Origin of the sequence: Rugamonas rivuli (assembly GCF_009380165.1) — a bacterium.
GTDB classification, from domain to species: domain Bacteria; phylum Pseudomonadota; class Gammaproteobacteria; order Burkholderiales; family Burkholderiaceae_D; genus Rugamonas; species Rugamonas rivuli.
Genome location: NZ_WHUF01000004.1, coordinates 737622 through 794045, shown reverse-complemented (window position 1 = coordinate 794045; position 56424 = coordinate 737622). Strand labels below are relative to the sequence as shown.

At 64.0% G+C, this 56424-nt stretch carries 49 protein-coding genes and 1 tRNA gene (2 of these 50 running past the window's edge); 21 read left to right on the top strand and 29 right to left on the bottom strand.

The features are described 5' to 3' along the window. A protein-coding gene (locus GEV01_RS18550; RefSeq protein ID WP_152807017.1) for a toxin-antitoxin system YwqK family antitoxin crosses the window boundary here: on the bottom strand, nt 1-843 show its 5' portion. Its footprint begins 75 nt before the window's first position; 843 of the gene's 918 nt are visible here — the first part of the coding sequence; its start codon is at nt 841-843; its stop codon lies beyond the left edge, outside the window. Nucleotides 844-990: 147 nt separating this feature from the next. On the opposite strand from GEV01_RS18550, the gene GEV01_RS18545 reads away from it, so the two are divergent. Further along, the gene (locus GEV01_RS18545; protein WP_152807015.1) at nt 991-1296 is read left to right on the top strand and encodes a helix-turn-helix domain-containing protein; all 306 of its coding nucleotides are present in this window, start codon (nt 991-993) and stop codon (nt 1294-1296) included. A 196-nt stretch (nt 1297-1492) separates the two neighbouring features. On the opposite strand, the gene GEV01_RS18540 is transcribed toward GEV01_RS18545, so the two are convergent. Beyond that, a complete protein-coding gene (locus tag GEV01_RS18540; RefSeq protein WP_152807013.1) occupies nt 1493-2059 on the bottom strand; it encodes a recombinase family protein in 567 nt (188 codons plus the stop codon). 305 nt (nt 2060-2364) lie between these two features. Here GEV01_RS18540 and GEV01_RS18535 point away from each other — a divergent pair, with 305 nt between their 5' ends. From GEV01_RS18535 to GEV01_RS18525, 3 genes are all read left to right on the top strand, one after another. Next, nucleotides 2365-3717, top strand: a complete 1353-nt coding sequence (locus GEV01_RS18535; RefSeq protein WP_152807011.1) for an AAA family ATPase — start codon at nt 2365-2367, stop codon at nt 3715-3717. A 9-nt stretch (nt 3718-3726) separates the two neighbouring features. Beyond that, a complete protein-coding gene (locus GEV01_RS18530) occupies nt 3727-4515 on the top strand; it encodes an HNH endonuclease family protein (RefSeq protein WP_152807010.1) in 789 nt (262 codons plus the stop codon). A 237-nt stretch (nt 4516-4752) separates the two neighbouring features. Then, nucleotides 4753-5355: a hypothetical protein gene (locus tag GEV01_RS18525; protein ID WP_152807009.1), complete on the top strand. Its 603-nt coding sequence runs from the start codon at nt 4753-4755 to the stop codon at nt 5353-5355. Between the two features lie 374 nt (nt 5356-5729). Here GEV01_RS18525 and GEV01_RS18520 read toward each other — a convergent pair whose 3' ends face one another. After that, nucleotides 5730-6944, bottom strand: a complete 1215-nt coding sequence (locus GEV01_RS18520; RefSeq protein ID WP_152807007.1) for a tyrosine-type recombinase/integrase — start codon at nt 6942-6944, stop codon at nt 5730-5732. Between the two features lie 174 nt (nt 6945-7118). Beyond that, nucleotides 7119-7203 (bottom strand) — tRNA-Leu (locus GEV01_RS18515). A gap of 147 nt (nt 7204-7350) precedes the next feature. Here GEV01_RS18515 and GEV01_RS18510 point away from each other — a divergent pair. Beyond that, a complete protein-coding gene (locus tag GEV01_RS18510; RefSeq protein ID WP_152807005.1) occupies nt 7351-9312 on the top strand; it encodes an amino acid permease in 1962 nt (653 codons plus the stop codon). Here GEV01_RS18510 and GEV01_RS18505 read toward each other — a convergent pair. Beyond that, nucleotides 9309-9884 carry an acyltransferase gene (locus GEV01_RS18505; protein ID WP_152807003.1) on the bottom strand — a complete coding sequence of 192 codons (576 nt, stop codon included), beginning with the start codon at nt 9882-9884 and terminating at the stop codon, nt 9309-9311. The two genes, GEV01_RS18510 and GEV01_RS18505, sit on opposite strands and share 4 nt — an antisense overlap. A gap of 104 nt (nt 9885-9988) precedes the next feature. Further along, nucleotides 9989-11884, bottom strand: a complete 1896-nt coding sequence (locus tag GEV01_RS18500; RefSeq protein ID WP_152807001.1) for an AAA family ATPase — start codon at nt 11882-11884, stop codon at nt 9989-9991. Between the two features lie 412 nt (nt 11885-12296). Here GEV01_RS18500 and GEV01_RS18495 point away from each other — a divergent pair, with 412 nt between their 5' ends. Next, complete coding sequence (locus tag GEV01_RS18495; protein ID WP_152806999.1) at nt 12297-12680, top strand: gel scht; 384 nt, start codon at nt 12297-12299, stop codon at nt 12678-12680. Between the two features lie 24 nt (nt 12681-12704). Here the strand turns inward: GEV01_RS18495 and GEV01_RS18490 are convergent, their stop codons facing one another. The 8 genes from GEV01_RS18490 to hutC all read right to left on the bottom strand — a co-directional run bounded on the left by GEV01_RS18490 (nt 12705) and on the right by hutC (nt 23329). Next, nucleotides 12705-13421: a substrate-binding periplasmic protein gene (locus GEV01_RS18490; protein WP_152806997.1), complete on the bottom strand. Its 717-nt coding sequence runs from the start codon at nt 13419-13421 to the stop codon at nt 12705-12707. 84 nt (nt 13422-13505) lie between these two features. Beyond that, complete coding sequence (locus GEV01_RS18485; protein WP_152806995.1) at nt 13506-15230, bottom strand: ArnT family glycosyltransferase; 1725 nt, start codon at nt 15228-15230, stop codon at nt 13506-13508. A gap of 114 nt (nt 15231-15344) precedes the next feature. After that, nucleotides 15345-15614, bottom strand: coding sequence for a type B 50S ribosomal protein L31 (locus GEV01_RS18480; protein ID WP_152806993.1), 270 nt, complete (start codon nt 15612-15614; stop codon nt 15345-15347). A gap of 176 nt (nt 15615-15790) precedes the next feature. After that, nucleotides 15791-17053, bottom strand: a complete 1263-nt coding sequence (rho, locus tag GEV01_RS18475; RefSeq protein WP_008452392.1) for a transcription termination factor Rho — start codon at nt 17051-17053, stop codon at nt 15791-15793. A 120-nt stretch (nt 17054-17173) separates the two neighbouring features. After that, nucleotides 17174-17500 (bottom strand): thioredoxin TrxA, encoded by a 327-nt coding sequence (gene trxA / locus GEV01_RS18470; protein ID WP_008452390.1) that lies wholly within the window; start codon nt 17498-17500, stop codon nt 17174-17176. A gap of 218 nt (nt 17501-17718) precedes the next feature. After that, nucleotides 17719-18135 carry a response regulator gene (locus GEV01_RS18465; RefSeq protein WP_152806991.1) on the bottom strand — a complete coding sequence of 139 codons (417 nt, stop codon included), beginning with the start codon at nt 18133-18135 and terminating at the stop codon, nt 17719-17721. A gap of 15 nt (nt 18136-18150) precedes the next feature. Continuing rightward, on the bottom strand, nt 18151-22371 hold the full coding sequence (locus GEV01_RS18460; RefSeq protein WP_235914413.1) for a PAS domain S-box protein: 4221 nt from the start codon (nt 22369-22371) through the stop codon (nt 18151-18153). 181 nt (nt 22372-22552) lie between these two features. Beyond that, entirely contained in the window at nt 22553-23329 is a 777-nt protein-coding gene (hutC, locus tag GEV01_RS18455) for a histidine utilization repressor (RefSeq protein ID WP_408014831.1), read from the bottom strand. 130 nt (nt 23330-23459) lie between these two features. On the opposite strand from hutC, the gene ada reads away from it, so the two are divergent. Both ada and GEV01_RS18445 read left to right on the top strand, forming a co-directional pair. Beyond that, nucleotides 23460-24548, top strand: coding sequence for a bifunctional DNA-binding transcriptional regulator/O6-methylguanine-DNA methyltransferase Ada (gene ada / locus GEV01_RS18450; protein ID WP_235914412.1), 1089 nt, complete (start codon nt 23460-23462; stop codon nt 24546-24548). Next, a complete protein-coding gene (locus tag GEV01_RS18445) occupies nt 24545-25414 on the top strand; it encodes a 2OG-Fe(II) oxygenase (RefSeq protein ID WP_175023105.1) in 870 nt (289 codons plus the stop codon). Before ada ends, GEV01_RS18445 begins: the two co-directional genes overlap by 4 nt. 18 nt (nt 25415-25432) lie before the next feature. Here the strand turns inward: GEV01_RS18445 and GEV01_RS18440 are convergent, their stop codons facing one another. Continuing rightward, a complete protein-coding gene (locus GEV01_RS18440; RefSeq protein ID WP_152806983.1) occupies nt 25433-26689 on the bottom strand; it encodes a hypothetical protein in 1257 nt (418 codons plus the stop codon). 88 nt (nt 26690-26777) lie between these two features. Next, nucleotides 26778-28604, bottom strand: coding sequence for a lipid A export permease/ATP-binding protein MsbA (gene msbA / locus GEV01_RS18435; protein WP_328595550.1), 1827 nt, complete (start codon nt 28602-28604; stop codon nt 26778-26780). 105 nt (nt 28605-28709) lie between these two features. Here msbA and GEV01_RS18430 point away from each other — a divergent pair, with 105 nt between their 5' ends. The 9 genes from GEV01_RS18430 (at nt 28710) to GEV01_RS18390 (ending at nt 42087) form a co-directional block, all read left to right on the top strand. Continuing rightward, nucleotides 28710-30404: an amidohydrolase gene (locus GEV01_RS18430; RefSeq protein ID WP_152806981.1), complete on the top strand. Its 1695-nt coding sequence runs from the start codon at nt 28710-28712 to the stop codon at nt 30402-30404. A 140-nt stretch (nt 30405-30544) separates the two neighbouring features. Next, nucleotides 30545-32248, top strand: coding sequence for a urocanate hydratase (gene hutU / locus GEV01_RS18425; protein ID WP_008452370.1), 1704 nt, complete (start codon nt 30545-30547; stop codon nt 32246-32248). 13 nt (nt 32249-32261) lie between these two features. Next, nucleotides 32262-33809 (top strand): histidine ammonia-lyase, encoded by a 1548-nt coding sequence (gene hutH / locus GEV01_RS18420; protein WP_152806979.1) that lies wholly within the window; start codon nt 32262-32264, stop codon nt 33807-33809. Nucleotides 33810-33820: 11 nt separating this feature from the next. Beyond that, on the top strand, nt 33821-34609 hold the full coding sequence (gene hutG / locus GEV01_RS18415; RefSeq protein ID WP_152806977.1) for an N-formylglutamate deformylase: 789 nt from the start codon (nt 33821-33823) through the stop codon (nt 34607-34609). After that, on the top strand, nt 34606-35982 hold the full coding sequence (locus GEV01_RS18410) for a formimidoylglutamate deiminase (protein WP_152806975.1): 1377 nt from the start codon (nt 34606-34608) through the stop codon (nt 35980-35982). Before hutG ends, GEV01_RS18410 begins: the two co-directional genes overlap by 4 nt. Then, entirely contained in the window at nt 35979-36554 is a 576-nt protein-coding gene (locus GEV01_RS18405; RefSeq protein ID WP_152806973.1) for a HutD/Ves family protein, read from the top strand. The genes GEV01_RS18410 and GEV01_RS18405 overlap by 4 nt, the downstream gene beginning before the upstream one ends. Before the next feature lie 16 nt (nt 36555-36570). Further along, complete coding sequence (gene hutI, locus GEV01_RS18400) at nt 36571-37782, top strand: imidazolonepropionase (protein ID WP_152806971.1); 1212 nt, start codon at nt 36571-36573, stop codon at nt 37780-37782. An 84-nt stretch (nt 37783-37866) separates the two neighbouring features. Next, nucleotides 37867-40521 carry a zinc-dependent metalloprotease gene (locus tag GEV01_RS18395; RefSeq protein WP_152806969.1) on the top strand — a complete coding sequence of 885 codons (2655 nt, stop codon included), beginning with the start codon at nt 37867-37869 and terminating at the stop codon, nt 40519-40521. 51 nt (nt 40522-40572) lie between these two features. Next, on the top strand, nt 40573-42087 hold the full coding sequence (locus GEV01_RS18390; protein ID WP_235914411.1) for a glycine betaine ABC transporter substrate-binding protein: 1515 nt from the start codon (nt 40573-40575) through the stop codon (nt 42085-42087). Here the strand turns inward: GEV01_RS18390 and GEV01_RS18385 are convergent. The 3 genes from GEV01_RS18385 to GEV01_RS18375 are packed head-to-tail and all read right to left on the bottom strand — an operon-like array spanning nt 42073 to nt 43735. Further along, nucleotides 42073-42282, bottom strand: a complete 210-nt coding sequence (locus GEV01_RS18385; protein ID WP_152806967.1) for a hypothetical protein — start codon at nt 42280-42282, stop codon at nt 42073-42075. The two genes, GEV01_RS18390 and GEV01_RS18385, sit on opposite strands and share 15 nt — an antisense overlap. Before the next feature lie 35 nt (nt 42283-42317). After that, the gene (locus GEV01_RS18380) at nt 42318-42809 is read right to left on the bottom strand and encodes a GNAT family N-acetyltransferase (protein ID WP_152806965.1); all 492 of its coding nucleotides are present in this window, start codon (nt 42807-42809) and stop codon (nt 42318-42320) included. Then, nucleotides 42809-43735, bottom strand: a complete 927-nt coding sequence (locus tag GEV01_RS18375; RefSeq protein ID WP_152806963.1) for a DMT family transporter — start codon at nt 43733-43735, stop codon at nt 42809-42811. The genes GEV01_RS18380 and GEV01_RS18375 overlap by 1 nt, the downstream gene beginning before the upstream one ends. 159 nt (nt 43736-43894) lie before the next feature. Between GEV01_RS18375 and GEV01_RS30780 the strand changes: the two genes are divergently transcribed. Continuing rightward, nucleotides 43895-44032 carry a hypothetical protein gene (locus GEV01_RS30780; RefSeq protein WP_174999195.1) on the top strand — a complete coding sequence of 46 codons (138 nt, stop codon included), beginning with the start codon at nt 43895-43897 and terminating at the stop codon, nt 44030-44032. Here GEV01_RS30780 and GEV01_RS18370 read toward each other — a convergent pair. After that, complete coding sequence (locus GEV01_RS18370; RefSeq protein ID WP_152806961.1) at nt 44029-44466, bottom strand: Mpo1 family 2-hydroxy fatty acid dioxygenase; 438 nt, start codon at nt 44464-44466, stop codon at nt 44029-44031. The genes GEV01_RS30780 and GEV01_RS18370 overlap by 4 nt on opposite strands. A gap of 89 nt (nt 44467-44555) precedes the next feature. On the opposite strand from GEV01_RS18370, the gene GEV01_RS18365 reads away from it, so the two are divergent. Beyond that, nucleotides 44556-45071 (top strand): DNA-deoxyinosine glycosylase, encoded by a 516-nt coding sequence (locus GEV01_RS18365; RefSeq protein ID WP_152806959.1) that lies wholly within the window; start codon nt 44556-44558, stop codon nt 45069-45071. 4 nt (nt 45072-45075) lie between these two features. Here GEV01_RS18365 and GEV01_RS18360 read toward each other — a convergent pair whose 3' ends face one another. The 3 genes from GEV01_RS18360 to GEV01_RS18350 are packed head-to-tail and all read right to left on the bottom strand — an operon-like array spanning nt 45076 to nt 47040. Continuing rightward, the gene (locus GEV01_RS18360) at nt 45076-45798 is read right to left on the bottom strand and encodes a metallophosphoesterase family protein (protein WP_152806957.1); all 723 of its coding nucleotides are present in this window, start codon (nt 45796-45798) and stop codon (nt 45076-45078) included. Between the two features lie 5 nt (nt 45799-45803). After that, complete coding sequence (locus GEV01_RS18355; protein ID WP_152806955.1) at nt 45804-46352, bottom strand: cysteine hydrolase family protein; 549 nt, start codon at nt 46350-46352, stop codon at nt 45804-45806. Between the two features lies 1 nt (nt 46353). After that, the gene (locus GEV01_RS18350) at nt 46354-47040 is read right to left on the bottom strand and encodes a GNAT family N-acetyltransferase (RefSeq protein WP_152806953.1); all 687 of its coding nucleotides are present in this window, start codon (nt 47038-47040) and stop codon (nt 46354-46356) included. Nucleotides 47041-47149: 109 nt separating this feature from the next. Between GEV01_RS18350 and GEV01_RS18345 the strand changes: the two genes are divergently transcribed. Then, complete coding sequence (locus GEV01_RS18345) at nt 47150-47527, top strand: Rossmann-fold NAD(P)-binding domain-containing protein (protein ID WP_328595549.1); 378 nt, start codon at nt 47150-47152, stop codon at nt 47525-47527. Nucleotides 47528-47532: 5 nt separating this feature from the next. On the opposite strand, the gene GEV01_RS18340 is transcribed toward GEV01_RS18345, so the two are convergent. The 4 genes from GEV01_RS18340 to GEV01_RS18325 form a co-directional block, all read right to left on the bottom strand. Then, entirely contained in the window at nt 47533-50133 is a 2601-nt protein-coding gene (locus GEV01_RS18340) for a quinoprotein amine dehydrogenase (protein ID WP_152806951.1), read from the bottom strand. Between the two features lie 101 nt (nt 50134-50234). After that, on the bottom strand, nt 50235-51419 hold the full coding sequence (locus GEV01_RS18335; RefSeq protein WP_152806949.1) for a tetratricopeptide repeat protein: 1185 nt from the start codon (nt 51417-51419) through the stop codon (nt 50235-50237). Between the two features lie 134 nt (nt 51420-51553). After that, entirely contained in the window at nt 51554-52771 is a 1218-nt protein-coding gene (locus GEV01_RS18330; protein ID WP_152806947.1) for a hypothetical protein, read from the bottom strand. Between the two features lie 6 nt (nt 52772-52777). Continuing rightward, nucleotides 52778-53644, bottom strand: coding sequence for an HDOD domain-containing protein (locus tag GEV01_RS18325; protein WP_152806945.1), 867 nt, complete (start codon nt 53642-53644; stop codon nt 52778-52780). Nucleotides 53645-53887: 243 nt separating this feature from the next. Here GEV01_RS18325 and GEV01_RS18320 point away from each other — a divergent pair, with 243 nt between their 5' ends. Next, nucleotides 53888-54463 (top strand): DNA-3-methyladenine glycosylase, encoded by a 576-nt coding sequence (locus GEV01_RS18320; protein WP_152806943.1) that lies wholly within the window; start codon nt 53888-53890, stop codon nt 54461-54463. Here the strand turns inward: GEV01_RS18320 and GEV01_RS18315 are convergent. Both GEV01_RS18315 and GEV01_RS18310 read right to left on the bottom strand, forming a co-directional pair. Further along, the gene (locus tag GEV01_RS18315; protein ID WP_152806942.1) at nt 54362-56026 is read right to left on the bottom strand and encodes a methyl-accepting chemotaxis protein; all 1665 of its coding nucleotides are present in this window, start codon (nt 56024-56026) and stop codon (nt 54362-54364) included. The two genes, GEV01_RS18320 and GEV01_RS18315, sit on opposite strands and share 102 nt — an antisense overlap. A gap of 15 nt (nt 56027-56041) precedes the next feature. Further along, nucleotides 56042-56424, bottom strand: the 3' portion of a protein-coding gene (locus tag GEV01_RS18310) for a cache domain-containing protein (protein WP_152806940.1). Its footprint extends 67 nt past the window's final position; 383 of the gene's 450 nt are visible here — the last part of the coding sequence; its start codon lies off the right edge, out of view; its stop codon occupies nt 56042-56044.

Below are 56424 nucleotides of genomic sequence, written 5' to 3'. Positions count from 1 at the left end.
GTGATAATCGGTAGTCTTTTTGTCGACACATGCAGATTGAGCGGTTGCAGCTTTTATGTCTTCGTATTGTTTTTTCTCGGCATCTAGCGATTTTTTGTGTTCATCCTCTAAGTCTATAACTTTGTATTTTCCATCATCAAGTAAGCCAACGAAGTAGTCCGCTTTATACAAATTTGCCACCGCAGTTTGTGCGATATATTTCTTCTGGGAATCGTAGTCGCCGTCTATTAAAGTGTAGCGACGTTGAGTTCCTTTTTCGTCACCGTCAATGTAGTTGTTTTCCCGTTCACCGGATTTTACAAAGCCAGTTTTCTTTTCGTCTTTCCAGGTTAAATTGGTTAACAATATTTCACCAGTAATATCCCAAACTTTCTCAGACCCGTTCTTTGAGTTTTTAGACCAGTTAGTTTGTCTTACAAGTTTATTGTTTTCGGGGTTGTAGTACTCCTCAATTCCATCTTTGTATCCGTCTAAAACGTGAAATTTCACGATTAAATTCTTTGTATTTTCATCCCAAATTTTTATCTCGCCATTTTGTTTTCCATTCTTGTAGGCGAAGTCGGCAAGCTTAGCCCCGCTATCGGTTAAGCACTCGGCTGGCCCATCCAAGATGCCCTGAGCGACTTCGACGTTACAGTTGCCGTGGACCATGAAACCAAGTTTCGTCGGGTTATAGTTGGATATCTTGCCGCTGAACGGGGTGTCGGAATGTAATTTATAGATCAGTCCTTGGTTTATTTCTGTTTGTCGTCCGTCTATTTTTTCGCCGCATCCGTTTAGAACGGCTATTGCTAGCGCCGACACAGCCATGACGTTGATTTTTGAGGGAAGTTTGATATGCATGGGTTTCCTTCTTACAGGGATGGTTGATGCCGCAGATATGAATCAGTGGCGTAGATTTATTTTTGGCAATGAAATCCTACCAATTTGGTAGCATGAGGGCAAGCTTAAACATGGACTATCTTTCTCTTTCGGAACGGGGCGAGAAGGATGTCTGTACTGGGCGATCGTCTAAAAGAAGCGCGTCTCAAAAGCGGCCTGTCGCAAGAGCAGCTTGGCCTTCAGGCTGGTCTTGAGGTTGAGAGTGCGAGCGCCAGGATGAACCGCTATGAACGCGGCACACGCGTGCCTGGGGTAGAGTTGATGGAGCGGATTGGGAGTGTTTTAGGCTTGCCACTGACGTACTTCTATGCCCCCAATGAAGACGAGGCCCGTCTAGTGGTTTTGTTCCACCGGATACAGCAAGACGATAAAAGGAAGTTGCTTCAGTTTGCCGAAGAATTAGCTGTGCCCTGACGGCGTAGGCCGCAGCCTGAGTTTCATCGTCCGTGGCACGGTACTACCGCCGACGACACCCCAAGCGGCCGCCCATTGAGCGGCCTGCCTCTGGGCCTCAGCTGTTTCTGCGGCTATCATGCGATCAATCGCTAACGTCATACGGTGAATCGCGTAAGCCCTGCTGTCGTTGGTGAATTTTCGATTGGACATCCGCTCAAGTATTCGCTTTTAAGATCCGGTAGACAGATGCTATTCCAATTGCGCAGGCATCTGCAATTTCCTGCTTAGTAAGGCCTTTGGCAACCAGCGCTTGCACCCTTGCGCCCTTAGCCTGCGCAGTTGGTGCACGCCCTGTATAGGCTCCTCGCTGCTTTGCGGCGGCAATCCCTACCTTCTGTCGCTCCAGCATATTTTCTCGTTCGAACTGAGCGATAGACGCGAACAAGTTGAACGTCAGTCGTCCTGATGGCGTGGCCGTATCAATCGCCAGGTCAAGGATACGGATGGTTGCGCCAGCACGCGCCACCTTTGCTTCGATCTCGACCATGTGGACCATCGAGCGCGCGGCGCGGGACAAGCTGCTGAAGACAAGAACGTCGCCCGCCTTGAGCACGGATAGCAGCTTGGCGAATTCAACACGCTGCTCCATTTTGACGCTGCTGATCTGTTCTTGGTAGATCGTCTGATCTGTGCAGCCGGCGCCCTTCAGCTTCGAGATTTGATCTGCAAGACCCGCGACCTGTTCAACGGTCGAGGTACGTGCATAGCCGTATGTTGTCATAGTGTTCCTTTTTATCAATAGGTTTTAGAAGTGGTGAAATTATCAATAGGCTCTAGAATGAAGTGCCGTTTTGATAGTTTTTGGGTGGGATGAAGCGGCACATCACTTGACCCTGCTTCAGTGATAGGTACAGATGCTTAGATTTGGTTCCTCGGCGGTATCATTTATTGCTGCGCCTCGATCTCGATGTGTGGATGTATTGGGCGCCAGTGTCAACGCCTAGATGAACATGCGGGCATGCCCTTGTGCAAAGAAGTGGATACAGGCCGTAATAGTCCTTACAATGACAACATTTGTCGGGCAGAATGCTCGATCTCTACCTGTTGCTTTTCCCAAAGGGTAATCCGATGTACTTGCGCCGTTTTGTTGTGGACAATGTCCGATCAATCTCTAATGTTCAGATGGACTTCAAAGCAGGAGAGGAAGCAGGTTGGCATGTGATATTAGGTTCCAACGGCTCTGGGAAGTCCTCTTTGGTGAGAGCCTTTGCCTTGGTGCTAATGGGGGAAAAGGAAGCATATGCCTCGCGGCAGGATTTCAATAGGTGGATGAGGGCTGATCAATCAAAGGCGACAATTGAAGCGCAAGTTTCTGGTGACGCTATTTTTGACGATGTTACTGGCTCTGGCGCACGTCGAGGGCGGTTGATCACCGTGCAAGCCAATCTTGAAATTCCCTCAGATATGCCAATTAAAAATGTCGAGGTCAAATTCTCGGGAAATGGATTTCAGCGAACTATTTGGGGGGGGGGAGCCGGATGGTTCTCAGCTTCCTTTGGACCATTTAGGCGGTTTACCGGTGGCGATAATAAGTATGACCGGCTTTTCGTTACGAATAAGCGACTTGCCCCGCACTTAACGGCACTTGGAGAGGATGTCGCGTTAACTGATGCGATGGGGTGGCTTAGTTCACTATTTCTTCTGGGCCTGCAGGATGAGAAAAATGGTCTTGTCAGTGAAAAGATGGCGCTGTTAGCTGCGGTAAGCAGCTTCTTGAACGCTAGTCACTTCTTACCTCACAATGCAACAATATCTTCGATTAGTGGCGATAACGTCGAGGTATCCGATGGAAACGGTTTTGATATTCCCTTAGATCAACTTAGCGATGGGTATAGATCAGCTCTTAGTTTAGTGCTAGAACTCATCCGTCAGATGGTAGAACTTTATGGCTCAGCAAGGATGTTAAGTGCTATTGATGCCGAATCTGGATCAATTCTAGCTCCAGGTGTCGTCATGATTGATGAGGTTGATGCACATCTTCACCCGACTTGGCAACGAGATATTGGACACTGGCTAACGAAATGTTTCCCGCACGTTCAATTTCTGGTGACTACACACTCTCCGATTGTTTGCCGGGCAGTCGACAAAGGCGGTGAGCTAAAAGGAAGTATATGGAAATTGCCTGCCCCAGGGTCGACTGATAGCTTTAGGCGAGTGGATGACGTGGAACTAAACCGGTTGGTCTATGGTGATGTTATAGACGCTTATTCAACAGAGCTATTTGGCACGGATGTTATTCGGTCGTTGGAAGGTGAACACAAAATTAATCGATTGGCGGAGTTGAACCTAAAAGCTCTTGAGGAACGCCTTACCTCCACCGAAGAAGCTGAACGCAAGCAGTTGCGTATTGCATTTCCTGCGCAAGCTGGTTCATTCTAAGGTGCCGCAATGTTGAGACACATTTGTGCGCCATTAACAAATAAGACTGCTGCTGTGCTAACGGCTTTGCAAGTAAAAGTAGACGTAAAAGCTAATAGGGCGGATCAGTACACAGTCGCGACTGCCTCTTTCAAAAATAAGAAAAATGCAGCTTGGAAAGAAATTCGTTCGAAGCTTGCTGAATCCGCACCTAGTGGGGATTCTTGTTATTATTGTGAGCGTGATAGATTTCGCGATATAGAACATATTCTTCCAAAGCGACATTATCCTGAACGGTGCTTTGATTGGGAAAATTATCTGTACGCTTGCACGATATGCAATCAGGATTGCAAGAGTGACAAATACGCTGTTATAGATAAAAAAGGCAGTTTAATTGAATTTGATCGATCATATCCCATAGGTAAATTGCCACCTAGCGGGATACACGCGCTCATTAATTTGCGGACTGAAGACCCTCTTGATTTTTTAAAGCTTGACTTTGATACTGGTTTTTTTGTCGCGATTGGCGGTTCACTTTCCAAAACCCGTGCGAAATTTACTAGAGATCTTTTTGGATTAAATGCTGGGGAGCTTCCTAGGGTAAGAAAATCAGCCTTTGTAACATTTGAGGCTTATCTTGAGAAATGGCAGCAAGCATATCGTGCGGGCAATGCTACCCTCGCAACGCATCTTTGCGCAGAAATCTTAAAACTTCCACACCCTACGGTGCTTGTGGAGATTCGGCGGCAGGCAGCTAATTCGCCACAACTTTCCGCATTAATTGCCGGCCTACCGAATCATGTTGGTATTCGCCCTTAATTAGTATTTATGCTGACCGCGTGTGTGTCTAAATAGCTTGTCTTAGTATAAAAATTAATGTAACTGATCGCATGGATGCCGCCCTACGCCGTATGAGATCATTTTTGGGATGTATTAAAGATTATGACTACAACATCCGCAGTAGCCTTCGCGGGACTTGCACTAGCCCTCGCATTTGCGTCCTCTGCCGTACTAGCCAGTACCGGAACGCAAGCCAGCCTCGAAATGTGCAGCTCCATGGCAGACAAGATCACTGAAATTGACGAAGGCCGCACTGATCCAACTTCGATGTTCCAAACTCGAGAGGACATGGCTGCTTTCATCAACAGGATGAACCTTGACACTGTTCAGAAGTACGGGTTCTCTACCGACTACGGCAAGTGCAAGCAACAGCCGGTTCGAGAGGTGCAAAAGATTGCGCAGCGATTTCTGAAACAAGAGTCGGTTGCGTCGGTGCGAGGAAGTAGTGACCCGTGTGCACGCGCCAATGCGACGAACGTTGTTGATGAGCGGTGTGCTATAGCCAGGTATGTCGGATCTGTCGACTGGGTTGGGTATGACGATGTAGACGCTGACGGCTTTGTAGTCAGAACTCGCGGGACGCAAAGGGATGCGGAGATAGTTGGGAGAGACAAACGCAAGCAAGCAATTATAGATCGTGCGCGGAAAGCCGAAGCAGAGTTCCATGAAGAATACTACGGGCTGCCCCCCCAGCCTTGTCCATTTAGAGGGCCAGATTCACTTCGTAGTCCAGAGTGCATTGCGACGGACAATAAGGTGAAAGAGATTCAGAAGCGGCTTATGGCCAAGTTCAATGTCAAACTGTGGGTAGTTAAATGAGCGAGAAAATTCTATGAACTTTCAAAAGCAAGTTCGTACAGTCATGCGTGAACAGGCTGAGATTGACGCAGAAAGGCAGGGTAGAATTGTTGTGTACCCAACTGCGGCGCAAACCTCCACTGAGTGTTTCCCATGCTTGGCCATTGAAGTCTTCCGAGTTGATCAAATGCCTCAGAAAACCTGGGTTGATCTCCGCGAGCTTGGTCAACACTTTGGAACATTGGACGCCGCTATGGATGCCGCTAGGAGCGTACAAGTTCTGAGCGTAGGTGAAGACGGTGAAGTCCAATGGGAAATAAAGTCTTAGTCGGAAAATATCGGGCGGACAAGCGCTGCGAAAATTGAAATGATGTCTGTGAATCGCACAGTTGATACTACTTTTGTATCGAAATTACCTGCGCTCCGATTCTCAGGCTATCCAAGTAGTCGGCCCAACGTTGCATCATCTCACGACGTGCTGGTAAGTGGCTTGTTCGATTGTAGGCGCGTCCGTTGGGGTCTTTAACCGCGTGCGCTAACTGATGCTCGATCAGGTCAACACGTTCGCCAAGCACTTCGTCCATGATCGTTCTTGCCATTGCACGGAAGCCGTGAGCTGTCATAATTTCCTTGCTGTAGCCCAAGCCCCTTAGCGCGGCATTGACGGTGTTCTCGCTCATGCAACGTTCAGCAGTTCTAATGCTAGGGAAAACAAATCGCCCGTGGCCTGACATAGGGTGAACCGTCCGCAAAATTTCCAACGCCTGCGTTGACAACGGCACAATGTGATCGTTGTCCATTTTCATCTTGTGTCCCGGTATCCGCCACTCCGCAGCCTCTAGGTCGATCTCAACCCATTCAGCAGCGCGCAACTCTCCTGGACGTACGAAAACTAGCGGAGAAAGCTTTAAGGCGGCTAAGGCGTACGGATGCCCGCCATAGCCGTGAATTGAGCGTAGCAAAGCCCCAACCTGCTTCGGCTCCGTGATCGCCGCGTAGTGCCCCTTTTCTGGCGCTGCCAGCGCGCCTTTGAGATCGGCAGTTACATCGCGCTCCGCAAATCCGCTAGCGACGGCGAAGCGGAATACTTGCCCGCATATCTGCTTGACCCTATGCGCTGACTCGACCGCACCGCGATCTTCCATTTTCTGCACAGCTGCCAAGACATCACGAGGGCCAATTGTGGAGATCGGCTTGCCTCCAATGAACGGGAAAACGTCATGGTTGAGCCAGTTCGTTACTTTTTCTTGCGTGCTGACTGCGCGCTCGCTGGCAGTCTTTGCTAGCCACTGGCGGGCTACGATTCCGAAGGTGTGTGCAGCCGCTGAAATCTTGGTCTTCTTATCGTCCTGTTTTGCCTGACTAGGATCGATGCCATCCGCAAGCAGTTCGCGTGCGCTCTCTCGGCGCTTGCGTGCTTTGGCTAAGCTGACCTCTGGGTAGACGCCGAGTGCGAGTGTCTTTTGCTTCTCGGCGTATCGATAATTCATACGCCAGTATTTACCTGCGGCTTTCACCAACAGGAACATTCCGTGCCCATCGGTGTATTTGTCTCCGGCGGGTGCGCCGCTGTGTTTGACTTGGCGAACGAAAGTGTCTGTCAAGGCCATAGTGCCTCCGTGTTGGTACTTGGTTTTTGCGTTTGGGAAAGTACCAACAAAAGTGCCATAAAAATGTTGGTATCTGATGCTATCGCGTTGGACAGCTTTGGACAACAAAAAACCCGCTCTCCTATGACAGAGGCGGGTTCGTTGGATTTGATTGGACTGCTTAGTACGTGTTCTTGGTGCCGGGAGCCGGAATCGAACCGGCACGCCTTGCGGCGCGGGATTTTGAGTCCCGTGCGTCTACCTATTCCGCCATCCCGGCAACGCGACCCGCATTATCACTGATTTACCCCCATGCCGCAAGCCATGGTGTGGAAATTTTATATTTTTACAAGTATTTATCCGCCGCCGAAGCGGGTATCATCACGCCTACCTTCCGCTTCCGCCGGCCCCCGCCGGCAGCTGTCGCATGAAAAATAACAAGATACGCGAAATCATCCTGGGCAAGGCGCTCGACCCGATGAAGAGCGAAACCCGCCACTCGATGGCGCTGGTGGCCTTCCTGGCCTGGGTCGGCCTCGGCGCCGACGGCCTGTCGTCTTCCGCCTACGGCCCCGAGGAAACCTTCCGCGCGCTGGGCAGCCACACCCACCTCGGCCTCTACATGGCGCTGGCCACCGCCGTCACGGTGTTCATCATCGCGCTGGCCTACAACCAGGTGATCGAACTGTTTCCCACCGGCGGCGGCGGCTACCGCGTGGCGACCAAGCTGGTGGGGCCGTACATGGGCCTGATCTCCGGCTGCGCGCTGATCCTCGACTATGTGCTGACCATCGCCATCTCCATCGCCTCCGGCGTCGACGCGCTGGCCTCCTTCCTGCCGCTGGGCTTCCAGCCCTACAAGCTGTGGGCCGAGGTGTTCTTCATCGGCCTGCTGATCGTGATGAACCTGCGCGGCCTGAAGGAAGCGATCCAGATCCTGCTGCCGATCTTCCTCGGCTTCGTCGCCACGCATTTGGTATTAATCGTTTACGGCATTTTCGCCCACGCCTCGCACCTGCCGGAACTGGTGCCGACCACGATGGCCGACACCGGCAAGCTGGCCAGCGAGATCGGCTGGACCGGCGTGGCCGGCATGCTGCTGCTGGCCTATTCGCAGGGCGGCGGCACCTACACCGGGCTGGAGGCGGTGTCGAACAACGTCAACCTGCTGGCCGAGCCGCGCGTGCGTACCGGCAAGGTGACGATGCTGTACATGGCGCTGTCGCTGGCGTTCACGGCCGGCGGCATCATCCTGCTGTACCTGCTGTGGGACGCCCATCCGGTGCCGGGCGAGACGCTCAACGCTTCCACCTTCAAGACCATCATCGCCAGCATGGGCCTGGGCGGCGAGACGCTCAACCAGCTGCTGCTGGTGATCGTGCTGGCGTTCGAGGCGGGGCTGCTGTTCGTGGCGGCCAACACCGGCTTCCTGGGCGGGCCGTCGGTGCTGTCGAACATGGCGTCCGATTCCTGGGTGCCGCACAAGTTCCGCTACCTGTCGACCCGGCTGGTGACGCAGAACGGCATCCTGGTGATGGGCATCGCCGCGCTGGCCATCCTGTGGTGGACTGGCGGCAGCGTGACGCTGCTGGTGGTGCTGTATTCGATCTCGGTGTTCCTGACCTTCGCCATTTCGCTGTTCGGCCTGGTGCTGTACTGGTCGCGCAACCGCCGGCCCGGCACTTACTGGAAGCGCCGCCTGCTGCTGTCGGCCACCGGCTTCGTGATCTGCGCCGGCATCCTGGCCATCCTGCTGATCGAGCGTTTCACCGAGGGCGGCTGGGTGACGGCGCTGATCATCGCCGCCATCGCCGGCCTGTGCGTGATGATACGCAAGCACTACCGCGCCACCAAGCAGGCCATCCATTCGGTCGACGAGGTGTTCGCCAGCCAGCCCTTCGGCCCGAACACGCAGCCAGTCGAGCCCAATCCGGAAGACCAGACCGCCGTGTTCATCGTCGGCACCTCGCGCGGCGGCGGCCTGCATGCGCTGCTGTGGGTGCAGCGCATGTTCCCGCATCACTTCAAGAATTTTTTGTTCGTCAATGCGCGCACCGTCGATTCGCACGCCTACGGCGGCGAGGGCGCGCTGGAGCAGATGCGCGAAGAGGCGGCCGAGACGCTGGAGTTCTTTGTCGACTTCTGCCACAGCCACGGCATGGCGGCCTCGTCCTATCTGGGCTTCGGCACCGACGCGGTGGAGGAAGTGACCCGCATGTGCGAGGAGATCAGCCGCGAGTTCCCGCACGCGATCTTCTTCACCAGCAAGCTGATCTTCTCGTCAGATAACTGGTTCACGCGGCTGCTGCACAACCAGGCGGCGCTGGCGGCGCAGCGCCGCCTGCACCTGGAGGGTTTGCAGATGGTGATCTTGCCGATGAAGGTCTAGATCACGTAGCCGATGCCGTCGCGTTCCAGCACGCGCTTCATGTGGGCTTTCTTGTCGGCGCCCACCGCCTGGCGCAGCGTGTAGTCTTCGCCGAAGGTGCGGTCGTCCGTCATGCGGGCTTGTTCCTTGGCCAGGTATTCCTCGATGCCGCAGATGCGTTTGGCCGGATTGCCGGCGTAGACCGAGTCCGAATCGACGTCGCGCGTGACGACGGAGCCGGCGCCGATGATGACGTTGTCGCCGATGGTCACGCCCGGCATGACGATGCTGCCGGCGCCGATGAACACCTTGTTGCCGATCGTGACGGTCTTGATCTTGGTGTAGTTCAGGTGCATCTTGGTGCTGGCGTCGTGGGCCAGCAGGTGCACGCGGGGCGCCAGGGTGACGTTGTCGCCGATCTCGATCAGCCAGTAGTGCGAGTCGTCGATGATGCAGCCTTCCAGCATGTGGAAGTTGCTGCCCACCTTCATACCGTTTTTGCGGTAGTGGTCGATCAGGTTGGGTTTGTCCTTGGGCCAGCCTATGGTCGCTTTCAAGCCTTTTTTAATGGCGCGTTTCAGAATTTGTTTCATGTTCATCCTTTGGGAGCATAGGGAGACGAGTCCTATGTTGCGCCGCAATATTACACCGTTACGTGAAATTGCGGCGCACCTGAGGATGAAATATTAAAAAAATACTACGAATGCGGCGCCAGCTGCTGCTGCGCCAGCAGCGCGAAGATGGCGTCCTTGGATAGCACGTACTGGTCCATCAGCACGTCCTTCAGCTCGCTGATCTGCACACGGTAGTCGGCGATCGCCTGCAGCGTATAGCTGTAGAGTTCGTCGGCCTTGGCTTCGACCTGGTCGAGGTCGCGCTCCTGGTGCTTGAACTGGCTGTAGTCCAGCTTGGAACGCGAATACATCGACAGCTGGTTGACCATCATGTCCAGCATCGAGGTGGCTTTCTGGATATCGTTCTGGCTGCCGACCGAGATGCCGCGCGCGCCGTAGAACAGTTCCTCCGCCGCGACGCCGCCGTACAGCTGGATCACGTCGCGCTCCAGCTCTTCCAGCGTGCGCAGCGCAACATCGTCAGAGGCCGACAGCACATAGCCCAGCGCGCCCAGCTTGGACACCGACTCGGTGCTGATCTTGAGCAGCGGCGAGCGCTCCTTGACCTGCTCCAGCGTCATGCCCTGGCGCAGCCACGGGTCGATTTGCATGAAGAAGTGGCCCAGCTCGTGCAGCGCCACGCGCTCGCGCTGGCGCGTCTTCTCGGCGGTAGTGGCGCGGTCGGTCAGGCCGATGGTGGCGCGCTCGAAGGCGCGGAACATCAGCCCGGTGTCGATCACCGCGTGCTCCTGGATGGCGATCATGCTGGCGCGCTCGACCACCGTCTGCAGCAGTGCCGGGCTGAGGTTGGCCGTGATCTCGGCCACCTGGTCCAGGTTGAGCCGGTCCCAGGCCACGCAGCCGTCGGCCTTGCGCGCCAGGAAGGCGCGCAGCAGTTCGCGCCGTTCGGTCTTGTTCGGCAGGCGGAAGTTGATCTTGACCGAGAAGCGGCGCAGCATCGCCTCGTCCATCTGCGACGAGGCATCGTCGAAGTTGGAGGCCACCACCCAGATCACGCCCGCGCCCTGGTCGCTGCGCACGCCGTCGAGCAGGCCGAGCAGGGTGTTGGCGGTGTCGTCTTCCCATTTCTTGTCGCCGCGGCCGCGCGGCATGAACAGGCTCTGGGCTTCGTCGAGGAAAATGATACAGCTGCCGCGCGCGCAAGCCTTGCGGTGTAACGCGTGCAGCGCCTTGGAGCCGCCGCCGATGTAGCCGGACTCCAGCGCCGAGGCCGAGGCCTGGATCAGCGGCACGTTGAGGCGCTTGGCCAGGTAGCCGGCCAGCTTGGTCTTGCCGGTGCCCGCCGGCCCGGTCAGCATGACGTTGAAGGGCTTGTCGATATCGTGTTCGCGGTAGACCGCGCGGTTCCGTATCATGTCCTCCAGGTGCAGCACTTCCTGCTTGATGTCTTCCATGCCGATCAGGTCGTCCATGCTGCCGCTCAGCTGGTCCGGCGTCAGCACCGTGGCCGACACGCCCGTCCCGGGCAGGCCGTGGCGCAGCACGAACAGCGCCAGGCCGACCAGCAGCAGGTCGACCGCGTGGCGCCGCAGGAACACGCCGACGCGCGCCAGCTTGCTGTCTTCGTCGTCCTGCAGCACCGCGCGGTGCGAGGCCAGGTAATCGTCGCGCGCGATGGCGTAGGGGATGTTATGGCGCAGCAGGATTTCGCGCTCCAGGCTCTGGTGCGTGCTGGCCGGCACCTTGACCACGTACAGCAGCGGATCGTCGCGCAGCTTGAACACATAGCGCGGCGCTTCCGACAGCGGCGCCGCCACCATCAGGTATTCCAGCCGCTCGCGCTCGGTCGCCAGCGCGGTGATCTGCGAAATGTCCTGCGAACGCAGCATCGGGTGCTGGTCCTGCGGCACGTCGGCACGCCAGCCGAGCAGCGCCACGATGGCCGCGGCCAGCAGGGCCAGCCCGGCGCGCACGTAATTGTTACGCAGGGCGGTGTGAAGTTTGTACAGATTAAACATGACGCTATCCAGGCCAGAGGGCTGTGCGGCTGTTGTCGGGCTGGTGCGCAGGGGCGGGGCGCAGCAGCCGAGGCCGCTATGGCCGGCGCGCGAAGTGGGGCGCTGCCGGGGTGTTGCCTTCAATATTGCGAAACAAACATGCCGTGTGGCAACTCGGCATACGGGCACTATAGCGGGACTGCGGCGCTTTGTCCCGGTTGTGCTGAAAAAAAAGGCAGCGGCTGCAACAACGGCGGCGCGCTTGCCGTTCATCGCGATTTTTGACGTTTTGCGTACGCGGATTGACCGCTCGTCGCATGCGCCGGATCTGGCGCGCGCGCTTTGTTAATCTGTACATGTCTACCGCTGATTCGATCAAGCAGCGGTGGCTCCCCGGCAGTATTTACAACGCACTCATCTAACGGAGCACACCATGAAAACCACTCTCTTCGGCGTCGTCGCCGCTCTCGCTTTCGCCACCATCCCAGCGGCCCACGCCGACGATACCAGCGTCCAGATCAAAGGCGGCCACGCCCGCATCCACATCATGCAGGAAGACTTTGCCGACTACAAAAATGCGTATCAGTTGACCAACGGCCAGGTGCTGAAATTCAGCCAGCGCCAGGCCCACTTCTACGCGCAGATCGACAAGGGCGAGCGCGTCGAGATCTTCCCGACTGCCCGCGACCAGTTCGTCAGCGATGCCGGCACCCGCTTCGACTTCAGCGATGAAGCCCAGACCGTCGGCGTCGCCAACTTCGGCCGCCTGCCGCTGGCCAAGGCCACCGGCGACACCATCGTCATGGCCAAGCGCTGATGCCGGGTGTGACGCCGGCAGGGCCTAGTGTTCATACTTGCGTTCGAGGCGCGCCAGGCTACCGTCGCGCCGCATCTCCGCCAGTGCCGCGTTGAGCTTGTCCACCAGCTCATCCGGCACTGAGGGGTTGCACGCGAGGTAGACCTTGATGCGGTTGAACACCAGCAGCGGCACCACCTTGTCCGCCCACTCCTGCTGGCTTGGCCCGGGGCTGCCGGTGCGCATGCCCACCGCCCACAAGTCTATGCGCTTGAGCAGCACCTTCTGCGGGTTGGCCAGGTCGTTGCTGACCGGCTCGACATTGAAACCGCGGCTGCGCAGATACTCGTCGCGCGCATCGCCGATGTAGGTGCCGATGCGCAGCTTGCGCGCATCCTCCAGCGTCTTCAACGGGAACTCGTGGTCGGCGCGGCCCCACAACACCCATTCGGCCTCGTCGGTCGGACCTATCCATTTGAACAGTTTTTCACGCTCGGGCGTGCGCGAGGTCGAGTACACGCAGGTGTGCGCCTGGTTCTGCGCCATCAGGTAGGCGCGCTTCCACGGGAACAGCTCGATCTTGTAGCTGGTGGCGGTGCGCGCCATCATCTCGCGCACCTTGTCGGTTTCGCGGCCGGTCACGCCGTCCGGCCCCTGCATGCTGGCGGGCGGCGCGTGCTCGGTGACGATGTTCAGCGGCGTGGCGGCGCCGGCATCCGCGCCGGCGGCCGCGAGTAACAATGGCAGGAAAATAAATCGCATGGGCTGGCCGCTTTCTCGTCAAAAGCATAGCAGCAATGCGAAGCGGGCGACAACACTGTCGCCCGCAGGTCTTCGGATAGCGGCCTAGTCGGCGCGGCGGTACAGGCGGAAGCGCTCGTCGCGGTCGGCCGGACGGCGGCCTTCCCACAGCAGGCGCCATTGCTGGTCGCGATAGCGCGCCGGAATCTCGCGCTCGTCGCGCAGCTTGATGCTGTCCTGCAGCAGCAGCATGTCGCACGAAGCGCCTTCGACGCCGGCGAACGGCAGCTGGGCGTAGTAGGCGAACGAGGCGCGCTGGGCCGGGCCGACGTTGGACTCGATGCAGCGCGCGCCCGGCGGCAGCTTGTCGGCGATCTGGCGCGCTACGCTGGCGTAGCTCTTGCTGTAATTGACGTCGGGCAGGAACAGGGTCATCAGCAGGATCCAGATCAGGATCAGTCCGCCGGACGACAGCACCACCGCGCGCCACAGCACGGCGGGCTGGCGCGAGATGCGCCAGTGCACCAGCGCGAACCAGCCGGCGGTGGCGGCCAGCGCCACCAGCAGCGCGATCCAGCCCAGCTCCGGGTGGAAGCCCGGCACCAGCTTGAGCGCGTTCTTGGCGGCCTTGGCCGGCCAGCCGGTCAGCTTGGCGATCCAGAACACCCAGATCACGGCCGCGCACAAGGTCAGCGCCATCACCGAGAACCAGTCGATGGCGTTGATGGCGCCGCGCTTCATGGTCAGCAGGCCGAAGGCGGCCATGATGGCCAGCGGCGGCAGCAGCACCAGCAGCTGGCCCTGTTCGGGGGCGCTGTTGAACAGCGTCAGCAGCGCGCCCATGGTGACGAAGGCCAGCGGCACGACGATGTGCAGCGCGCGGCGCTGGCGGCGCCAGGCCCACACGGCCCAGCCGGCAAACGGCCACGCCGGCCAGAAGAACCAGACGCCGACGCGGAAAAAGAATTTGAGCGACACGGCGCTCGGCAGGCCGAACAGGTCCAGGTTCCAGGCCAGCCAGGCGTTCAGCGGCAGCTGGTGGTAGGGTTGCAGCAGCTGCGCCGGCAGCAGCCACAGCGCGGCCACGGCGCCGCCGACGGCGATAGTGGCGCCCAGGTCGCGCATCGCGCGGATGGCGGGCTGGTCGAGGAAGCGGGTGCAGGCGAACAGGGCCAGCATGAGCAGCACCGGCGTGACCCAGCCGCGCGTCAGCGTCAGCAGGCCGACCGCCAGGCCGCTGAGGGCGGCGTTGCGCAGCGACGGGCCTTCCACGTAGCGCACGGTGCGGTACAGCAGCAGCGCCACCAGCGACACTTGCAGCGCTTCCGAGGTGGTCTCGTGGCTGTGCAGCAGCAAGCCCAGGCAGCCGAGGTAGATCAGCACGGCGGCGTCGGCCAGCGTGCGGCCGAAGTCGTCCGGCTCGGGCTGGCCGCCGAAGGCCAGGCGCAGCGGCTGCGCATCCTGGCGGCGTCCCAGATTAAAGGTGGCGTACCACAGCGACAGCACGCCCAGCAGGAACACGCCGACGGTGCCGACGCGGGCCGCCGGCACGTCGCCGATCAGCCAGCCGAACAGCTTGATGCCGAGCGCGCCCAGCCAGAACGCCAGTGGGCCCTCGTCCGGCATCGACAGGCCGGCGATATTCGGCCACAGCCAGTCCTGCCAGCTGCCGTGCGCCATGGTCCACATGATGCCGAAGCTGGCGGCGTCGTCGTTCTTCCACGGATCGCGGCCGATCAGGCCAGGCAGGATGTACAGCAGGCCCAGGGCAAACAAGGCCCAGCGCGGCAGTGCCAGGGTAGCGGCGGCGGGAAGACGGACTGGCTTCATCGATCGGTATGCAAGTGAGAGGTGAACGGGAGTATGAAGGAAAACCGGCTGGCGGCGGGGGCGACAAACAAAAAAAGCAGCCAGAGGCTGCTTTTTTCATGATCGCGGCGAAAATCAGCCTTGTGCGATTTGGGTCTTCGAACCCACGGCGCCGAACTTCTGGCGGAATTTCTCAACGCGGCCAGCGGTGTCGACGATTTTGTGCTTGCCGGTGTAGAACGGGTGCGATTCAGCCGAAACCTCGATCTTGATCAGCGGATAGTCTTTACCGTTGTGGTTGATCGTTTCGCGGGTCTGGATGGTCGAACGGGTAACGAATTTGAAGTCGCACGACAGGTCGTGGAACACAACTTCGCGGTAGTCTGGATGGATTTCTGGTTTCATTTGAAGCCTCGGTTAGTTAGGTAGCCAAACAGCACTTCGTCGGTCGGTACTACTTCGTGACCCGATTGCCGCTCACTTGCCAGAATTAAAAATAATGCGATCGGCGATTATACCGGCGTTAACGCAAACAGGCAACCATGGTGGTTGCCTGTTTATCATGATTGCTACGGGCTTAATTAACCGCCGCGGCGCATCATGTCGAAGAACTCACCGTTGTTCTTGGTGGCCTTCATCTTGTCGAGAATGAACTCCATCGCCTCGATCTCGTCCATCGAGTACAGCAGCTTGCGCAGGATCCAGATTTTCTGCAGCTGGTCCGGCTTGATCAGCAGCTCTTCGCGGCGGGTACCCGATTTGTTCAGGTTGATCGCCGGGTAGACGCGCTTCTCGGCCAGGCGGCGCTCCAGGTGCACCTCCATATTGCCGGTACCCTTGAATTCTTCGTAGATCACGTCGTCCATGCGCGAACCGGTTTCGATCAGCGCGGTGGCGATGATGGTCAGCGAGCCGCCTTCTTCGATGTTGCGCGCGGCGCCGAAGAAGCGCTTAGGACGTTGCAGCGCGTTGGCGTCCACACCGCCGGTCAGCACCTTGCCGGAGGCAGGGATCACGGTGTTGTAGGCGCGCGCCAGGCGGGTGATCGAATCCAGCAGGATGACCACGTCTTTTTTCATTTCGACCAGGCGCTTGGCTTTTTCCAGCACCATCTCGGCGACCTGCACGTGGCGGGTGGCCGGTTCGTCGAAGGTCGAGGCGACCACTTCGCCGCGCACGGAGCGCTGCATCTCGGTCACTTCCTCCGGGCGTTCGTCGATCAGCAGCACGATCAGCGTCACGTCCGGGTGGTTGGAGGTGATCGCGTGGGCGATGTGCTGCAGCATCACGGATTTGCCGGACTTCGGCGACGCCACCAGCAGGCCGCGCTGGCCCTTGCCGATCGGCGAGATCAGGTCGACGATACGGCCGGTGATGTTCTCGGTGCCGTTGATGTCGCGTTCCAGGCGCAGCGGCTCGTTCGGGTGCAGCGGCGTCAGGTTCTCAAACAATATGCGGTGCTTCGAGGCTTCCGGCGATTCGCCGTTGACCTTGTCGACCTTGACCAGCGCGAAGTAGCGCTCGCCATCTTTAGGGGTACGCACTTCGCCCTCGATCGAATCGCCGGTGTGCAGGTTGAAGCGGCGGATCTGCGATGGGGAAATGTAGATATCGTCGGTGGACGCCATGTAGCTGGCGTCCGGCGAGCGCAGGAAGCCGAAGCCGTCAGGCAGCACTTCCAGGGCGCCGTCGCCGAAGATTTGTTCACCGGATTTCGCGCGCTTTTTCAGGATCGCAAACATCAGCTCCTGTTTGCGCAGACGCGCCGCGTTGTCGATATCAAGACCGATGGCCATCTCCAGCAATGCCGAGACGTGTAGGGCCTTTAATTCAGATAGATGCATATGTGTTGAGTGTCCCGTGACGGGAAAGTAAAGGTAGGGGAGGGGACTGCGTGGTTGTCTCTGTTATTAAACGGCGCCGCGGGCGCGGCACCGTTTTGGTCCAGCGTAATACTATCTTACTTAGATATTGCTGTCGATGAAAGAGGTCAGCTGGCCTTTTGCCATTGCGCCAACCTTTTGCGCCGCTGCGACACCGTTCTTGAACAGGATCAGGGTCGGGATGCCGCGGATGCCGAACTTGGCAGGCACTGCCTGGTTGGCGTCGACGTCCATCTTGGCGATCAGGATCTTGCCGTCGTATTCCTTGGCGACTTCTTCCAGGATCGGGGCGATGCTCTTGCAAGGACCGCACCACTCGGCCCAGAAATCGACCAGCACTGGGCGGTCGGATTTCAGGACGTCGGCGTCAAAAGAAGTATCGGTGATGTGTTTGATGTTTTCGCTCATATATTCCTCAATCGAGGTCTGTGGGATCAATAACGCCTGGGGATTATGCCATGTTGTCTGCAATCGCCATCAACGTTGCCGGTAACAGGCAGCAGATGGTGGCCAATTGCGCGAATTCAATGTCTTGGAAGGGATGGCAACAAGGTCGGCAGGCGGGGATGGCGTAAATAATAACCCATTTTTTAGAAATGTGCGGCAGATTGTAGAAACCATCTAAACTATTTGCCATTGTTGTCAAGAACCGGGCCGGGCTGTTGCTGGCAGCGCGCCGCGGCGCGCGCCATCAGCGCCGCCAGCGCGTCGATCTCCAGCGGCTTGGCGCAGGCGTCGAGGATGGCCAGGCCCTGCGCCTCGGCCAGGCGGGCGGCGGTCTTGAGCACCGCGCTGTCCACGCCCGACAGCAGCACCACGCAGCCGCCGTACTGCTGCGCGGCCGCCAGGCGCAGGAAGTCGATGCCATCCATGACCGGCATGCTCAGGTCGCAGACCAGCAGCTCCGGCGGACGCAGGCGCAGCTCCACCAGCGCGCGGCGGCCGTCGGTTTCGCGCAGCACCTCGTGCTCGCCCAGGCTGGCGATCATGTCGGCCAGCAGTTCCAGCATGAATCCGTCGTCGTCCAGCAGCAATATCCGCATGGTTCCTTGCCTGCCTCAGTTGTCGTCGGCGAAAGTGGTGTTGGTCATGATTTGTTCGGTGATCAGTTCCAGCAGCGGCCACAGCCGCGCCAGCAGGGCTTGCGCGCGCGCCGCCGTCTGCGCTGGCGGGCCGTCGGCCGGCAGCTGCTCGATCTCCAGCATCAGCTCGCCCATGCCGAGGGCGCCGACGGTGCGCGCCGGCGACTTCAGCCGGTGGCCCAGCTCGCGCACCTGCACCAGGTCGCCGCGCTGCAGCGCGCGCTCCATCTTGGTCAGGCCCTCCTGGGTGTTCTGCAGGAACTTGAAGGCGAACTTGCGCACCTTGTGCGGATGATAGCCCAGCAGCTTGGCCAGGATGGACAGGTCGATCACCGCCGGGTCGCCGCCCAGCGTGGCCTTGAAGGCCGGTCGCGGCGCGGCCGGCGGCGCCTCGCGCAGCACATCGCCGCTGCGCACCGGCAGCCAGTTGGCGATGGTCTGGTACATCAGCGCCGGCTGGATGGGCTTGGAGATGAAGTCGTCCATGCCGGCCTCGATGCAGCGCACCCGGTCTTCGTTGGTGGCGGTGGCGGTCATGGCCAGCACGCGCAGGTCGGCCAGGCCGGGGTCGGCGCGGATGCGGCGCGTGGTTTCCAGGCCGTCCATCAGCGGCATCTGCACGTCCATCAGCACGCAGTCGAAGGCGGTCTGGCGCAGCAGTTCCAGCGCCTCCATGCCGTTGGCGGCCAGGCACACCGAGGAACCGACTTCCTCCAGCATTTCCAGCGCGATCTGCTGGTTGAAGGTGTTGTCCTCGACCAGCAGGATGCGGGCGTTCTTCAGCGCGGCCATGACGGCGGCGCTGCGCGAGGACGCCAGCAGTTCGGCGGCGGCGTCCTTGACGCGGTCGATCAGCGCCGGCACGCTGGCGCTGGAGATGCCCAGGCGCGCGGTGAACCAGAAGGTGCTGCCCTGGCCGGGCCGGCTGCGCACGCCGACGTCGCCGCCCATCAGCTGCGCCAGCTGCTTGCAGATCGCCAGGCCCAGGCCGGTGCCGCCGTACTCGCGCGTGGTCGAGGTGTCGGCCTGCTGGAACGACTGGAACAGCTTGTCGATCTCGGCCTCGGACAGGCCGATGCCGCAGTCGCTGACCTCGAAGCGCAGCAGGCAGCCGTTGGCGTCGCCCACCACCTGGCGCACCCGCACCTCGATGCGGCCCTTCTCGCTGAACTTGATGGCGTTGTTGGTGTAGTTGATCAGCACCTGGCCGAGCCGCAGCGGATCGCCGCGCAGCACGCGGGGCAGGCCGGGGTCGAGGTCGAACACCAGTTCCAGGTCGCGGCTGGCGGCCTTGGGCGCCACCACCGTGGTCAGCGTCTGGATCACGTGGTCGAGCGCGAAGTCGACCTGCTCGATCTCCAGCTTGCCCGCCTCGATCTTGGAGATGTCGAGGATGTCGTCGATGATGCCCAGCAGGTGCTCGCCGGCGAAGCGGATTTTTTCCAGGTAGTCGCGCTGGCGCGGATCGAGGTCGGTCTTCAGCGCCAGGTAGGCCATGCCGATCACGCCGTTCATCGGCGTGCGGATCTCGTGGCTCATATTGGCCAGGAACTGGCCCTTGGTCTGGCTGGCGTCTTCGGCCAGCAGGCGGGCCTGGTTCAATTCCAAGGTGCGCATCGCCACCCGTTCTTCCAGGTGCTCGTTCAGCTCGCGCAGCTGGTCTTCGCCGTGCTTGCGGTCGGTGATGTCGGTCAGGCTGGCCACCACCAGCGGCACCGCGCCGCTGTCGTCGGGAATCGGCTCGGCGTTGACCGACAGCCAGTGCATGCCGCCGCCCGGCTGGCTCACGCCCATCACCACGTCGCGCACCGACATGCCGGTGACGATGGCCAGCCGCACCGGATGGCTGGCGGCGTCGAACGGCGTGCCGTCCTCGCGCACGCCGCGCCACAGGCTGCCGCCGTCGACCGCCAGCGAGTGCGCCAGCATGCGCGCGGCGGCGGCGTTGCTCTCCAGGATGCGGCCGTCGCCATCGACCATCACCAGGCCGTTGGTGACGGCGTTGAAGATCGACGCCAGCCGCTGGCTGGAGCTGCGCAGCGCGCTGTCGGCGTGGCGCCGCTCGGTGATATCGGTCAGCATCGCCAGCGTGCCGGCGTAGTGGCCGGCGTCGGAGTTGATGACGGTGGTCGACAGCAGGCACCACACCACGCGGCCGTCGCGCCGCAGGAAGCAGACGTCGCCCTGGCAAGCCTCGCCGGCCAGGCGCCGCTGCAAATGCTGCTTGAGCAGGGCGCGGCCGTCGTCGTCCATGAAGTCGGTCATGACGCGGCCCAGCATCTGCTCGACGTCGTAGTCCAGCATGCGCGCCATGGTGGGGTTGACGAAGCTGGTGCGGTCGTCGGCGCCGGTCATCCAGATGCCTTCGGCGGCGGTCTGCACGATCAGGCGGTAGCGTTCGGAGCTGGCGTGCAGCGCTTCCTCGGCGCGCTGGCGCTGGGTCATGTCGCGCAGCGCCATCACCACCAGCTCCTGGCCGGCCAGCATCACCGGCGCGATGTGCACCATGGCCGGGAAGCTGCCGCCGTCGGCGCGGATCGCGCTCAGCACGCGGCCCGGCAGGTTGGGGCGCGAGAACAGCTCGCGCGTGCGGCCGGTGCTGCGCATCGCTTCCGGCGCCAGCTGCTCGACCGAGCGCCCGGTCATCGTGCCCTCGTAGCCGAAGCTGCGCGCGCAGGCCGGGTTGGCGTAGCGCACGCGGCCGCTCTTGTCGGCGATCAGCATCGCACCCGGCGTGGCGTCGATGATGGAGCACATGCGGGCCTCCTCGGCGGCGGCGCGCTCGCTGATGTCGGCCATGGTGCCGATGGCGCGCAGCGGCCGGCCGGCGGCGTCGCGCTCGACGATCATGCCGCGCGCCAGCGCCCAGATCCAGCCGCCGTTCTTGGTGCGCATGCGGTGCTCGCTGAAGATCTGCGCGCTCGATTCGGGCAGGCTGGCCAGGTAGTACTGGATGCTGCGCTCGACCCGGGCCACGTCGTCCGGATGCACATGGCCCAGCCATTGTTCCAGCGTCGGCGCGAACTCGCCGGGGCCGTAGCCCAGCAGCGCGCAATAGCGCGGCGACAGCGTCAGCGTGCCGGTGTCGACCTGCCATTCCCACATGCCGATGCCCGAGCTCTCCAGCGCGAAGCTGGCGAAGCGTTCGGACTTGTCCAGCTCCGCGCGCGTGGCGCGCAGCGTCGCCGCCTGCCGGCGCAGGCGCCACACCACGCCCGCCGTCAGCGCCAGCACCAGCAGCGCCGCCAGCGCCATGGCGTAGCGCTGCAGGCGGTTGCTGGGCTGCGGCTGGTAGAGGAAGCCATCCAGCTTGAAGTCGGCCGGCAGCATGCCCTGGCCGATGTAGGTGCGGGCGATGGCCTGCCAGCGTTCGGGATTGCTGTAACCGAGTTCGATCAAGCCCTGCTCCAGCAGCGGCGCGATGCGCTGGGCTTCGTACATCAGGTGCTCGCGGCTGTGGCGCTCGGGATAGCGCGCCCGTATCAGGTCGGCGATCTCGCCCGGATGCGCCATCGCGTAGCGCCAGCCGCGCAGCGTGGCTTCGCGCAGCGCCTGCGCGCGCAAGGGATGTTCGCGCAGTTCGCTCTCGGTGGTGTACAGGGTGTCGCCGTAGAAGTCGTCGCCCAGCATGCGCGGCGACAGGATCTCGTAACCGACGCTGCTGCGTTCAAGCGTGTACGGCGCCTCGGTGATGTAGATCGACATGGCGTCGGCGCGGCCTTCGAGCAGGTCTTCGGTGTTGTAGGTGTGTGCCGGCTGCGCCAGGCTGTCGGGACGGATGCCCTGTTTTTTCAGGAACACGACCAGCTCTTCGTTGTTCGGCGCCAGCATCACGCGGCTGCCGGGCCAGGGGCGCGGCTTGCCGTCGGCGTCGTGGCGCACCAGCAGCGCGGCGGCCGAATGCTGGAAGATCGACGCCAGCGCCACCACCGGCTGGCCGCGTCCGCGCGCCACCAGCAGCGAGGTGTTGCCGACGCCGTACTGGGCGCGGCCTTCAAGCACCGACTGGGTGGGATCGACGCCGGGGCGGGCCTCGATCAGCGTGACGTCGAGGCCGACGTCGCGGTAATAGCCCTGGTCCTGGGCCGCGTAGTAGCCGGCGAACTGGAACTGGTGCGTCCACTTGAGCTGCAGGCTGACCTTTTCAGCCGCCGGCGCGCTGCCGGCGCCGCAGGCCAGCACGAGCGCAGCCGCCATCAGCCGGCGTGGCAGACGGCGCCAGAAGAGGGGGCTGGAACGGCGGTGCAACAAGAGCTTCCCTTTCAATCCGCAAGGCATTACTTGTTTCTACGATGGCCGGGCAACTATAGCATCGAAGGTTTGGCCGCAGGCGAGAAAAGTTGTAAGAACGGTAGCAAACCGGTAGCAAGCCCGGCGCTTACTGGGCGAAGCTGCCGGCGAACTGGTAGCGGTGGCCGGGATGCCACATGGTGGCGATCGAGGCCACCTGGCCGCCGGAGCGGGTCTGGCGCTTGAGCACCAGGCAGGCCTGCTTGGTGTCGATGGCCAGCATTTCGGCGATGTCGCGCGGCGCCGCCAGCGCTTCGATGCTGTAGGTGGCGCCTTGCAGCGGCGCGGCCTGCATCAGGTATTCGTTGGGCGTGATGGCGGCGTAGTCCTGTTCCATGTAGTCGGGCGCGCACAGAGGGTTGGCCCAGCGGTCCTCGACCTGGATCGGCACGCCGTTTTCGAAATGCACGATCACCGAGTGGAACAGCGGATGGCCGGCCGGCAGGTCGAACTGCTTGGCCATCAGCTCGCTGGCCTTGACGCGCTCCAGCTGCTGCAGGCTGCTGCGGTGGGCGTGGCCGCGCGCGCGGATCTCGTCGGCGATGGATTTGATCTCCAGCAGCGTGGCCTGGTACTTCTGTTGCGCGACGTAGGTGCCGGAGCCCTGGCGGCGGGTCAGGATCTGGTCGGCGGTGAGCTCGCGCACGGCGCGGTTGACGGTCATGCGGGAGACGCCGAACTGCTTGACCAGCGCCTGTTCGGACGGGATCACGTCGCCTTCCTTCCAGGTGCCGGCGGCGATCTGGGCCACCAGGTAGTCCTTGATGCGCTGGAAAATCGGGGTGGTTTCTTGCAGGGCTGGTTCGTCGTCCAAACGGCTTCTCCGTGGGTGCGCCTCACTGGCGGCAGACGGACATTTTAGCATCGCGAGCTTGCCTGCTGAACATCTTTTGTAGCCGGCGTACAATCTCCAATTCAAAAGCAAGAGCCGGAGTGTGTCGCCGCGGGGCGCTGGATAAGATGGCTGCATTCCTTATCCGATCATGGAGTCTGAGATGGGCAAGACCGAAAACAAAATCGTCAAGCAGGCCGCCTACCAGGGCGAGGACTTGCGCTGGACCGCCGTGCAGCAGCGCGACGGCGGCGCCGACGGCGTGTTCTGGTACTCGGTGCGCAGCACCGGCGTGTACTGCCGGCCATCGTGCGGCGCGCGGCCGGCGCTGCGCAAGAACGTGGCGTTTTACGACAGCCGCGAGGCGGCCGAGCAGGCGGGCTTCCGTCCCTGCATGCGCTGCAAGCCGGAACAGCCGCCGCTGGCCGAGCGCCAGGCCGCCGTGGTGGCGCAGGCCTGCCGCCTGATCGACGAGGCCGACGCCGAGACCGCGCTCGACCTGGATAGCCTGGCGACGGCGGTGGGCGTGAGCCGTTTTCATTTTCACCGCATGTTCAAGGCCGTGACGGGGATTACGCCCAAGGCCTACGCCAACGCCCAGCGCGCGCGCCGCATGCAGGCCGGGCTGGCGCAGCAGGCCACGGTGACGGATGCGATGTATGCGGCCGGCTTCAATTCCAGCGGGCGCTTTTATGCGCAGTCGCCGGCGGTGCTGGGCATGACGCCGACCGCCTTCCGCGCCGGCGGGCGCGGCGCGCAGATACGCTTCGCCATCGGCGCCTGTTCGCTGGGCGCGATCCTGGTGGCCAGCACGGAGCAGGGCATCTGCGCGATCCTGATGGACGACGATCCCGATGTGCTGGTGCGCGATCTGCAGGACCGTTTTCCCAAGGCGGAGCTGATCGGCGCCGAGCCGGAGTTCGAGCAGGTGGTGTCGCGCGTGGTGGGCATGGTGGAGCGGCCGGAGATTGGCCTCGACCTGCCGCTCGACGTGCGCGGCACGGCCTTCCAGCAGCGCGTGTGGCAGGTGCTGCGCGGGATTCCGGCCGGGCGCACGGTCAGTTATGCGGAACTGGCGCAGCTGGTTGGGTCGCCCAAGGGCGCGCGCGCGGTGGCGGGTGCTTGTGCCGCGAATGCGCTGGCGGTGGCGATACCTTGCCACCGCGTGGTACGCAATGACGGTTCGATTTCCGGCTACCGCTGGGGCGTGGACCGCAAGGCCGCGCTGCTGGACCGGGAGGCGAACCAATGAAGAACGGGGAATTCGATTTCGGCGGCGGTGCGGCCGAGCGCAAGCCGCGCAAGATGCCGCCGGTGAGCGTGGCGCCTTCGCCGCCGGCCGGCGCTGATGTCGCCACCGCCGACGCTGCCGCTGCCGCCGCCAGCGCCCGCAAGGCGGTCGGCGCAGCGGCCGGCATCGCGGTGCATGTGGCGGGTCTGGACTGGCAGTCCATCGCCGACGAGCTCAATGCCCACGGCTACGCCATCGTGCCCGGCATGCTGACCGCCGACGAGTGCATCGCCATGGCCGCGCAGTATGGACAGGCGTCGCTGTTCCGCAGCCGGGTGGTGATGTCGCAGCACGGCTTCGGCAGCGGCGAGTACCAGTACTTCCGCTACCCGCTGCCGTCGATGATCGCGGCGCTGAGGCAATCGCTGTATGGCCCGCTGGCCGATATCGCCAACCGCTGGCACGAGGCGATGGACATGGAAGCGCGCTTCCCGGCCGACCATGCCGACTTTCTGGCGCGCTGCCACGCCGCCGGCCAGCAGCGCCCGACGCCGCTGATGCTGCAATACGGCCCCGGCGACTACAACTGCCTGCACCAGGATTTATACGGCGACCACGTGTTCCCGTTGCAGGCCGCGATTCTGTTGAGCCAACCGGGCAAGGACTTCGAAGGAGGGGAGTTCGTGCTGACCGAGCAGCGCCCGCGCATGCAGTCGCGGGTGGAGGTGGTGCCGCTGAAGCGCGGCGACATGGTGATCTTCCCCGTCAACCACCGGCCGGCGCAGGGTGGGCGCGGGGTCTACCGGGTCAGCATGCGGCATGGGGTGAGCCGGCTGCGCACCGGCTCAAGACATACGCTGGGACTGATCTTTCACGATGCCGCCTGAACACGGTGCGCAATTGTACTAGTCGATACGATGAACTGCCGTACCCGCCATGTCGGTTCGCTTATCTAATCGCGGCCAAACCTCCACTGCATAAGCGAACTCATTCCCGGTTTGCCGGGCGCACGCCGTGTATATGGCCCCCCCTTTGTATCGATATGCCAGGTTCGGCGTGCGGTTCCTTTCCGTTTGCAGGGAGGCGTCTACCTGGCGGACGCCTTGCCGCAATCGGTCACCAAAAAAATGGATATTGGAACCAAACATCAGCAGCGATCCATTTTGCCTTTCAAAGATTTGGCTAGCCGCAAAGTTCTTTGGATACGGCCCCTCAATGCTGGAGACAACGCTTAGATCTGCGGACAGCGATACCAATGTGTTGAGCGCGTTGTCATCGGCTGGAGAGGAGCCGTATAGCTTAACCTTTGAATTGACAGGGGTGTTACGGACCAGAAGAAAACGCTTGTCCATTTTCCGGTGTGCGACGATGGAGCCACTGGCATCAATGCGAATCACTTCCGTGCCGATGTTGTTGGTAGCCGAGACTAGCAAGGATTTTTCTGCAACCAAGAGAACCATTCCATCCGGGTCCGGCGAGAAGCCTTTGCTCAGGGTCGGAATAGCACGTTCCCATTTGAGTCTGCCAGTTCGGTCAAGGGCGGTCATCAGATAACTTGAGCCCGAGACCTCGCCGACTGCGCCAGGCTCCGGCGCATGCCCTTCAACGCTGAAGACGGCGACGCCATCGTCCCATGCCACGCAAGCTGCAACGGTAAAATTCAAGCCAGTGGCCTGGCGTTGCGATTCGAGGTAGTGCTCGGTGATCAACTGGCCTTTGCGGTTCAGGTGGGTCAAAAATATCCTGACCTTGCCCGGCATGAAGGCGGTGTTCCCGCACAAGAATATGCTGCCGTCGGCCATCTCCACCACGCCGCGAAACTCAGGTGGGTTAAAACCACTTTCGGCAGCCTTCCGTTCGTCGATGGGCGCTTCCCGAAAATAGCGCCACTCCATCTGGTCATTCGCGTTGAGTTTGATCGCCCATGCTTGTTTGCTTGCGCCGGAACCGCCTGCGACAACGATACCCTGGTCGGAGGTACCAAGCATGGCGTGCGGCCTCAATGGTGTATTTTCCTGGTTCCGCACGTACACTTCCTGTGCACGGCGCACTGGTACCGATTCGGCCATCGCCCCATGGCTGTTCGCGATGAACAAGCCAAGGAGCAAAAGGAAGTGTTGGATTTTCTGAATTGTCGATAATGAGGATGTACCCGTGACCATGCTTGCATGCGATCAGTTCGAATGGAACTTGATTATCAAGCAAAAACTACGGTTCAATTGTCGTCAATTGTAATTTCTATATAACTTTTTATGACGCCGCCTGAACGCTCTTCTGCGTTTGATACAGGCGGGCGTAGATGCCGTGCTGCGCCAGCAGCGCATCGTGGCTGCCCACTTCGGCGATGCGGCCGCCGTCCAGCACCACGATGCGGTCGGCGTTCTCGATGGTCGACAGGCGGTGCGCGATCACCACCGTCGTGCGGCCCTGCATCAGTACTTCCAATGCCGCCTGCACCAGGCGTTCCGATTCCGTATCCAGCGCGCTGGTCGCCTCGTCCAGGATCAGGATGGGTGCGTTCTTGTACAGCGCGCGCGCGATCGCCAGGCGCTGGCGCTGGCCGCCCGACAGCCGCAGGCCGTTCTCGCCGACCGAGGTGTTGTAGCCATCGGCCTGGCGCTCGATGAATTCGTGCGCGTGCGCGGCGCGCGCCGCCGCTTCGATGCGCTGCATCGACGGTTCCGGATCGCCGTACGCGATGTTGGCGGCCAGCGTGTCGTTGAACAGCACCACATCCTGGCTGACCAGCGCGATCTGCTGGCGCAATGAGGCCATGGTGTAGTCGCGCAGGTCGACGCCATCGAGCTTGATGCTGCCCGAGCTGACATCGTAGAAGCGCGGCAGCAGGCCTGCCAGCGTGGTCTTTCCGCTGCCGGAGCTGCCGACCAGGGCCACCGTCTCGCCGGCGGCGATGTCGAGCGACACGCGGTCCAGCGCCGGCTTGGCGTCGGCATCGGCGCTATAGTGGAAGCTCACGTCCTCCAGCGCCAGGCGGCCTACTGCGCGCTCCACTTTGCGGGTGCCGGTATCGGCTTCGGCTTCGGTGTCGATCAGGCCGAACACCGATTCGGCGGCGGCCAGGCCGCGCTGCATCGGTTCGTTAATCTTGGTCAGGTTCTTGATCGGCGACTGCATCGCCATCAGCGACGACATGAAGGCCACGAAGGCGCCCGGCGTCAGCGCGCCGGCCTGCGCGCGCAGCAGCGCGAAGTAGATCACCGACGACAGCGTGATCCCGATCAGCAGCATGATGATGCCGGAGTTGAGCGCCGACGTCGCCGCGTGCTTGACCGCCAGCTGGCGATTGAGCTTGACCACGCCGTCGAAGCGCGCCTGCTCGTACTTCTGGCCGCCGAAGATCTTCACCACGCGCTGGCCGCTGATGCTCTCGTCGAGCACATTGGTCAGGTAGCCCATGGCGGCCTGCGCGCTCTTGCTCAGGTGGCGCATGCGGCGGCCGGCGAAGGTGACGATGATGGCCACCATCGGCAGCAGGCCAAGGCAGAACAGGGCCAGTTGCCAGTCGACGATGAACAGCGTGGCCAGGTAGCCGATGGTGGCGACCGAATCGCGCACCGCCACGTTGACCACGGTGAGGCCGGCCTGCGCCACCTGGGCGGCGTCGAAGGCCACGCGCGACAGCGTGGTGCCGGTGGAGGATTGGTCGAAATAGCCGTTCGGCAGGCGCATGATGCGGGCGAACATCAGCTCGCGCAGATTGGCCTGCACCCGGCTGCTCAGCCACGCGGCGCCGTATTCGCCGGCGAAGCTGGAAAACATGCGCATCACGGCCAGCCCGAAGATCACCGCCGGTATCGACCACAGTGCGGCGTTGACCGGGTCGTGCGGCAGCATCTGGCGCAGCCATTCCTGCACCTCGGCCAGCAGGCCGGCGGACGGGCGCGCGCCGCCCAGGGTGTGCGATGGCGCCAGGGCGTCGACCACGTTTTGCAGTTGGCGTATCAATAAAACGTCGGCGGCGGCGGCCAGGCCGACCGCCAACAGGGTGGCGAACCCGATCCAGGCGTAGGGGCTGAATTGTTTAAGCAGGCGTAAATAGAGGGATCGGCTGGACACGGATGTGGTTAGAGAGCGGCGAATGCGCCATTGTACCTAGAGTTTGATTGACCCCGGCTCAAAGTTCGCTACACTCTGTTACTTGCTTCTGAATGGAGAGTATCGATGCGCGCACCCCTGTTTTCGCCCGCTCCGCTGGCCGCAGCCGTCAGCCTGGCCTTGTCCGCCGTCCTGCCGCAGGCGCAGGCCGACACCATCATCGACCATGCCAACGGCTATACGCTGAACGCGGCGGGTACCTTGCAGCGCTTCACATCGCTGGCGTTCGATGACCTGGGCCGCATCGTCGCGGTGGGCAGCGAGAGGGAAACGGCCGCCCGGCTGCCGAAGGCGGAGCACATCGATGCGCAGGGCAAGACCCTGCTGCCAGGCCTGATCGACGCCCATGGCCACGTGTTCGAACTGGGTGAAATCGCTTCCGGCGTGGAGTTGTTCAGCGCCACGACCTTGGGCGGCGCAGTGCGGGCGGTGGGGGAATTCAGCCGGACGCACCCGAAAAACGCCTGGATCCGGGGCTTCGGCTGGAACCAGGAAGTGTGGAAGCTGGGCCGCTTCCCGACCGCCGCCGAGCTGGACGCGGTGGTGGGCGACCGTCCGGTGTTGCTGAGCCGCGTCGATGGCCATGCGGTCTGGGTCAACACCAAGGCGCTGGAAATGGCCGGCATCGACAGGAATACGCCGGACCCGAAGGGCGGCAAGATCGAGCGCGACGCCGCCGGCAAGCCTAGCGGCGTGCTGGTGGACGCCGCCATGGAGCTGGTCAACAAGGTGGTGCCGCTGCCGACGCCGAACGAGGCGCGCGGCATGCTGGACCACGCGCTGGCCGCGCTGTCCAAGGTGGGCCTGACCAGCGTGCACGACGCCGGCATCCGCGTGGTGCAGGATGACCTGTATCGCGACTACGCCGACCACGGCAAGCTGACCACGCGCGTCTACGCGATGATCGGCGATACGGCGGCCGATTTCGACGAGCTGTCCAAGGAGGGGCCGCTCAAGTCCTACGCCAACGACGTGTATGCGCTGGCCGCCGTCAAGCTGTACTCGGACGGCGCGCTGGGCAGCCGTGGCGCGGCCTTGCTGGCGCCGTATTCCGACATGCCGTCGACCAAGGGGCTGCTGTTCTATCCGAACGCAGAGATGCAGGCCAAGATGAACAAGGCCATGAAGGCCGGCTACCAGGTCAATGTGCACGCCATCGGCGACGCGGGCAACCGGCAGATCCTGGACGCCTACGCGCAGCTGATCCCGAAATACAACAACGTCGAACTGCGCCATCGCATCGAGCATGCGCAGGTGGTGGCGCTGGAGGACATCCCGCGCTTCAAGGCGCTGGGCATCGTGCCGTCGATGCAGCCGACGCATGCGACCTCGGACCAGAACATGGCCGAGCAGCGCGTGGGGCATGAGCGCATCAAGGGCGCGTATGCGTGGCGGACCTTCCTGGATCAGGGCTCGCGCATCGCCTGCGGTTCGGATTTCCCGGTGGAGTCGCCGAATCCGTTCGAGGGCTTGCATGCTGCGGTCACGCGGCAGAACAACGCCGGCGTGCCGGCCGGCGGCTGGTACAAGAACCAGGCGATGACGCTGACCGAAGCCTTCCGCTGCTTCACCCTGGATGCGGCGTATGCGGCGCACCAGGAAAACGTCATCGGCACGCTGGAGCCGGGCAAGTGGGCCGACTTCATCCTGATCGACCGCGACCTGTTCAAGGTGCCGGCCGAGCAAATCGGCAAGACACAGGTGCTGCAAACCTGGATGGGCGGCAAGCGGGTGTACAAAAAAGACAAGCGGCCGGACTGACTCGGGGTTCTGGCTCCCTGGGATCGTTTAAAAACTGATTGACTTGGTTGTATATACAACTTATCCTTTGAGGATGCGCTGGCTGCGCGTGCATGGTTGCGCCCGTAGCCGGTCCCACTCACTCAGGAGCAGGAGCCACCATGACGACCCATTTAGACAGCGATCCACGTTTTGACGCCAGCCGCGAAATCCGCGCCCCTCGCGGACCCGAGCGCACCTGTAAAAACTGGGGCGCCGAGGCGGCCTACCGCATGATCCAGAATAATCTGGACAAGGAAGTGGCGGAAAACCCCAAACACCTGGTGGTCTACGGCGGCATCGGCCGCGCCGCCCGCAACTGGGAATGCTACGACCAGATCCTGGCCTCGCTGCGCGAGCTGGAAGACAATCAAACCCTGCTGATCCAGTCCGGCAAACCGGTCGGCGTGTTCCAGACCCACGAAGACGCACCGCGCGTGCTGATCGCCAATTCCAACCTGGTGCCGAAATGGGCCAACTGGGAACACTTCAATGAACTGGACCGCAAAGGCCTGTTCATGTACGGCCAGATGACGGCCGGCTCGTGGATCTACATCGGCACCCAGGGCATCGTGCAGGGCACCTTCGAAACCTTCGCCGAAGCGGGCCGCCAGCATTTCGGCGGCGACCTCAAAGGCCGCTGGGTGCTGACCGCAGGCCTGGGCGGCATGGGCGGCGCACAGCCGCTGGCCGCGACCATGGCCGGCGCCGTGTCGCTGACCATCGAGTGCCAGCAAAGCAGCATCGACTTCCGCCTGCGCACCCGCTATCTGGACAAGCAGGCCGCCAGCATCGACGAGGCGCTGGAACTGATCAAACTGCACAAGGCCAATGGCGACGCCATCTCCATCGGCCTGCTGGGCAACGCGGCCGACGTGCTGCCGGAACTGGTGCGCCGCGCCAAGGCCGGCGGCATCGTGCCGGACGTCGTCACCGACCAGACCTCGGCCCATGACCTGATCAACGGCTACCTGCCGCAAGGCTGGTCGGTCGACCAGTGGAAGACCGCGCAGCACGACGCCGCCCGCCACGAAGCACTGAAGGCCGCCGCCACCGCATCGTGCGCGGTGCACGTGCAGGCGATGCTGGACTTCCAGGCGCTGGGCGCCAAGGTGGTCGACTACGGCAACAACATCCGCCAGGTGGCGTTCGACCACGGCGTCAAGAACGCCTTCGATTTCCCAGGCTTCGTGCCGGCCTATATCCGCCCGCAGTTCTGCGAAGGCCGTGGCCCGTTCCGCTGGGTGGCGCTGTCCGGCGATCCGGAAGACATCTACAAGACCGACGCCAAGATCAAGGAGCTGTTCCCGCACCACGCCAATGTGCACCGCTGGCTGGACATGGCGCGCGAGCGCATCGCCTTCCAGGGCCTGCCGGCGCGTATCTGCTGGCTGGGCCTGGGCGAGCGTCACATCGCCGGCCTGGCCTTCAACGAGATGGTGCGCAACGGCGAACTGAAAGCGCCGGTTGTCATCGGCCGCGACCACCTGGACACCGGCTCCGTCGCCAGCCCTAACCGCGAAACCGAAAGCATGAAGGACGGCACCGACGCCGTCTCCGACTGGCCGCTGCTGAACGCGCTGCTCAACACCGCCGGCGGCGCGACCTGGGTGTCGCTGCACCACGGCGGCGGCGTGGGCATGGGCTATTCGCAGCACTCCGGCGTGGTGATCGTGGCCGATGGCACCGACGCCGCCGCCAAGCGCCTGGCGCGCGTGCTGGTCAACGACAGCGGTTCGGGCGTGATGCGTCACGCCGATGCGGGATACGAGACTGCGGTCGCCTGCGCCAAGCGCAACGGCCTGAATCTCCCAATGATTAAATAATTCGAGAGTACCTATGAAACCAAATGCACTGACCCTGAAACCGGGCGCGATGACCCTGACCGAACTGCGCGCCGTGTGGACCGCCGCCGGCCCGCTGTCGCTGGCCGCCGAAGCCTATCCAGTTATCGAAGCATCGGCCGCCGCCGTGCGCGCCATCGTCGCCAAGGGCGATGCCGCCTACGGCATCAATACCGGTTTCGGCCTGCTGGCCAAGACCCGCATCCCGGACGAGAAGCTGGAGCAGCTGCAGCGCAACCTGATCCTGTCGCACTCGGTCGGCACCGGCGAGCTGCTGTCGGACGCGGTCTGCCGCCTGATCCTGCTGATGAAAATCGGCAGCCTGGCGCGCGGCTACTCGGGCGTGCGTCCGCTGATCATCGACACGCTGATCGCGCTGTACAACGCCGGCATCATGCCGGCCATTCCGGCCAAGGGTTCGGTCGGCGCCTCGGGCGACCTGGCACCGCTGTCGCACATGACGCTGGCGATGCTGGGCGTGGGCGAAGTGCGCGTCAACGGTGAGCTGATGCAGGCCGCCGATGCACTGAAAGCCGCCAACATCGCCCCTGTGGTGCTGGCCGCGAAAGAAGGCCTGGCGCTGATCAACGGCACCCAGGTGTCGACCGCGCTGGCGCTGCATGGCCTGTTCATGGCCGAGCGCCTGCTGGAAGCGGGCATGGTGTCCGGCGCGCTGTCGCTGGACGCGGCCAAGGGTTCCGATTCGCCGTTCGACGCCCGCGTGCACGAAGTGCGCGGCCAGCCGGGCCAGATCGCCGCCGCCTCCATCTATCGCCAACTGGTCAGCAACAGCGCGATCCGCGCCTCGCACCTGGTCGGCGACGAGCGCGTGCAAGACCCGTACTGCCTGCGCTGCCAGCCGCAAGTCATGGGCGCCTGCTGGGACATCATCAACAACGCCTCGCGCACGCTGCTGATCGAAGCCAACGCCGTCACCGACAATCCGCTGCTGTTCAAGGACGGCGAGCTGTCGGTGGTGGTCTCGGGCGGTAACTTCCACGCCGAGCCGGTGGCCTTCGCCGCCGACACGCTGGCGCTGGCGATCGCCGAAATCGGCGCCATCTCCGAACGCCGCATCGCGCTGCTGATCGACGCCACCTTGTCCGGCCTGCCGCCGTTCCTGGTGCGCGATCCGGGCGTGAACTCGGGCTTCATGATCGCCCACGTCACCGCCGCCGCGCTGGCGTCCGAGAACAAGTCGCTGGCCCATCCTGGCAGCGTCGATTCGATCCCGACTTCGGCCAACCAGGAAGACCACGTCAGCATGGCGACCTACGCGGCACGCCGCCTGGACGACATGGCGCACAATACCGCTGTCATCATCGGCATCGAGCTGCTGGCCGCGGCGCAGGGCATCGACTTCCACCGTCCGCTGAAAACCTCGCCGCACCTGGAGCACGTACATGCGCAGCTGCGCCAGAAGGTGCCGTTCTTCGACGCCGACCGCTTCTTCGCGCCGGACATCGAGGCCGCCAAGGGTATGGTCATGCGCGGCGAGTTGAGCGCGTCGTGCAAGAGCCTGTTCACGCCGCTGCACCCGTAAGAGGAGGCGTCATGGACTATCAGTTCAAAGCAGGCAGTATTCCCTTGCTGGTGTCCATGCCGCACGTGGGCACCGATATACCCGATGACGTGGCGGCGGCGATGACGCCGGCCGCCGTCGACAAACAGGACACGGACTGGCACCTGGTGCGCCTGTACGAGTTCCTGGGGGAGATGGGTGCGTCGACCTTGTCGGCGCGCTGGTCGCGCTACGTTATCGATTTGAATCGTCCGCCGGAGAACACCAACCTGTATCCGGGCCAGGACACGACCGGCCTGTGCCCGGTCGACACCTTCCACCGCGAGCCGCTGTACCGCGAAGGCCATACGCCCAGCGAGGCCGAGGTGCAGCGCCGCCTGGCCGCCTACTGGAAGCCGTATCACGACCAGCTGCGCGCCGAGCTGGATCGCCTGCTGGCGCTGCACGGCCGCGTGGTGCTGTGGGACGCGCATTCGATCGCGTCGGTGGTGCCGCGCTTCTTCGAAGGCAAGCTGCCGGACCTGAACTTCGGCACGGCCGACGGCAAGAGCTGCGCCCAGGGCCTGAGCGACGCCATCGTGGCGCGCGCGCTGGCGCAGGACCAGTTCAGCGTGGCCGTCAACGGCCGCTTCAAGGGCGGGCATATCACCCGCCACTACGGCCAGCCGGCCAACAACGTGCATGCGATCCAGCTGGAGATGTGCCAGTCCACGTATATGGACGAGGATGCGCCGTATGGCTACCGCGAGGACCGCGCGCAGCAGGTGCAGGGCGTGTTGAAGCAGATGACGCAGGCCGCCGCCGCTTGGGGGCGCGCATGAATCGCCTGTTTGCGCGCAACGCGCTGCTGCCCGAAGGCTGGCGCAAGGATGTGCTGATCGAGTGGGACGCCGACGGCACCATCGTCCGCGCCGAGGCCGGGGCGGTGCTGCCGGCCGGCGAGCAGGTGGTGGCGCAGATCGTTGAATACGCGCTGCCGGGCATGATCAACCTGCATTCGCACAGCTTCCAGCGGGCGCTGGGCGGTCGCACGGAAAAGGCCGGCGACACCAAAGATAGTTTCTGGACCTGGCGCGACCTGATGTATCGCTTCGCGCGCAACATCACGCCCGAGCACATCGAAGCCATCGCGGCCCAGCTGTTTTCCGAATGCCTGCGCCATGGCTACACGTCGATGTGCGAGTTCCATTACGTGCAGCGGGCGGCGGACGGCGCCATGTATCCGCGCCCTGCGGAAACGGCGGAGCGTGTCATCGCCGCCGCACGTTTGGCGGGAATCGGCATGACCATGCTGCCAGTGTTGTATAGTTATTCCGGCTTCGGCGAAAGCGCCTTGAAGCCGGAGCAGAAGCGCTTCAAGACTGATCCGCACGATGTATTGCGGGTGATCGAGGCGCTGGAGCCCCTGCGCGACGCGCAGACCGAGGTGGGCGTGGCGCCGCATTCGCTGCGCGCGGCGTCGGTGGCACAGATTAACGAGGTGTTGTTGACGTTGCCGGACGACCGTCCGGTGCACATCCACATCGCCGAGCAGAAGCAGGAAGTGCAGCAGTCGCTGGACTGGAGCGGACGCCGCCCGGTGCAATGGCTGCTGGACCAGGTGGATGTGAACGAACGCTGGTGCCTGATCCACGCCACGCATTTGATGCGCGACGAGGTGGACCAGATGGCGCAGAGCGGCGCCGTGGCGGGCCTGTGCCCAACCACGGAAGCCAACCTGGGCGACGGCCTGTTCCCGCTGGAGGATTTCCTGGCGGCGGGCGGACGGTTCGGCATCGGCAGCGACAGCCATATTTCGCAGAGCGCGGTGGAAGAGCTGCGCTGGCTGGAATACGGCCAGCGCCTGCAACACCAGCGCCGCAATATCGCGGTGTCGGCCGAGCAGCGCAACGTCGGCGACTTCCTGTGGCAGGGCGCCTTGCAGGGCGGGGCGCAGGCCAGCGGACGGCCGGTGGGCGCGCTGGCGCCGGGCCGCCGCGCCGATGTGATCGTGCTGGATGACCAGCACCCGAATCTGTATGGCTTGGCGCTGGACGAGGTACTCGGCAGCTTCGTCTTCTGCGGCAACGACAATCTGGTCAAGGACGTCATGGTCGGCGGCCGGTGGGTAGTACGCAATCAGCAGCACGTTGCGCAGCAGGCGATCGCTGCGCGCTTCAAGCAGACCTTGGCCGAACTGAGGGAGTTCCGATGACCCAGCTAATCCAGTATGCAAGCCTGCGGCCCGCGCCGTGGAAAAACGGCGGCGGCAGCACGACGGAAATCGCCGTTTCGCCTTCCGGCTCCGGCTTCGATGAATTCGACTGGCGCGTCAGCCTGGCGACCATCTCGCAAAGCGGCCCGTTTTCTTCCTTCCCCGGCATAGACCGTTCGCTGGCGCTGGTGGCCGGCGACGGCGTGCTGCTGGACTTCGGCGACGAGCGCTTCGTGCTCAGCCCCAGCGAACCGCTGATCGAATTCGACGGCGAGGCGGCGGTGCACGCCACCGTCACCGGCAGCCTGACCACCGACTTCAATGTGATGACGCGGCGCGGCCGCTGCCGCCACCGGCTGGAGCCGCGCGTGGTGCGCGGCACCGAGCTGCTGAAGCGCCGCAGCGCCACCACGCTGCTGTTCCTGGCCGACGGCGAGAGCCTGACGCTGAGCAGCGCGCGCGAACGCATCGCCATGGTGCGCTACGACGTGCTGGTGATGGAAGCCGAGGAAGAGTGGTCGATGGAGACTCAGCAAGCGACGGTGTTCGTGGTCGATATCATCAATAATTAATTCGAAAGTTGCTAGCATGTGGGATGTGTTGTTTACGAACGTGCATCTGGCCACGATGGCCGATGGTTACGGTGAGATCCGCGATGCCGCCATCGCCGTCAAGGATGGCCGGATCGCCTGGCTGGGGCCCAAGGACGAGATGCCGCAGGGCGCGCTGGCCGTCACCGTGCACGATGGCGGCGGCTGCTGGCTGACGCCGGGCCTGATCGACTGCCACACCCATATCGTCCACGCCGGCAACCGCAGCGACGAATTCGAGGCGCGTCTCAACGGCGCCACCTACGAGGACATCGCGCGCGCCGGCGGCGGCATCATGTCCACCGTGCGCGCCACCCGCGCCGCTTCGGAGGACGAGCTGCTGCGGCAAAGCCTGCCGCGTGTTTGCAGCCTGCTGGCCGAAGGCGTGACCACGCTGGAAATCAAATCCGGCTACGGCCTGACGCTGGAATCGGAAGCGAACATGCTGCGCGTGGCGCGCCGCATCGGCCGCGAGCTGCCGGTCAGCGTGGCCACCACCTTCCTCGGCGCGCATGCGCTGCCGCCGGAGTTCGCGGGCCGCGCCGACGACTACATCGCCGAAGTCTGCGCGATGATCGCGCCGCTGGCCGCCGAAGGCCTGGCCGACGCCGTGGACGCCTTCTGCGAACGCATAGGCTTCTCGCACGAGCAGACGGAGCGCGTGTTCCAGGCCGCGCGCGAGCATGGCTTGCCGGTCAAGCTGCACGCGGAGCAGCTGTCCGACCAGCGCGGCGCCGAACTGGTGGCGCGCTACAAGGGTTTGTCCGCCGACCATCTGGAGCACTTGAGCGAGGCAGGCATCGCCGCGATGGCCGCCGCCGGCACCGTGGCGGTGCTGCTGCCGGGTGCCTACTACTTCCTGCGCGATACCACGCCGCCGCCGGTCGCCGCGCTGCGCGCCGCTGGCGTGCCGATGGCGGTGTCCACCGACTGCAATCCCGGCACCTCGCCGATGACGTCCCTGCTGCTGGCGATGAATATGGTCTGCACGCTGTGGCGCCTGACGCCATTGGAGGCGCTGGCCGGCTGCACGCTGCACGCCGCCCGCGCGCTGGGTCGCGAACAGCAGATCGGCAGCCTGGAAGTGGGCAAGCGCGCCGACTTCGCGCTGTGGCGCATCGCCCGTCCGGCCGATCTGTCCTATGCCATCGGCCTCAATCCGTGCCGGGGCGTGGTCAATGCAGGGGTGTTGCGTTCGCCGCAGGTTTAGAGGAAGGCCTCGGGAAATTCTGTTTCGTTAGTTATTGTTTCGGTTACAGTACCGGGATGCCTCTTCTAACGTAACAGGATATCCATGTTTGTCTTGAATTCTCTCCGCGCCGCCGTCCTGCTGACGCTCGGCGCGCAGGCGCTGGCCCAGGAGCCTGTGCCGCCTACTCCCGTCCCGCATGCACCGGAAGCGCCGGTGGCCGCAGCCGCTCCGGCGCAGCCGCCTGCCACGCCGCCGGCCGCCGCTCCCGCCGCCGCACCTCGCCCCTTCGCCGAAGTGGTGCGCGGCGCCGCGCATTTGCAGGGCTTTTTGAACCTCTATCAGAAAGAAGAAAAAGTCTGGATCGAGCTGCGCCCCGACCAGTTTGACCGTCCGATCTTCATGACCGTGAACATACCGAACGGGATAGGCGAACGTGGCATCTACGGCAGCCAGATGGGCCGCAGCGAGGTGGTGGTGTTCCACCGCATCGGCAACCTGGTGCAGATGATCGCCAAGAACACAGAGTACGGCGCCAAGGCCGGCACGCCGCAGGCGCTGGCGGTGTCGCAGGCGTACTCCGACAGCCTGCTGGCGATCGCGCCGGTGGCCAGCGGACCTAATCCGCAGAACCACGGCATCCTGGTCGAAGCCAATATCCTGCTGTTCGGCGATATCCCGAGCTTTACCACCCGGCTGGAATCGGCCTTCCGCTTGCAGTATGCGATGGATGCGCGCAACAGCAGCTTCCAGACCATCCGCTCCGATGAGGCCATGACAGGCTTCCAGGTCAACGCCCACTTCTTCGTGCCGCGCATCGCCGCGCCGCCGCTGGTGGCGCCGACCACGCCGGTGCCGGTCCCCAGTCCGCCGACCACGCTGCCGGACCCGCGCAGCATGTTCCTCGGTTTCTACTACAGCTTCATGCCGCTGCCTGCGCAGCCCATGCATGGCCGGCCTGCGGACGACCGCGTCGGCCACTTCGTCAACACCACGCACGACTACTCGGACGACGTGACGCCGACCACGGCGCAGCATGTGATCCAGCGCTGGCGCCTGGAGAAGCAGGATCCGGCGCAGGCGCTGTCGGAACCCAAACAGCCCATCGTCTACTGGCTCGATGCGAACATCCCGGAGAAGTACCGCGAGTCGGTGAAGCAGGGCGTGCTGGCCTGGAACGCGGCGTTTGAACGCATCGGCTTCAAGAACGCCATCGTGGTCAAGCAGCAGACCGAGAAGGATCGCTTCGATACGATGGATGCGCGCCATGCGTCGGTGCGCTGGTTCCTCGGCAGCGATGTCGGCTTCGCTATCGGCCCGCGTCAGGTCGACCCGCGCAGCGGCGAGATCCTCGACGCGGACATCGGCATGTCCGACGTGTTCGCGCGCGGCGCGCGCCGCATGATCGGCGAGGACGGCATGTCCATGCAGGATCCGTTGGCGCTGCCGGGCCAGGAGGCGCGCTGCGATTACATGCAGGAGTCGGCGTCCGAGATGGGCTTCGCCATGGGCCTGCTGGAGGCGCGCGGCGAACTGGAAATGGGCAGCCCGGAAGCGGACGCGCTGGCGCAAGCCTATGTGCGGTCGGTGGTGATGCACGAAATCGGCCACACGCTGGGCCTGCGCCACAACTTCCGCTCGTCGACCATCTACAGCCTGAAGCAGTTGCAGGATCCCGAGTTCACGAAGAAGAACGGCCTGGCCGGATCGATCATGGACTACACGCCGTTCAACCTGTCGCTCAAGGGCGAGAAGCAGGGCGAGTATGTTGCGTCGACGCTGGGGCCTTACGATTACTGGGCCATCGAGTACGCCTACAAGCCTATCGAGCCGGCGCAGGAGAAGGAAGAACTGGCGAAGATCGCCGCGCGCTCCAACGAGCCGCTGCTGGCCTTCGGTACCGACCAGGATGCGGGCGGCTTCAATTCCGATCCGGATGTGAATGTGTTCGATCTGGGCAGCGATCCGCTGGCCTACTTCCAGCGCCGCCTGACGATCTCGCGCGAGCTGTGGGACCGTCTGCAAAACCGCACGCTGAAGCCGGGCGAGAGCTATGAAACGCTGCGCCGCAGTTTCGACTACGGCTTCCAGCAGTTTGCGCGCACCATGCCGGTGGTGGTCAAGTACGTGGGCGGTGTGACCTATCTGCGCGATCACGCCGGCACCGGCCGCGCCACCTTCACGCCGGTGCCGCTGCCGCGCCAGCGCGCCGCCTTGCAGATGCTGACCTCCAGCCTGTTCAAGTCGGACAGCTTCCAGTTCTCGCCGGCGATGATCAGCCGTCTGGGCTCGGATCATTTCGAGTCGCGCGGACGGGCCGACGTGTCGGTGGGCGGCCGCGTGCTGTTCCTGCAGGCCGCGGCGCTGGATCAGCTGATGTCGGATGCGGTGGCGGTGCGCCTGCTCGATTCGCAGGAAAAGCTGGACGACCGCAAGCAGGCGCTAAGCCTCGACGAGTTGTACACCTCCGTGCAGGACGCGGTGTGGAGCGAGCTGAAAACCGGCAAGGACATCAACGGCATGCGCCGCAATCTGCAGCGCGAGCATTTGAAGCGTATCACCGCGATCCTGCTGCGCTCCTCGGCCACCACGCCGGCCGATGCGCGCAGCCTGCAGCGCGAGAATGCGCTGGCGCTGCAACGCGATATCCGTGGCGCGATGGCCAAGCCGATGAGCCGCGAGGCCAAGGCGCACCTGTCGGAATCGTATGAAACCATCAGCCAGGCCTTGAAGGCGTCCATGTTGCGCGCTGGCGCTTGATGGTAAGCTCTCCGGATTGATCATCATTCCGGAGAGCTTGTGCAAGGACGATTGCTAGTTATTTTTCTGGCGCTGTGGTTCGGTGGCGCGGCATGCGCCGCCTCGGGCGACACGCTGCACGTGGGCTCCAAGCGCTTCACCGAATCCTACATCCTGGGCGAAGTGCTGGCGCAGACCGCATCGCCGCACGCGAAGGTCGAGCATCTGCAAGGTCTGGGCAATACCGCCATCGTCCTGGCGGCCCTGCAGGCCGGCCGCATTGACGTCTATCCCGAATACCTCGGCACCATCGATCTGGAGATCCTCAAGCACCGGCAGGCCGCGCCGCTGGAGCAGATCCGCCGCGAGCTGGCGCCCATGGGGCTGGGCGTGGCGGTGCCGCTGGGCTTCAACAACACCTATGCGCTGGCGATGCGCGGCGATCAGGACGGCCTGAAAAAGCTCAGTGAGCTGGTCACGCAGCCGCGCCTGCGTTTCGGCCTGTCGCATGAATTCATCGGCCGCGCCGACGGCTGGCCGGGCCTGGCCAAGCGCTACGGCCTGCAGCAGCGGCCGGAAGGCCTGGACCACGGCATCGCCTACGAGGCCTTGATGCAGCGCCAGGTCGACGTGATCGACATCTACTCCACCGACGCCAAGATCCGCCAGTACGGCCTGCGCGTGCTGGAGGACGACCGCGCCTACTTCCCGCGCTACGACGCGGTGCTGCTGTACCGCCTCGATGCGGCCGAGCGCTTTCCGGCCGCGTGGAAGGCGATCACGCAGCTGGAAGGGCGCATCAGCGCGGCCGACATGATCGCGATGAACGCCGCCGCTGAAATCGACGGCCAGAATTTCGCCAACGTGGCGCGCGACTGGCTGGCGGCGCACAAGCCGTTGGCCAGCGGCGCTCCGCTGACGGCGCCCGCCGCCGTACCGGTGCGCGACGGCCTGTGGGCCAAGCTGTTCGACAAGAACCTGTGGCCGCAGACGCGCCAGCATCTGACGCTGGTGCTGGTGGCGGTGCTGCTGGCGTGCGCGATCGGCATTCCGCTGGGCGTGCTGGCGGCGGCCTTGCCGCGCCTGCGGCAGGTGGTGCTGGGTTTTGCGGGCGTGCTGCAAACCGTGCCGTCGCTGGCCTTGCTGGCGCTGCTGATCCCCTTGCTGGGCATGATAGGCACGGTGCCTGCGCTGGTGGCGCTGCTGGTGTATGCGCTGCTGCCCATCGTGCGCAATACCTGCACCGGCCTGTTGCAGGTGCCGGAAGGCCTGCGGCTGGCGGCGCAGGCGCTGGGCCTGCGGCCCTGGCAGCGGCTGGTGCATGTGGAGTTGCCGCTGGCCTTGCCGGTGATCCTGGCGGGCGTGAAGACGGCGGCGGTGATGAGCGTGGGGACGGCGACGATAGCCGCCTTCATCGGCGCCGGCGGCTACGGCGAGCGCATCACCATCGGCCTGGCGTTGAACGATAACGATATGCTGCTGGCCGGTGCGATACCGGCGGCGGTGCTGGCGCTGCTGACGCAGGCGGCGTTCGAACTGCTGGAGCGGCTGGCCGGCCGGGGCAGGGCCGCGTCACAGCGAGTTTAGCTTGGAGCGCAGCAGCACCACTTCCTTGTGCAGCACGCGCTCGGCGTGGAAGTCGTTCTCGCGCTGGGCGGCGATGGCTTCCAGCGCCCGCGTGTAGCGCTCCAGCCGCGCGCGCAGCCAGGCTTTGTAAAGGGCGGTGACCAGGGGCGGCAAGTTGATCATGATCGTCTCCAGCAGGCGGGTATCGACAATCATTGTGCAAGCCGGATCGCGCCGCACCTTGAGCTGTATCAAGCCACTTGGGACATATGCGTCAATGCGTCGCCGGTGACGCGGCAGATGCGCCATTCCGGCAGCAGCGAGGCGCCCATGCTTTCGTACAGCTTGATGGCGTTGCTGTTCCAGTCGAGCACCGACCATTCGAAGCGGCCGCAGTCGCGCTCCACCGCCAGCTGGGCCAACGCCACCAGCATCTGCTTGCCGTAGCCCTTGCCGCGGCGGCTCTGTTTGACGTACAAGTCCTCCAGGTACAGGCCCTTCTTGCACAGGAAGGTGGAGAAGTTGTGGAAGAACAGCGCGAAGGTGACGACTTCGCCGTCCACCTCGCCGACCAGCGCTTCGCACACCGGGCGGTCGCAGAACAGGCTGTCGCGCAGCATGGCCTCGTTGGCGACCACCATGTGTTCCAGTTTTTCAAACACGGCCAGTTCGTAAATCATGCCGAAGATGGCGGCGGCGTCTGCCGGCTGGGCCGGGCGTATGGTCAGGTCGGAATGGCTCATCAGGCTTCTACGATGCTTTCTGTGGAGGTGGTTTTGGGGGTATCGCCGCGCAGCGCCCAGGCGACGCTGGACAGGCACAATATCATGCCGGCCCATTCCGTCGGGCCGGGGCGGTAGTGTTCCAGCTGGATCGACAGCAGCACGGAAATGACGGGCGTGACCACGCCGATGTACACGGCCTTCTGCGAACCGATGCGGTGGATCAGCGTGAAGTAGGCAGCGAAGGCGATCACCGAGCCGAACAGCGACAGGTAGAGCAAGCCGCCCCAGTAGGGCAGGCCGGCCGGCATGGTGAAACGCTGGCCGCTGGCCATGACCCACAGCGCCACCAGCAGGGTGCCCCACAGCATGGACCACGCCATGGTCAGCAGCACGTTGGACGATTGTTCGCGCACCTTGATGACGACGACGTTGCCGATCGAGCTGGCGATGGTGGCGGTCAAGGCGAGCGCCAGACCGAGCAGGAAGTGGCCGTTGCCGCCGGACAGGATCTCGCTCCAGGCGCCGCGTATCGACTGGAAGAACAGCAGCGTGACGCCGCAGATGGCGACCACGCCGGCGCTCCAGGTGCGCCAGCTGATCGGCGTGCCGAAGGCGATGCGGTTGAGGATGGGGTTCCAGAACACCATCAGCGCGAACAGCACGGCGACCAGGCCGGAGACCAGGTATTGCTCGGAGCTGTAGGTGCAAATGTAGCTGAGGCCGAATGTGGCGGCGCCTTGCAGGAACATCCAGCGCTGGGTGCGCCAGGGCATCAGCAGCTGGTCGCCGCGCGCCAGGCACCAGGCGAACAAGACCGCCGCCGACAGGCCGAAACGGTAGACCACGGAGACGGCGGGCGCGACCTCTCCCAACTGCAGCGTGATGGCGAAAAAGGTCGAGCCCCAGATCAGACAGGCGGCGATGAACAGGAGTGGAGAGGGCATCGGATGAGTATAACTGCCCCTGCCGATTCTTGCTGGCAAGTCACGATTTTGTTGCGGCGCAACAGGCGCGGCATTAATTTGTTTCTGTTGCGTAAATTTTGAGCACTTTGTTGAAAATGCAAGTATGATGGAATGACACATCATTCAAGGGAGAGCGGCATGAGTACCGCGCTGCAGATCAAGGTCGTCAGCTTGTTGGGCTATGTCGCGGTGAGCACCGCGCTGGTGCTATGGCTGGCCGACGAAGAGATGCAGGGCGCCGCCCAGACCTTGTTCGCCTTCGCCGGCTTTCATTAATACGCCAGCTTCAGACGGCGATACAGGAATCCCAATACAAACAGCGGCCCGATCAGCAGGAAGCGCAGGTCGTCGAAGAACGATGGCTTCTTGCCCTCGATCTTGTGGCCGATGAACTGGCCTATCCACGCGAGCACGAAGATCGCCAGCGACAGCGGCAGGATGGCGCGGTCGGGCAGGGCGGCCAGCAGGGCCAGCATCAGCGTGGTCATCATCAGCATGCCCACCGCGAACGGTTTCGACAGCTTGAAGTAATAGGCCAGCGAGGCCAGCGTCACCGCCACCGCCAGCAGCGGATGCGCGGCCCACAGCAGCCCCAGCAGCGTGAACACGATGACGGGCACGCAGATGAAGTGGATGATTTCATTGGTGGGGTTGAGATGGCTCTCGCTGTACTGGGCCAGCAAGGTATCGATGGTGCGCGGTTGCGACATGGGTGTCTCCTGTTTTTATTGTACGGTCGGGCCGTCGGTAAATTCTACACCTGAAACGCGGCGGTGCCGGGCTTGGGTACAATGCGGCCATGGCTCAAGCAACTTCCCCCCTCAGTCCCGCGCTGGCCGGCCTCGCGCCGGTGATCGACGAGCGCACGCGCATCCTGGTGCTGGGCAGCTTTCCCGGCGCCGCCTCGCTGGCGGCGCAGCAATACTATGCGCATCCGCGCAATCTGTTGTGGCCGATCTTGTCGGCCTTGACCGGTGAGCCGCTGGCCGCGCTGCCGTATGCTGAACGCTTGCCGCGCCTGCTGGCGCATGGCTTCGGGCTGTGGGATGTGCTGGGCGCCTGCGAGCGCGAGGGCAGCCTCGACTCCGCCATCCGCAAACCCGCCGCCAACGATTTCGCCCGCTTGCGCGAGCTGTGCCCGCTGCTGGAGACGGTGGGCTTCAACGGCCAGACTTCCGGCAAGTTCGCGCCGCAGTTTACCGCCGCCGGGTATCGCACGGTGGTGCTGCCCTCAACTTCGCCGGCCCATGCCTCGCTGACATTGGCACAAAAGCTGGAGCAGTGGAAAGCTCTGCTTGAGTCAGGACGTCTCTGATCGGCTACGGCATGTAGCCGCTGGTCAGCGCGGTGGCCCAGTCCTCGCGGCCGTTGCGGCGGGCCAGTGCGGCCATGCTGAGGTGGTCGTAGGGGATGTTGTGCAGTTGCGCCTGCCATTGCCCCTGGCGCCGCTCGACGATGGCGTAGCGGGCGTCGGGCGAACCGGATTCGATGGCGTGCGGATAGGGATGGTCGTCGTCATAGGCCGGTTGGCCGACGCTGCCGGGATTGACGATCAACTGGCCGCGCGCGCTGCGCACGCTGCGGGCCACGTGCGTGTGGCCGCAGGCGATCAGGCTGGCGTCGACCTGGCCCAGGCGCTGTTCGATGTCGGCGGCGCCGGCGTGGCGGTCGGCCGTTTCCAGCAGGCCGGTGAGGTCGCTCGAAGGCGTGCCGTGGCACAGGAAGATGTCGGCGCTGTATTGCATGGCCGGCCGCAGCGTGGCGATCCACGCCAGTTCGCGCGGCGTCAGCTGAGCGTGGGCGTGGCGGTCGGCCGCGCCGGAGCCGGCATGCAGTTCGAGGATTTGCCGTTCGTGGTTGCCGGCCAGGTGGGTCCAGTCCTGCGCCATCAGGAACTGCGCCGTCTCCAGCGGCAGCAGCGGACCGGACAGGCTGTCGCCGAGGTTGACGACCGCGTCCACGCCGTGGCGGACGATGTCGGCCGCCACCGCTTCCAGCGCAGCCAGGTTGCCGTGGATGTCGGAGACGATGGCGAGGCGCATGGCGTTCAGCTCCGTAGGGTGGCCAGCGTGCTGGCGGTATCGACGATGGCGGCGTACTCGCCATCGAGGTTGGACAGCGCCATGTAGTGTACATCGTCGGCGCTGCGCGGGGCGCCCGCATAATCGGTCTGGGCGTAGGCGTAGCAGGCGTCCGCCACCACCCGGGTGGCGAAGCCGAGGTTGCCGGCGCTGCGCGCGCTGGCCTCGACCGAGTTGTTGGTGCTGACGCCAACCAGCACCACGTCGTCGATGCCGCGCACCCGCAGCCAGCGCTCCAGCCCGCTGTTGACGAAGCAGTCCGGCACATTCTTTTCCACCACATGTTCGCGGGCCAGCGGCGCCAGGCGCGGCTGGAACTCGGCGCCCGGCTGGCCGGGCCAGAACGGCGAACCCGGCGTGCGCGACATGTGGCGCACATGGACCACGGTGGCGCCGGCCGCGCGCCAGGCGTCCAGCAGGGCGGCGATATTCTGCTCGGCCCCCGGGTTGTTGCGCTGGCCGGCGGCCGGGCTGGCCATGCCTTGCTGCATGTCGATGATGATCAATGCCTGCATCTCAGATGTCCTCGCGTGAAATCACCCGCACCACCGACTCCAGGTAATCCTCGAAGCCCATGCGCAGGTACAGCTGGTGCGCGTCATTGCTGCGCATGACGTGCAGGAAGGAAGTGTCGCCGCGCTGCCGGTGACGATGGATCAGCTTGCCGATCAGCCGTTTGGCCAGTCCCCGTCCCTGGTAGTCGGGATGGGTGCAGACGCCGCTGATCTCGCACAGCCCCGGCGCGCGCAGGCGTTCGCCCGCCATCGCCATCAGGCGCTCGCCGTCGAAGTAGCCGAAGTAGTCGCCCAGCTCGATGGTGCGCAGGCCGAACGGCCCCGGCTTGCACAGGCCGGCCAGTTCCAGCGCTTGCGCGGCGTGTTGCGGCTGCAAGGGCACGGCGTCGGGCGCCGGATCGGCGGCCGGCGCGGGGCCGCTCCACACCATGCGGAACATGGTGCTTTCGGCATCGATGCGCCAGCCGGGCGGGGCGGCGCCGGCCCAGCTGTCGCAGTAGAAGGACAGTCCCGGCGCGCACACGGCCGCCAGCGCGTCGAAGTCCGGCCGCGCCGGGTCGGCAAAGGCGACGATGGGGGAAAAGCCTTCGTTGTAGCGGCGCGCGCCGCCGCTGCCGCTGGCGTGCTGCGCGTGGGCGCCGGTCAATGTGTGCCAAAAAATGTGGTCCAGCAGCGCGTTGCGTTCCATGTGGCTTGCCTTGTCGGTACAGCGTGGTTATGCTTGCTTTTAATACACTTTCTTTTTAACACAGTTTTGACAGGGGTATCGACCGCAGTTCAACTCAGCAGGGGATAAAGTGGACAATCAAAAAATCGCCATCATCGGACTGGGCCGTATCGGCTCGGCCTTCTTGCGCAATATGCTGGGCCGCCGCGAGCGCGGCGTGGAGCTGGTGGCGGTGGCCGAAAGCGGCGATACGCCGGGCCGCCAGCTGGCGCTGGACGCCGGCCTGACGGTGACGTCGCTGGACCAGATTGTCGCCCTGGGCGCCGGCGTCGACATCCTGTTCGACCTGACCGGCATCCCCGCCGTGCGGCGCGAGATCCGCGAGAAGCTGATGGCGCAGGGCAACCACCACACGGTGATCGCTTCGGAAACCATCGCCCGCCTGATCTGGGCCATGACCAGCGACGACGACCTGCCCGTCATCGCCGGCCGCAGCACCGGTTACTGAAGCGCCTACGGCCCCACCGGCACCATGGTGGCCGTGCCGTCGTCGGTGATGCCGATCATCATCAGGCCGTCGCCGGAAATCGCCAGCTGGCGCGGCAGCAATTGCCGGCCGGTGGCGGCCAGGCGGAACTGGTTCAGCAGCTTGCCGCTGGTGTCGTACATCCACACGTCGCTGAAGGCCGACTTGACGGCGGTGCCGCAGAAGATGCGGCCGTCGCTGCCCAGCTTGATGTTGTTCGGCGTGCCGTCGCCGGCCGCCAGATAGCCCAGCACGCCGAGGTCGGCCGGATTGAGGATGCTGCACAGCTTGGGCGTGCTGCTGGCGGTGTAGATGCGCGTGCCGTCGGCGCTGACCACGATGTCCTGGCCCAGGCTGCCGGTATTGCCGTGGCTGGCGGCCGGTATTCTGGCCGGGAACAGCGTGCCGCCGTTGAGCGCGGCATAGTCGACGCTGAGCGTGGTGATTTGCACGCTGCTGTTGTTCTCATCCTGTTGCAGCAAGCTCTTGCCGTTGCCGCTGGCCGCCAGCGTGCCGCCGCTGGTCAGCGGCAGGTTGAGGCGGGCGCCGCTGGACGTCAGGTAGGCGGCGCCGTTGCTGAGCACCAGCATTTCCACGCCGTTCGGGCGTATCACCTTGAGGCGGGTCGACTTGTCTGCGTCCACCGGCAACTGGGCCACCACCTGCTGGGTGTTGAGGTCGATGGTGGTGACGCTGCGGCTGCTCAGGTTCAGCAGGAACAGGTAGTCGCCGTTGCTGCTGGCAACCATGTCGCCCAGGCTGGCGCCCAGGCCGGTGATGGTGGCGACCTTCTGGCCCTTGTACAGGTTGTAGACGTCGATGTAGGCGCCGCCGTTGTGTACATAGGCGTAGGGACGGATCGGGTCGGTGGCGACGTTGCTGTAGCTGAGCACCGTGCTGACGTTGGCGCTCGGCGTGCGGGTGCCCTTCCACAGCGCGACGCGCACGGTTTCCGGCGCGCTGGCGTCGGTGTCGAACGGGGTCAGCGTGACGGTGGCGATGTTGAGCGTGTCCGCGCCCAGCGGGGTCGGGTCGGCCGTCAGGATCAGCTTGTTGGCGTTGACGCCGGCCACCAGCCAGGCCTGGTCGGAGGCGGCGCTCATGCCGGCGAAGGTGTTGTAGTTGTCGCTGACGGTCAGGGTGCGGGTCAGGCGGGTCCAGCCCGGCGAGCCGCTGAAGGCGACCCCGGTTTCCGACGGGATCAGCTTGTGCTTGTCCTTGTTGATGGTCAGCAGTACCGGCGCGGTCACGCTTTCGCCGTTGACGCGGGCGGCGGCGTTGACCAGCATCGAGGTGATGCCGACCTGGGCGTTGACCGGCTTGGCGGTGAAGGCGACGCTGGTGCCGGCCTGGTTGACGCTGCCGTTGAGCAGGCTGGGAGTGGCCCAGGCCGGCAGCGGGCTGAACGACCACGGCCAGGCGTTGGTGACGGTGTTCAGGCTCAGCGTCAGGCTCGGGTTGGTGGTGAAGTCGCGGCCGTAGGTGCCGCCCAGGCTGATGCTGTTGACCGAGCTGCTCAGCGTCGGCCGCGCCAGGTTGAGCGTCACCGGCAGGTCGCGCGTCGGCAGGCCGGCCGCCTTCAGGGTGATGCTGCTGCCGTAGCTGCCGCTGGCCAGGCCGGCGAAGGTGGGGTCGACCGTCAGCACCATGGTGGTCGGCGTGCTGATGCCGCTGGTGGGCGAGACCCGCAGCCAGGCGTCGTTGGCGACGGCGCTCCAGGCCACGCTTTGCTTGTCGTCGGTGTCCAGCGCCACCACCTGGGTGGCGATCGGGGCGCCGTTGACGGCGTTGAAGACGACGCCGCCGGCGCTGGTGGTCAGGCCGCTGGGCTGTACCGACAGCGTGACCGGCAGCGCGGCGCTCTGGCCGTCGCTGGCGGTGATGGTCAGCGTGGTGCTGTAGTCGCCCACGGCCAGGCCGGTGGCGTCGAAGGCGACGCTGAGCGTGCCGTTGCCGGTGCCGCTGGCGGGCGTGGGCTTGAGCCAGGCGGCGCCGCCGGTGCTGGCGCTCCAGCTGCGGCCATCGGCGCCGATGGCGACGCTGACCGCGGCCGGCGCGGCGCCGCCGACGTGGGCGGTGGCGTTGAGCGCGACGGCCGGGGTGGCGGTGAAGGTGGCCTGGCCGGCCGGCACCACCTGCAAGCTGTACGGCAGCAGCATCGGCGAACCGGGGAATTGCCCGCTGCAGGCGCTGTCGCGGCACAGGCGCACGCTGAAGTTGCCGGTGTAGCTGCCGGCCGCCAGCGACGGCGCCGTTTGCAGCACGGCGTGGTACTGGGTGTCGCTGTCGCGGACCACCTGGGCGCCGGGCAGCAGCACGCCGTTGCTGTCGACCACGCTGGCGAAGACGCTGGCCGCGTTGGCGAAGTCGCCCGGCCGGGCGACGGTGGCGATGACGTTGAGGGTGAGCGAGGTGCCGGCGTTGACGGTGGCGCGGACGGTGGAAGGGTTGAAGCTGAGGGCTGGCGAGGCGGCGGGGTTGCCGTTGTCGGGCGTGCCGCTGCTGCTGCCGCCGCCACCGCCGCCGCATCCGGTCAGCAGGGCGGCGATGAGCAGCGGGAGGGCGTAGGCGGAGCTGGATCTCAGCATGTCGGTATCCTTGGTTGGCGTGGCGCGTTTACATATTTTGCAATTGTTGCGCAATTGCAACTATGTGTCAAGCCTCCAGCAAGAATACCATCAGTCCGCCCCTATTTGCCCGTCGCGTGCGCCTCGTAGGCGCGGATGCGGTCCAGCTTGGCCGAGTACAGGTCGTGGTCGCCGCGCGTGGTGCTGTTGGCCAGCGCCTTGCTCATGTGGGCGTCGGCCTCGCGCAGATAGCCCAGCTGGTAATTGGCCAGCGCCAGCCAGAAGTGGAACTCGTGGTAGTCCGGCACCCGCTCCACTTCGCGCGCGAACAGGTCGCGCGCGCGGCGGTAGTCGCCGGCCTGCATCGCGGCCTGGCCCAGGTTGAAGAAGTGGAAGGGCGGATCGGGTTCCAGCTGGGCCAGGCGGATGCGCAGCTGGGCCGCCTCGGCCCGCTTGTCCGGGGCCGGCTGGGCGTCCAGCGACTGCACCAGGTTGGACAGGAAGATGGTGTTGTTCGGCGCCTGCGACAAGGCGTAGCGCAGCGACTGCTCGGCCTCGGCCAGGTTGCCGTGGTGCTGGTAGACCACGCCCAGCGTGTTGTAGGCGTGCAGGAAGGCCGGGTCTTGCTCGACCGCCTTGCGGGCGGTCCAGTAGGCTTCGTCGAGCTGGCCTTGCGACAGCAGCTCGGCGGCGCGGTTGTTCAGGTACATGGCGATGATGGTCTGCTCTTCCAGCGGCCGGGTGCTTTCGCGCGCCTTGGGCGGGATGGGGATGAAGTCCACCGTCAGCGCGTTCGACAGGTCGACGCTGTAGATCTCGCCGTGGCTCAGGCGCGGCCGGCCCAGCGCCAGGTTGACGTGGTTGCTGGCGAAGTAGAGGTTGCCGGCGCGGCTCCAGCTTTCCTCGACGTCGACCTGCTGGAATTGCACCACCAAGTTGAGCTCGTGCGCCAGCGCGGCCGTCATGATGGCCAGCGACAGGCAGTTGCCGGCGCGCGCGGCGAAGGTCTGGGCGGCGTCGCGGGTGATGGCGGAATCGTATTCGAGCTGCAGCTTGTCCTTGCGGTACAGGGCGTCGAACAGTTCGCGGCGGGAATCCTTGCGCTGCAGGTTGTGGCCGATTTCGCGGTTCAGGTAGTCGCGCATCTCCTGGCTGACGGCGAAGACATGGCGGGTGTCGACCGGCGCGGCCGGCGGCTGGAACAGCTGGTCGTGGAATACGACCGGGGCGGCCGCGCGCAGCGTTTGCGACGGCCCGGCGCAGCCGCACAGCAGCGCGGCGCACAAGGTCAGGGCCCATGGTTTCATGACGAGTCTCCCTTTGCTGCGGAGCACAAGCCGGCGCCGCACCAGGCAGCGGACTCTGTGTTCCGCTTGAGGAAAGTATCCTCGGCTACCGGTGCGATGTCAAACGGGAATTTGCCGCGAATTGGCCGTATGGTTCAGGCCAGCGGACGCGGCTCCACCGGCTGGCCCTGGGCGTCGAAGCGCAGCGCCACCGTCAGCCGGACAATGCCGATGCTGGCCAGGGCGTCGCGCAGGTCGTCGACTTCGTCTTCGAGGTCGGCGCACGGGTCCAGCGGCTTGTCGGCCTCGGCCAGCACGGCGCCGCCGGCGCGCAATTGCACGCGCAGCAGCATGTCGTCGTCGAGGTCGGCCGGGGCGATGACGGCCTCGGCCTCATCCGGCGCCTGGCCGTCCAGCGCCTGGTTGAGCGTGGACAGCAGCTGCAGCATCGCGTACTCGGACTGGCCCTGGGCGCGCGCGCCGAAGAACAAGTCCTGGTACAGGAAATTCAGGCGCAGGTCCGGCGCACCGCGGCCGCGGCCCAGGCAGCGCGCCACCAGCGGCGCATGCTGCCCGGTCCACTGCTGGTAGCGCTCGGCGCGCTTGGCGAAATAGGCGTCGGCGGCTTTTTCGCCGGCCGGCACCTTGTAGAACGGGTCGTCGGCGCGCTTGAGCGCAAAGCCCAGCAGGAAGCGCAGCTCGACCGCGGCGTCGTCCGCGCCGAAGCCGGTGGGCGACCAGCCGGCCGCCATGCTGCGCTCCAGCGCCGGCGCGGCGGCGATCTTTTTCTCGGTCAGCGAGTGCGCCGCTTCGCGCACCATGGCGTGCAGCTGGCCGTAGCTGACGCGCTCGAATTCGTCGAGGTCGTAGGCGTGGCTGACCAGCACCACCTTGGCTTTCGGGCTTTCCAGCCCGGCCTCGGTGAAGCTGTCGAGCAGCGCCTCGTAGGCGGCGCCGTCCTGGAAGTCGAAGGCCGGGTCGAGGCCGCCCTGGCTGTGCACGAACACCGGAATGGCGAAGGCGTCGATCTCCATCTCGGGCGCGCCTTCGCGGCGCATCAGCACGCTGGCCGCGCCTTCCTCGACGGCGTTGCGCAGATAGCGGAAGCCGTCCAGCGCCTCGTCGCGCGCCAGTTCGATGGCGCCGTACAGCACCTCGTCCTTGCCCTGGTTGAGCAGCTTGCGCAGCAGGCGCTGGAAGTCCAGGCCCTTTTGCGCCAGGTCGGCGCGGGTGCTGTCGGCCACGATGTCCTGATTGAACTCGCCGTCGGCCAGGTCCAGCGCCAGGGCGCACAGTTCGGTGGTTTGCTGCTCGTCTTTCAGTTCCGGCGAGTTGGCGGATTTGCGCGGTACGGGGCGCTTATTTTTTGGCATTGTCTATTATCGTTCGGTGTGGAAGGCTTCGTGCAGTTCGTCCAGCAGGTCGGCGGTTTCATCTTCGGACAGGCCCAAGTGGCGGCAGGCGCGGTCGCCGCCTTTTTCCCACTCGTAGGACAGGTTGCTGCCGTGGAAACGCGAAATGCCTTTTTCCGCCAGCAGCGCCAGCGCCACCAGCGAGCGCACGGCGTCGTCGGTGGCCGGGTCGTCCAGCACGCGGTAGTCGTGGTGCAGCAGGATGGCCCAGGAGACGTCGGGCGACAGTCCCCAGTTGCGCGCCAGCAGGCAGCCGATGGCGGCGTGGTTGGTGCTGTAGCGGGCGTCTTCGAGCACGGTGAACGCCTGTTCGGCATCCTCGCAGGCGTCGGCGTAGGTGTGGGCGTAGTCGTCGAAGCGGTTCATCAGCAGCGGCACGCCGATGTCGCAAAACAGGCCGAAGGTGTGGGCGATGTCGGGCGGGGCGATGCGCAGCTTGCGCGAGAAGAACACCACGGCCTGGGCGCGGCGCGCCGAGATTTCCCAGAACGCGCTGAGGTCGGCTTCCTTGCCTTCGATGGCCTGGCGTGCCAGCAGCCCGGTCAGCAGGGCCGCGCACTGGTTGATGCCGAGGAAGTTGATGCCCTGTTCGACCGACTTGGCCTTGCGCGCGGCGCCGAAGAACGGCGAGTTGGCAAGCTTGAGCAGGGCGCCGGACATGCCGACGTCGTTGCCGATGATGCGGGCGATGCGGCGCGGCGACGGATCCGGCTGCGCCAGCTCGCGCTGCAGGTCGACGAGCAGGCTGGGCCGTGGCGGAATACGGATGGAGCGCATCAGCGCGTCTTCCACCGCGTTTTCTGCTGGCAAGGCTGGGGCTGCAACTGTCGTCATTGTGGTCTTCAGGGCTAGGGGCTGGCGATGCCAAAGCAGCACTATAAACCAGTGCGCTCACTCATGCTGGGCATGCTTACCCTGATTATCGCCGCAAGCGCGCGCGGCGGGCATGAATTTCTCCCGATTTTCTGCCGCCGGCAGCATATTTTGTCGTTAAATTCCTGCCAGTGCGGCGATTCGATAATCATTTGTCACGCCTTTCGTGAGCGGGGCGGTCACATTGGCATTTACAATAGCCACATGGACAAGCTCATCGCTGGCATAGATTTCAGCGCGCCCTCGGCCGAGGTGGCGCGGCAACTGATCGGCGTCACGCTGCTGGTGGACGGCGTCGGCGGCCGCATCGTCGAGGCCGAGGCCTACGACCGCACCGAGCCGGCCGCGCACAGCTACAACGGGCCGACGCCGCGCAATTTCTCGATGTTCGGGCCGCCCGGGCGCAGCTATGTGTACCGCTCGCACGGGCTGCACTGGTGCCTGAATTTCGTCTGCCGCGAGGAGGGCCACGGCGCCGGCGTGCTGATCCGCGCGCTGGAGCCGCTGGCCGGGCTGGACGCGATGCGCGCCCGGCGCGGCCTGGACGATGGTCGGCTGCTGTGCTCGGGGCCGGGGCGGCTGTGCCAGGCGCTGGGCGTGACGCGCGCGCATAACAATCTGGCGCTGGCGGCGCCGCCGTTCACGCTGCTGGCGCGCGAAGCGGCGGCGATCGAGGTGCTAGCCGGCCCGCGCATCGGCATTTCCAAAGCCGTGGAGCTGCCGTGGCGCTTCGGCCTGGCCGGCTCGCGCTTTTTGAGCAAGCCCATGCGCGAGGCTTGAGGCCGGCGTCTCCACCTTGAACACCGACACCGCCTGCGACAGCTGCACCGCCTGATCCTGCAGGCTGGCGGCGGCGGCGGCCGCCTGTTCGACCAGCGCGGCGTTCTGCTGCGTCACATCGTCCATCTGCCCGACCGCCTGGTTGACCTCGGCGATGCCCTGGGCCTGCTCGGCGCTGGCCGAGCTGATGCGGGCGATCACGTCGTTGACCTGCTGCACCGAGGCGACGATGTCGTCCATCCGTTCGCCGGCCTGGTGCACCGAGGCGCTGCCGCTGTCGATGGTGGCCACCGAGGCGGCGATCAGCGCCTTGATTTCCTTGGCGGCGGCGGCCGAGCGCTGCGCCAGCGTGCGCACCTCGCTGGCGACCACGGCGAAGCCGCGTCCCTGCTCGCCGGCGCGCGCCGCTTCCACGGCGGCGTTGAGCGCCAGGATATTGGTCTGGAAGGAGATGCTGTCGATGACGCCGATGATGTCGACGATCTGGCGCGAGCTGGCGCGGATCGAGGCCATGGTCTGCACCGCCTGGCGCACCGCCGTGCCGCCGTGCTGGGCCAGCTCGGTGGCGTCGGCCGCCAGGGTGCAAGCCTGGCGCGCGCTGGCGGCGTTGTCCTGCACCGCCTTGGTCAGGCTGGCCATGGCGCTGGCGGTTTCCTCCAGCGAGCTGGCCTGCATCTCGGTGCGGGTCGACAGGTCGAGGTTGCCGCTGGCGATTTCATGGGCGGCATTGTCGATGGCGCGCACCGCCGCCAGGATGGCGCCCAGCGTCTGGGTCAGGTTGTGCATGGTGTGGTCCAGCATGCGGGCGGTGTCGGCGATCTCGTCGCGGCCGTCGTTGCCGCGCCCGGCGCTCAGGCGGCCGGCGGCCAGCGCCACCACCACGTCGGCGATGGCGCGGATGTCGCGCAGCATGGCGCCGCGCACCGCCATCGTCACGCCCAGCGACAGCGCGATCGACAGCAGCACCAGCAGCGCCATGCTGTTGCCCAGCGCGTGGAACTCGTCGCTGGCGCGCGCGTACGCCTGTTCGCTGAGCTGCTTTTCCAGCGCCGACAGCTGCGCCAGCTGTTCGTTGAGCAGCAGGAACTGCTTTTCGCCGTTGACCATGGCGTTGGTGGCGATGCTCTGGTCCATCGACGCCATTTCCATGGCGTCGCCCACCGCCTTGCGGTAGGCCACCAGCGATTGCAGCGCCTGGCTCACTAGCGCCCGCTCCTGGCTCTCGCCGGGGGCGGAGGCTTGCGCCGACAGCTGGCGCAGCCGGCTGTCGATCTCGTGGTGGCCGGTCTTGATTTGCCGCGCCAGGGCGTCGATGCGGGCCTGGGCGAAGCTGCCGTTGACCCAGGCCAGCAGCTGGTAGATGTGGGCGTGGGCGTAGCGCGCCTCGCCGGTGATGTCGGCGGCGGCCTTGAGGCGGGCGGCGCGCAGCTGCACCAGGTTTTCCAGCGAGGCGTTCTGGCGCACCATGCCGTAGTAGGCGGCGCCCGCCGTGGCGATCAGCAGCAGCAGCACCAGGCCGGGCGCCAGCAGCAGTTTGGGACCGATACGCAGTTTCTTCAGCATGGTGCGCTCCCGCCGCTATTTTTTGTAGATGCCCGCTTCCAGCACGACGTCGCCGACGCGCAGGATGTAGGTGGTCTTGGGTTCGATCTTGCCGGTGTTGGGATTTTTGTACTGGTAGTCGACCCAGCCGCGGCCCTTGCTGGCGGCCAGCTCGATGATTTCGCGGCGGTACTTCTTGCCGTTGGCGTCGGGCACGTCGGTGAGGTTCTTGCCGACGATGGAAGGGTTGATCGGATGCGCCAGTACGATGCCGGTGTTGATGTCGCGCAGGTCGACGTACAGCGAGCCCTGCACGAAGTCGGGATCCTTGGCGACCAGTTTCTTGATCATCTCATCCTTGCCGTGGGCCTTGATGAAGGCTGCGCCTTTTTCCGCCATGGCGATGGCGTCTTTCTCGG

What these genes read in the sequence shown, in the direction of transcription:
- GEV01_RS18405 (WP_152806973.1), top strand. Translation starts at nt 35,979, where the DNA reads ATGACCCAGCTAATCCAGTATGCAAGCCTGCGGCCCGCGCCGTGGAAA.
- GEV01_RS18325 (WP_152806945.1), bottom strand. Translation starts at nt 53,644, where the DNA reads ATGACGACAGTTGCAGCCCCAGCCTTGCCAGCAGAAAACGCGGTGGAA.
- hutI (WP_152806971.1), top strand. Translation starts at nt 36,571, where the DNA reads ATGTGGGATGTGTTGTTTACGAACGTGCATCTGGCCACGATGGCCGAT.
- GEV01_RS18340 (WP_152806951.1), bottom strand. Translation starts at nt 50,133, where the DNA reads ATGCTGAGATCCAGCTCCGCCTACGCCCTCCCGCTGCTCATCGCCGCC.
- GEV01_RS18530 (WP_152807010.1), top strand. Translation starts at nt 3,727, where the DNA reads ATGTTGAGACACATTTGTGCGCCATTAACAAATAAGACTGCTGCTGTG.
- GEV01_RS18330 (WP_152806947.1), bottom strand. Translation starts at nt 52,771, where the DNA reads ATGCCAAAAAATAAGCGCCCCGTACCGCGCAAATCCGCCAACTCGCCG.
- GEV01_RS18495 (WP_152806999.1), top strand. Translation starts at nt 12,297, where the DNA reads ATGAAAACCACTCTCTTCGGCGTCGTCGCCGCTCTCGCTTTCGCCACC.
- GEV01_RS18480 (WP_152806993.1), bottom strand. Translation starts at nt 15,614, where the DNA reads ATGAAACCAGAAATCCATCCAGACTACCGCGAAGTTGTGTTCCACGAC.
- GEV01_RS18430 (WP_152806981.1), top strand. Translation starts at nt 28,710, where the DNA reads ATGCGCGCACCCCTGTTTTCGCCCGCTCCGCTGGCCGCAGCCGTCAGC.
- GEV01_RS18505 (WP_152807003.1), bottom strand. Translation starts at nt 9,884, where the DNA reads ATGAAACAAATTCTGAAACGCGCCATTAAAAAAGGCTTGAAAGCGACC.
- GEV01_RS18460 (WP_235914413.1), bottom strand. Translation starts at nt 22,371, where the DNA reads ATGGCGGCTGCGCTCGTGCTGGCCTGCGGCGCCGGCAGCGCGCCGGCG.
- hutC (WP_408014831.1), bottom strand. Translation starts at nt 23,329, where the DNA reads ATGCTAAAATGTCCGTCTGCCGCCAGTGAGGCGCACCCACGGAGAAGC.
- GEV01_RS18370 (WP_152806961.1), bottom strand. Translation starts at nt 44,466, where the DNA reads ATGTCGCAACCGCGCACCATCGATACCTTGCTGGCCCAGTACAGCGAG.
- trxA (WP_008452390.1), bottom strand. Translation starts at nt 17,500, where the DNA reads ATGAGCGAAAACATCAAACACATCACCGATACTTCTTTTGACGCCGAC.
- GEV01_RS18535 (WP_152807011.1), top strand. Translation starts at nt 2,365, where the DNA reads ATGCTCGATCTCTACCTGTTGCTTTTCCCAAAGGGTAATCCGATGTAC.
- GEV01_RS18445 (WP_175023105.1), top strand. Translation starts at nt 24,545, where the DNA reads ATGAAGAACGGGGAATTCGATTTCGGCGGCGGTGCGGCCGAGCGCAAG.
- GEV01_RS18350 (WP_152806953.1), bottom strand. Translation starts at nt 47,040, where the DNA reads ATGGAACGCAACGCGCTGCTGGACCACATTTTTTGGCACACATTGACC.
- GEV01_RS18510 (WP_152807005.1), top strand. Translation starts at nt 7,351, where the DNA reads ATGAAAAATAACAAGATACGCGAAATCATCCTGGGCAAGGCGCTCGAC.
- GEV01_RS18385 (WP_152806967.1), bottom strand. Translation starts at nt 42,282, where the DNA reads ATGATTGTCGATACCCGCCTGCTGGAGACGATCATGATCAACTTGCCG.
- GEV01_RS18520 (WP_152807007.1), bottom strand. Translation starts at nt 6,944, where the DNA reads ATGGCCTTGACAGACACTTTCGTTCGCCAAGTCAAACACAGCGGCGCA.
- GEV01_RS18490 (WP_152806997.1), bottom strand. Translation starts at nt 13,421, where the DNA reads ATGCGATTTATTTTCCTGCCATTGTTACTCGCGGCCGCCGGCGCGGAT.
- rho (WP_008452392.1), bottom strand. Translation starts at nt 17,053, where the DNA reads ATGCATCTATCTGAATTAAAGGCCCTACACGTCTCGGCATTGCTGGAG.
- GEV01_RS18500 (WP_152807001.1), bottom strand. Translation starts at nt 11,884, where the DNA reads ATGTTTAATCTGTACAAACTTCACACCGCCCTGCGTAACAATTACGTG.
- hutG (WP_152806977.1), top strand. Translation starts at nt 33,821, where the DNA reads ATGGACTATCAGTTCAAAGCAGGCAGTATTCCCTTGCTGGTGTCCATG.
- GEV01_RS18540 (WP_152807013.1), bottom strand. Translation starts at nt 2,059, where the DNA reads ATGACAACATACGGCTATGCACGTACCTCGACCGTTGAACAGGTCGCG.
- GEV01_RS18335 (WP_152806949.1), bottom strand. Translation starts at nt 51,419, where the DNA reads ATGAAACCATGGGCCCTGACCTTGTGCGCCGCGCTGCTGTGCGGCTGC.
- GEV01_RS30780 (WP_174999195.1), top strand. Translation starts at nt 43,895, where the DNA reads ATGAGTACCGCGCTGCAGATCAAGGTCGTCAGCTTGTTGGGCTATGTC.
- GEV01_RS18525 (WP_152807009.1), top strand. Translation starts at nt 4,753, where the DNA reads ATGGCAGACAAGATCACTGAAATTGACGAAGGCCGCACTGATCCAACT.
- GEV01_RS18410 (WP_152806975.1), top strand. Translation starts at nt 34,606, where the DNA reads ATGAATCGCCTGTTTGCGCGCAACGCGCTGCTGCCCGAAGGCTGGCGC.
- GEV01_RS18545 (WP_152807015.1), top strand. Translation starts at nt 991, where the DNA reads ATGTCTGTACTGGGCGATCGTCTAAAAGAAGCGCGTCTCAAAAGCGGC.
- GEV01_RS18315 (WP_152806942.1), bottom strand. Translation starts at nt 56,026, where the DNA reads ATGCTGAAGAAACTGCGTATCGGTCCCAAACTGCTGCTGGCGCCCGGC.
- GEV01_RS18365 (WP_152806959.1), top strand. Translation starts at nt 44,556, where the DNA reads ATGGCTCAAGCAACTTCCCCCCTCAGTCCCGCGCTGGCCGGCCTCGCG.
- GEV01_RS18440 (WP_152806983.1), bottom strand. Translation starts at nt 26,689, where the DNA reads ATGGTCACGGGTACATCCTCATTATCGACAATTCAGAAAATCCAACAC.
- GEV01_RS18395 (WP_152806969.1), top strand. Translation starts at nt 37,867, where the DNA reads ATGTTTGTCTTGAATTCTCTCCGCGCCGCCGTCCTGCTGACGCTCGGC.
- GEV01_RS18465 (WP_152806991.1), bottom strand. Translation starts at nt 18,135, where the DNA reads ATGCGGATATTGCTGCTGGACGACGACGGATTCATGCTGGAACTGCTG.
- GEV01_RS18320 (WP_152806943.1), top strand. Translation starts at nt 53,888, where the DNA reads ATGGACAAGCTCATCGCTGGCATAGATTTCAGCGCGCCCTCGGCCGAG.
- GEV01_RS18375 (WP_152806963.1), bottom strand. Translation starts at nt 43,735, where the DNA reads ATGCCCTCTCCACTCCTGTTCATCGCCGCCTGTCTGATCTGGGGCTCG.
- GEV01_RS18355 (WP_152806955.1), bottom strand. Translation starts at nt 46,352, where the DNA reads ATGCAGGCATTGATCATCATCGACATGCAGCAAGGCATGGCCAGCCCG.
- ada (WP_235914412.1), top strand. Translation starts at nt 23,460, where the DNA reads ATGGGCAAGACCGAAAACAAAATCGTCAAGCAGGCCGCCTACCAGGGC.
- hutH (WP_152806979.1), top strand. Translation starts at nt 32,262, where the DNA reads ATGAAACCAAATGCACTGACCCTGAAACCGGGCGCGATGACCCTGACC.
- GEV01_RS18380 (WP_152806965.1), bottom strand. Translation starts at nt 42,809, where the DNA reads ATGAGCCATTCCGACCTGACCATACGCCCGGCCCAGCCGGCAGACGCC.
- GEV01_RS18360 (WP_152806957.1), bottom strand. Translation starts at nt 45,798, where the DNA reads ATGCGCCTCGCCATCGTCTCCGACATCCACGGCAACCTGGCTGCGCTG.
- GEV01_RS18485 (WP_152806995.1), bottom strand. Translation starts at nt 15,230, where the DNA reads ATGAAGCCAGTCCGTCTTCCCGCCGCCGCTACCCTGGCACTGCCGCGC.
- hutU (WP_008452370.1), top strand. Translation starts at nt 30,545, where the DNA reads ATGACGACCCATTTAGACAGCGATCCACGTTTTGACGCCAGCCGCGAA.